The sequence below is a fragment of the Pseudomonas entomophila genome, from assembly GCF_018417595.1.
GTDB lineage: Bacteria > Pseudomonadota > Gammaproteobacteria > Pseudomonadales > Pseudomonadaceae > Aquipseudomonas > Aquipseudomonas entomophila_C.
In genome coordinates, this window is record NZ_CP070982.1 from 230,687 (window position 1) to 287,302 (window position 56,616).

Below are 56,616 nucleotides of genomic sequence, written 5' to 3' on the forward strand. Positions count from 1 at the left end.
GCTCGATGCCGATCTGCGGCAGGCCGAAGTAGATCACGAACAGCTGCACCAGCAGCGGCGTGCCCCGGAAGAACGACACGTAGATGCGCGCCAGCCAGTCCAGCGGCAGGATCTTCGACAGCCGCATCAGTGCCAGGGCAAAACCCAGTACCAGGCCGAAGAACATGCCGCCGACGCTGAGCAGCACGGTATAGCCCGCGCCCTTCAACAGGAAGGGCACGGAGTCGACAACGAGTTGCAGGCTTTCAGCGATCATTTGGTGACATCGGCACCGAAGTACTTCTCGGACAGCTGTTTCAGCGTGCCGTCAGCCTTGAGCTTGTCGATGGCCTTGTTCAGCGCCTCGAGCAGTTCAGGCTCGCCCTTGCGCAGGGCCACGCCGCTTTCCAGGCGCGAGAACGGGGCGCCGGCGAGTTCGGTATCCTTGGCTTTCTGCGCGTATTCCAGCGCGGCCAGACGGTCGATCAGGATGGCGTCGATGCGGCCGTTGCGCAGGTCGGCGAACTTGGTCGGGTCGTCTTCGTAGGTGCGTACTTCGGCTTTCGGTACGTCCTGCTTGACCCATTGCTCGTAGTTGGTGCCCAGGCCCACGCCGACTTTCTTGCCCGCCAGGTCTTGCGCGGTCTTGATATTCAGCTGCTCGGCCTTCTTCTTCAGGATCAGCGCCTGGATGCCGGAGATGGTGTAGGGCTCGGAGAAGTCGTACTTCTTCTTGCGCTCCTCGGAGATGGTGACCTGGTTGATCACCACGTCCAGGCGCTTGGATTCCAGGGCGGCGAGGATGCCATCCCACTTGGTTGGCTGGACCTTGGCCTTGACCCCGAGCTCCTTGGCCAGCAGCTCGGACAGCTCGACCTCGAAGCCTGCCAGCTTGCCGTTCTCGTCCTGGAAGCTGAACGGTGGGTAGGTGCCTTCCAGGCCGACGTTGATCACGCCTTTTTCCTGGATGGTCTTGAGTTGCTCGCCGGCGAAGGCCTGGCCGAGCAGGCCGGCGCCGAGCAGGAGCGCCAGGCTGGCGTTGAGAAGGGGTTTGGCGAATTTGGTCATGGCAGGCCCCGCGCTTGTTGTGGAAGTAGTGAGGTGGCGACTATAGAGGTGGGCTTTATAGGTCGGGAAATAATAAAAAATCAGGTTGTTATTCCAGTTTTGCTTTCCGCAATGGCTTATGCCCGACTTAGCTCAGGATGGAATAAAGCGTTGTTTTTTCCAAGGGGAAGATTTGACGTATTGTGGGTTGCATCTATCCAGTATTGGCCTCTTCGCGGGCAAGCCCGCTCCCACAGGTTGAGCACCAACCCTGGGGGAGCGGGCTTGCCGGCGAAGAGGCCGGAACAGGCAATAACAAGGCAGATGGCCTACCCGGCAGGAGAAACACCGTGAGCGAACAACCATCAACAGGGCATTGGCAGTTGCAGGGCATCGTCAGCGGCCTGCGCAGTGCCCGTGAACAGTGGCGCAGCCGCAATGGCCGCAGCAGCGGCGAGCAGGGCGGGCGCGAGTTGCCGTCGCGCGAAGCGATGCGGCAGATTCTCGAGCAGCTGTGTGGCGCGCTGTTCCCGATGCGCCTGGGCCCGGTGGACCTGCGCGAAGAGAGCGAGGATTTCTACGTCGGCCACACCCTCGACGCCGCGCTCACCGCCCTGCTGGCCCAGGCCCGCCTGGAGCTGCGCTACGCCGCGCGCCACGGCAAGACCGAGGTCACCGACGTAGACGGCCACGCCCTGCGCTTGATCCAGGACTTCGCCGCGGCCCTGCCGGCCCTGCGCGTGCTGCTCGACACCGATGTGCTGGCCGCCTACCACGGCGACCCGGCGGCGCGCAGCGTCGATGAAGTGCTGCTGTGCTATCCCGGCATCCTGGCGATCATCCACCACCGCCTGGCCCACCACCTGTACCAGGCCGGCCTGCCGCTGCTGGCGCGGATCAGCTCGGAGCTGGCGCACTCGGCCACCGGTATCGACATCCACCCTGGCGCGCGCATTGGCCAGAGTTTCTTCATCGACCATGGCACCGGCGTGGTGATCGGCGAAACCGCGATCATCGGCGAGCGGGTGCGCATCTACCAGGCCGTGACCCTGGGCGCCAAGCGCTTCCCCAGCGACGAGTCGGGCACCCTGCACAAAGGCCTGGCGCGCCACCCGATCGTCGAGGACGACGTGGTGATCTATGCCGGTGCGACCATTCTCGGGCGGATCACCATCGGCAAGGGCTCGACCATCGGCGGCAACGTTTGGCTGACCCGCAGCGTGCCGGCTGACAGCAACATCACCCAGGCCAACCTGCAGCTCGATTGCCAGGATAAGAATTGACCTTGTATTGCCGTTGGCTTTTCTGATTTGTTCGCCGGCAAGCCGGCTCCTACGTGTAGCGCAAACCTGTCTAGACCGTAGGATCCGGCTTGCTGGCGAAAGCCTGCACGGCAGCCCCGCAAGGCTCCCGCCCAGCGACATCGGGTCGCATTGAACGCCGATCCATGTTTAACTTGAACGCTTGTTCAACGAAAAACGCTGGTCCATTGCCGGTGTTCAAAAGGAGGAATCGCCTTTGCTGAACCCGTTCAATCCGAACCTCACGTCCTTCGACGAGGTGCCCGTTCAATGAGTGCACCGACCCCCGAGCTTGCCAACGGCAAGATCCGCATGAACCCCCCCGTGTTCTACTTCGCGGCCAGTTTCATCCTCATTTTTGGCCTGGTGGTCATCGCCCAGCCGCAGGCTGCGGGCGAGTGGTTGCTGGCGGCGCAGAACTGGGCGGCCAACACCGTCGGCTGGTACTACATGCTGGCCATGACCCTGTACCTGGTCTTCGTGGTGGTCACCGCCTTGTCCGGCTACGGCAAGCTCAAGCTCGGTGCCGACCACGACGAGCCCGAGTTCAGTTACCTGTCCTGGGCCGGCATGCTGTTCGCCGCCGGCATCAGCATCACCCTGTTCTTCTTCTGCGTCTCCGAGCCGCTGACCCATATGCTGCAGCCACCGCAAGGCGAAGCGGGCACGGCCGAGGCCGGGCGCCAGGCGATGCAGATCCTGTTCCTGCACTGGGGCCTGCACGGCTGGGGTGTGTTCGCCTTCGTCGGCATGGCGCTGGCCTATTTCGCCTACCGCCACAACCTGCCACTGGCCCTGCGTTCGGCGCTGTACCCGCTGATCGGCAAGCGCATCAATGGCCCGATCGGTTACGCAGTGGACGGCTTCGGCATCATCGCCACGGTGTTCGGCCTGGGCGCCGACATGGGCTTTGGCGTGCTGCACCTGAACGCCGGCCTCGACTACCTGTTCGGCCTCAGCCACAGCCAGTGGGTGCAGGTGCTGCTGATCGCCCTGATGATGGGCGCGGCGGTGGCCGTGGCGGTCGCCGGGGTGGAGAAGGGTGTGCGGGTGATGAGCGACATCAACCTGTTCCTGGCCTGCGCGCTGCTGCTGTTCGTGCTGTTCGCCGGCCCCACCCAGCACCTGTTCAACACGCTGATCCAGAACCTCGGCGACTACCTCGGCGCCTTGCCGCGCAAGAGCTTCGATGTGTACGCCTATGGCGAGAACCGCGACTGGCTGGGTGGCTGGACGGTGTTCTACTGGGCTTGGTGGATCGCCTGGGCGCCGTTCGTGGGGCTGTTCATCGCGCGCATTTCCCGGGGCCGCACCATCCGCGAGTTCGTCTTCGGCGTGCTGCTGATCCCGCTGGGCTTCACCCTGGCGTGGATGTCGATCTTCGGCAACAGCGCCATGAGCCAGGTGCTCGACCATGGCATGACCGCCCTCGGCCAGTCGGCCCTCGACAACCCGTCGATGAGCCTGTACCTGCTGCTGGAGACCTACCCCTGGAGCAAGACGGTGATCGCCGTGACGGTGTTCATCAGCTTCGTGTTCTTCGTCACCTCGGCCGACTCCGGCACCGTGGTGCTGTCGACGCTGTCGGCCAAGGGCGGCGGCGCCGACGAGGATGGCCCGAACTGGCTGCGGATATTCTGGGGCGCGATGACCGCGCTGATCACTGGCGGCCTCTTGTTCGCCGGCAGCATCGATTCGCTGAAGTCGGCGGTGGTGCTGACCTCGCTGCCGTTCTCGCTGATCCTGCTGTGCATGATGTGGGGGCTGCACAAGGCCTTCTACCTGGAGAGCCAGCGGCAGATCGCGCAGATGCACTCGCTGGCGCCGTTCGCCCAGTCGCGGCGCGGGCGTGGCGGCTGGCGCCAGCGCCTGAGCCAGGCCGTGCACTTCCCGTCGCGGGACGAGGTGTACCGCTTCATGGATGACGTGGTGCGCCCGGCGATCGCCGAGGTGCGCGAGGTGTTCGAGCAGAAGGGCCTGGTGCTGATCACCCAGGACGACCCAAGCCACGACAACGTCAGCCTGAAGATCGGCCATGGCGAGGAGCAGCCGTTCATCTACCAGGTGCAGATGCGTGGCTACTTCACACCCTCGTTCGCGTTGGGTGGGTTGGGCACTCAAGAGCTGAAGAACCGCCGCTACTACCGGGCGGAGGTGCACCTGAGCGAAGGCAGCCAGAACTATGACCTGGTGGGCTACAGCAAAGAGCAGATCATCAACGACATCCTCGACCAGTACGAGCGGCACATGCAGTACCTGCATTTGGTCAGATAGACCGTTGGGGCCGCTTTGCGGCCCTTTCGCGGCACAAGGCCGCCCCTCCAGGGGAACGCGATCTCCTGTGGGAGCGGCCTTGTGCCGCGAAAGGAGGCCGAAGCCCCCTCTGGGCCCTTCAGAACGGCGCATCCCCCAGGATGGTTGCCCGGTGCATCACCCGCCGGCTTGGCCGGTAATCATCCACCGCGAAGTGCTGCGTGACGCGGTTGTCCCAGAACGCCACGTCGTTCTCCTGCCAACGCCAGCGAATGCTGAACTCCGGCCGTGTCGCATGGGCGAACAGCAGCTTGAGCAACGCCTCGCTCTCCTGCTCGTTCAGCTCGTTGATACGCGTGGTGAACCCTTCATTGACGAACAACGCCTTGCGCCCGCTGACCGGATGGGTGCGCACCACCGGGTGCGACAGCGGTGGGTTGTTACGCCGGGTCGCTTCCCAGCGCGCCAGGTCCTCCGGCGTGGTGCCGAAGCGCTCGAGCGGGAACGACTTGGTGAAGTCATGGGTGGCGGTCAGCCCATCGAGCATCTCGCGCAGCGGCGCCGACAGCGCTTCGAAGGCGGCGATGCCGCTGGCCCACAAGGTATCGCCGCCAAAGGCCGGCAACTGTTTGGCACTGAGCACCGCACCCAACGCGGGCGTCGGCAGGAAGGTCACGTCGGTGTGCCACACGGCGTTGTCGCGCACGTCGGTGACCGCCGTGTCGAGGATCAGCACCTGCGGTGTTTCCGGCACGTTGGGGTAGATCGGGTGGATGTGCAGGTCGCCGAAGCGCGCGGCGAAACGTGCCTGCTGCTCGGGGGTGATCGGCTGGTCGCGGAAGAACAGCACCTGATGCTTGAGCAGCGCCTGCTCGATGGCGTCGCGCTGTTCGATGGTGATCTCGCGGCTGATGTCCACGCCGCTGATCTGCGCGCCGAGGGCCGGGCTGAGAGGGGTTACGGTCAGGCTCATATCATTTCTCGTTCCAGGTGCCGGGTTGCCGGCGTGGTCATTCGGCTATCAATGGCTCTGCCCGTGCCAGGGCACCAACTTGCGTTGCAGGGCGCGCAGGCCCATCTCCAGGGCGAAGGCGATCAGGGCGATCAGGAGGATCCCCAGCACCACCACGTCGGTGACCAGGAACTGCGCCGCCGACTGCACCATGAAGCCCAGGCCGCTGGTGGCGGCGATCAGCTCGGCGGCGACCAGGGTCGACCAGCCCACGCCAAGCCCGATACGGATGCCGGTGAGGATGTCGGGCAGGGCGCTGGGCAGGATCACATGGCGGATCAGCTGGGCCTGGGTGGCGCCCAGCGACTGGGCGGCGCGCAACTTGGCCGGGTCGACGGTGCGCACGCCGGTGGCGGTGGCGATGGCGATCGGGGCGAAGATCGCCAGGTAGATCAGCAGCACCTTCGACAGCTCGCCGATACCGCACCAGATCACGATCAGCGGCAGGTAGGCCAGTGGTGGGATCGGCCGGTAGAACTCGATCAGCGGGTCGAGGATGCCACGGGCCACGCGGTTGTAGCCGATGGCCAGGCCCACCGGGATGGCGGTCAGGGTGGCGGCCAGCAGGGCCAGGCCGATGCGGCCGAGGCTGGCGCCCAGGTGCTGCCACAGGCTGGCATCCATGTAGCCCTGGGTGATCAGGGTCCAGCCCTTGGCCAGGATGTCGCCGGGCGGGGGCAGGAACAGCGGTTCGATCCAGTCGGCGGCGGTCACCAGCCACCAGGCCAGCAGCAAGGTGGCGAGGGTCAGGGTGCTGATCCAGCGGGTCGGCAAGGGCTTGCGGGGTTTCACTGCAGGTTGCGTCCGTTGGGCCTGCTTGGCGGCGGCCGGCAATTCGATGGTGCTCATGCGGACTCCTGGCGTTGCGAAAATACCCGTGCCAGCACGTGCTCGCGGGTTTCGATGAAGCGGGGATCGGACTTGATCGCCCGGGCCGACTCGCCAGCGGCATAGCGCTGGCCGAAGTCCAGTTGCAGGCGCTCGACCACACGCCCGGGGTTGGGGGCCAGCAGTACCAGTTCGGTAGCGAGGAACACCGCTTCCTCGATGTCGTGGGTGATCAGGAACACCGGCTTGGCGGTGCGCTGCCAGACCTGCAGCAACAGCTCCTGCATCTGTTCACGGGTGAAGGCGTCGAGGGCACCGAAGGGCTCGTCCATCAGCAACACCCGAGGGTCGGCGGCCAGCGCACGGGCCAGGCCCACGCGCTGTTTCTGCCCACCCGAGAGTTGCCAGATACGTCGTTCAGCGAAGCCCGCCAGGTCAACCAACGCCAACATCTCACGGGCCTTGGCTTCGCGCTGGGCGCGGGGCACGCCGGCCAGCTCCAGGCCGAAGGCGACGTTGGCCAGCACGTCCTGCCAGGGCAGCAGGGCATCGTCCTGGAACACCACGCCGCGCTCGGCGCCGGGGCCTTGTACCGGCGCGCCATCGAGGGTAATGCGCCCGTCGCTGGGGGCGACGAACCCGGCGATCAGGTTGAGCAGCGAAGTCTTGCCGCTGCCGGAAGGCCCGAGGGCCACCAGCAACTGGCGTGGCCCGAGGCTCAGGTTGATGTCGGCCAGCACCGGGGTGGTGGCGCCGGGGTACTGTGCGCTGATGCGCTCCAGTTCAAGCAAGGCCATGACGGGCTCCGGATCAGTTGGGCAGGTATTGGGCGCTGACGTAGGGCGAGTAGTCCGGCAGCACGGCTTCGACCTTGCCCTGTTGCTTGAGGAAGGTGGCGGTGTCGGTCAGTGCCTGGGTGGTCGGCGCGCCCAGGGCGCTGGCCTGGTCGGCGGCCAGCGGGTAGACGTTGCCCTGCAGCAGCACCGGGATGTCGGCCGGCTTGGCGCCGGACAGTTTGACCAGCTTGGCGACGTTGTCTTTGTCGGCCAGCCACGCCTGCGGGTCCTTGCGGTAGTCGGCGTAGGCGTCGAGGGTCACCTTGGCGAACGACCTGACGATCTCGGGGTGCTTGGCGGCGAAGTCCTTGCGCACGATCCAGGCGTCGAAGGTCGGCGCGCCTTTCTCGGCCAGCTCGCCAGAGGTGATCAGCACCTTGCCGTTCTCCTTGGCCACGCCCAGGGCCGGGTCCCAGACGTAGGTGGCATCGATGTCGCCGCGCTTCCAGGCAGCGATGATCGCCGGTGGCGTCAGGTTGAGGATCTGCACCTTCGAGGGGTCGATATTCCAGGCCTTCAGCGCGGCCAGCAGGCTGTAGTGGCCGGTGGACACGAAAGGCACGGCGACTTTCTTGCCGACCAGGTCCTGTGGGGTCTTGATGCTGTCGCGGGCGACCAGCGCCTCGCCGGCGCCGATCTGGGTGGCGATCAGGAAGGTCTCGACCGGCAGCTTGCGGGTGGCGGCGGCGGCCAGGGGGCTGGAGCCGAGGTAGCCGATCTGCACGTCGCCCGAGGCCACGGCGGTGATCACGTCGGCGCCGTTATCGAACTTGCGCCAGTCGATGCTGGCCTTGCTGTCCTTTTCATAGGTGCCATCGACCTGGGCCACTTTGGCCGGGTCGACGGTGGTCTGGTAGGCGACGGTCAGGTCGGCGGCCTGGGCCAACCAGCTGGCGCCGGCGAGGGTCAGGGCGGCGAACAGGCGCAGCGGAGCATGCGGGATCATGGTTGAACCTCTCGTCAGGCAAATGGGGGTATGGATGGCGAGAAGACTAGATGATCTAAGAAATTAAAAATAAATAACTTTTTTGCATTAGCTTAAAAGCCAAATGCTCTGAGCATGGCCGGTGCCCATGGCGCAAAACTCAAGCCATTGATCGGATACGACTTCTGTAGGAGCGGCTGCAGCCGCGATCACCCGCGAAGCGGGGGCCGGATACTGCAGCGCCTGCATCGCGGCTGAAGCCGCTCCTACGGAGGGCGCTTGCTGACTGGCGGAATCCGGGTTCCCTGCTAGCCTTCCTCGGCTCCGCTGGGGCAAGCAACGGGCCGCTCTACGGCAAACGTTTGCACATAACCTAAAGGTATGATTGACAGCGTCGATACATCGAATGGCAGTAAAGGTTCCAATGTTATTCCGTAAAAATCTTACAGATTCATAAAACGGTCATTTTGGATTTATAGGATTGTCATTATCCTGTAGCGCAGGTTGCGGGTTAGACCAAAGTCGCAAATCAGCCGTCAACGATTGACTTGGCGGTCACGCATTGGTGCTAAATCGCCAATCCAGGCGAGTGGGGCAGAAGATCCCGCCGCTTGAGACGCACAAAAATTAGAACGTAGAGGAGCAAAGCATGTACAAGTCCAGCCTGGCCCTGGCCGTGGCACTGGGGGTTCTCGCCCAACAAGCAGGCGCTGCAGGTTTCATCGAGGACAGCAAGCTGTCCCTGAGCTCGCGCACCATGTACTTCAACAACGACAACCGTGAGGCTCACGCCACCGGGACTGCCAAGCGTCCTGACCAGCGTGAGTCCGGCCAGGGCTTCAAGCTCGACTACATCTCGGGCTTCACCCAAGGCACCGTCGGTTTCGGTGTTGATGCCCAGGCCCTGTGGGGCATCCGTCTGGACGGCGGCAAGGGTTATCACAAAGCCGGTTTCTTCCCGGATGATGGCAAAGGCGCCGCAGACCAGTGGGCCCGTATCGGTGGCAACGCCAAGGCACGCTTCTCCAAGACCGAGGCGCACTTCGGTAGCGCCCTGGCCCCGAACCTGCCGATCCTGGTCTCCAACGACGGTCGTCTGCTGCCGCAGACCTTCGAGGGTGGCACCATCCAGTCGAAGGAAATCGACAACCTGACCATCAACGCCGGTCAGCTGACCCACGCCATGGGTCGTGCCTCGAGCAACCGCACCGGTCTGTCCGTTGCCGGTGCTACCGCCGAGAGCAACAAGTTCCGCTACGGCGGCCTGGACTACAAGCTCACTCCAGACCTGACCCTGCAGTACTACTACTCGAACCTGGAAGACTTCTACAAGCAGCACTTCCTGGGCGCGACCCACGTCTTCAAGATCGCTGACGACCAGTCGTTCAAGACCGACCTGCGCTACTTCGACAGCAGCAACGACGGCAAGAACGGTCACGACGCGACCTACAACTTCAACAACAACGGCGGCTATGCCAAGAACAAGGGCAAGATCGACAACAAGACTTGGTCGGCCATGTTCACCTACACCCTGGGTGGCCACGCGCTGATGCTCGGTCGCCAGCAGGTCGGCGACGACGGCGGCTTCGTCTGGATGGGCCAGGGCAACCTGGTCAACGACAGCGGTACTTCCGAAGGCGCTGGCGGCTCCAGCTTCTACCTGTTCACCGACAGCATGATCAACCAGTTCGCCCGTGCTGGCGAGAACACCAACTTCGGTCAGTACTCCTATGACTTCGCTGCGCTGGGCGTGCCGGGCCTGAAGGCTTCCGTGGCCTACCTGCGTGGTGACGACATCCGCAACCAGAACGGCCATGGCACCTACAACGAATGGGAACGTGACGCACGCGTCGACTACACCATTCAGCAAGGCACCTTCAAAGGCCTGGGCTTCACCCTGCGCCAAGGCGTCTATCGTGGTAGCGGCGAAAGCAGCGCTGACCAGGATCAGACTCGCTTCCTCGTGAACTACACTTACGCCTTCATGTAAGTCGTAGCGGCACACGAAAAGCCTCGCCTAGTGCGAGGCTTTTTTGTGCCTGCCATTTCGTATGCAATCTGGTTATAAATAAATTGATATTTATTCTTTTTATTTTTATTCGGAAGCAGGCACATTGAACCCATCAGGCCAGACACAGCACAGGAGCCGCTTCCATGAGCCTCAAACTCGGCGACATCGCCCCCGATTTCGAACAGGATTCCAGCGCCGGCAAGATCCGCTTCCACGAATGGCTGGGCAACAGCTGGGGCGTGCTGTTCTCCCACCCGGCCGACTTCACCCCGGTGTGCACCACCGAGCTGGGCCTGACCGCCAAGCTCAAGGAAGACTTCGCCAAGCGCGGCGTGAAAGCCATCGCCCTGTCGGTGGACCCGGTCGACTCCCACCACAAGTGGATCGATGACATCAACGAGACCCAGAACACCGTGGTCAACTTTCCGATCATCGCCGACGCCGACCGCAAGGTTTCCGACCTCTACGACCTGATTCACCCCAACGCCAGCGACACCCTTACGGTGCGCTCGCTGTTCGTCATCGACCCGAACAAGAAGGTGCGCCTGACCATCACCTATCCGGCCAGTACCGGGCGCAACTTCAATGAGATCCTGCGGGTGATCGACTCGTTGCAGTTGACCGACAACTACAAGGTCGCCACCCCAGGCAACTGGCAGGACGGCGACGAGGTAGTGATCGTGCCGTCGCTGAAGGACGAAGACGAAATCAAGCAGCGCTTCCCGAAAGGGTACCGGGCGGTGAAACCCTATCTGCGGCTGACCCCGCAACCGAATCGTTAAGGAATTCCTCGTTGTATTGCTCTTAGCCAAGCAGGGATCTTCGGGCCGTTTCGACGGCCCTTTTTTATGCCTGCCGAACGCTATGCACGATCCCTGTAGGAGCGGCTTCAGCCGCGATGCAGCCACCGCAGCACCCGGCACCCGCTTCGCGGGTGATCGCGGCTGAAGCCGCTCCTACAGAGGGGATTCTTAAATAGCATTAATTGGAATAAATACATAAAAAAATATGATTTATAGATATATGTGACGAGCTGTTAATGTCATTTCCATCCAGCGGGGCCAACCCTCTCGGCCCTGCAATCGAATCGAAGGAAGCGCTTTCAATGCTGGTTGTTTCTGTCGGTGGTAGCCCCAGTCTTCGTTCACGCTCCGGCGTGCTGCTAGAGCGTTCACGCGACTGGCTGCAGGAACGCGGCGTCGAGGTGGTGACCTTCCAGGTGCGGGAGTTCCCCGCCGAGGACCTGCTCCACGCGCGCTTCGACAGCCCGCAGGTGCGCCACTTCAACGAACTGGTGGCCCAGGCCGACGGCCTGGTGGTTGCCACCCCGGTGTACAAGGCATCGTTCGCCGGCGCGCTGAAGACCCTGCTCGACCTGCTGCCCGAGCGCGCCCTGGAACACAAAGTGGTACTGCCGATCGCCACCGGCGGCAGCATCGCCCACATGCTCGCCGTGGACTACGCGCTCAAGCCCGTGCTGTCGGCCCTCAAGGCGCAGGAGACCCTGCAAGGAATCTTCGCCGACGACGGCCAGATCACCTACGGCGAAGGCAGCAAGCCCGCGCAACTGGCGCCCGCCCTCGAGCAGCGCCTGCAGGATTCGCTGGAAACGTTCCACAGCGCCTTGGCGCGCCGGCCTCGGCCGGTCGCCCCTGGCGTGCTCAACGAACGCCTGATCAGTGCCCGCTGGAGCATCTGAACCCGGCCATCACCGTTTCATCGCTGTTCCCACCTTACTCGCCCGCCAACGAGGCAAGCAGGTGCTACCCGAACCCCACTCGCACAGGAGAGCGCCATGCGCACAGTCTTCTTGCGTCGCGGTCTGGTCGCCCTGTTTGCGGCGGCTGTATCCTTCGGCGCCATCACCCAAGCCCAGGCCGAGAGCCTGCGCATCGGTTACCAGAAATACGGCACCCTGGTGCTGCTCAAGGCCAAGGGTTCGCTGGAGAAGCGCCTGGCCGAGCAAGGCATCCAGGTGCAATGGACCGAATTCCCCGGCGGCCCGCAGCTGCTCGAAGGGCTCAACGTCGGCTCCATCGATTTTGGCGTGACCGGTGAAACGCCGCCGGTGTTCGCCCAGGCCGCAGGCGCCGACCTGCTCTACGTCGCCTACGAACCGCCGGCGCCGCACAGCGAGGCGATCCTCGTGCCCAAGGGCTCGCCGATCCAGTCGGTGAAAGAGCTCAAGGGCAAGAAAGTCGCCTTCAACAAGGGTTCGAACGTTCACTACCTGCTGGTCCGCGCCCTTGAAGACGCCGGCCTCACCTACGCCGACATCCAGCCGGTCTACCTGCCGCCCGCCGACGCCCGCGCCGCCTTCGAGCGCGGCAGCGTCGATGCGTGGGTGATCTGGGACCCGTACCAGGCTGCCGCCGAGCAGCAGCTGCAGGCCCGCGTGCTGCGTGATGGCAAGGGCCTGGTCGACAACCACCAGTTCTACCTCGCCACCCGCGGCTATGCCACCCAGCATCCGGCGGTGATCAACACCCTGGTCGAGGAAGTGCGCGCCGTGGGCCAGTGGTCCCAGGCCAACCCGCAGCAGGTCACAGACCAGGTCGCGCCGCTGCTCGGCCTGCCCGCCGACATCACGCTCACCTCGGTGAAGCGCCAGGGTTACGGCGCTGGGCCGCTGACCCCGGAGGTCATCGCCGCGCAGCAGAAGATCGCCGACACCTTCACCGCCCTGAAGCTGATCCCCAAGCCCTTGAGCATCAAGGACGTGATCTGGACACCCCCGGCCAAGGTCGCCAGCGCGCCTTGAACGATTCGCCGCGCCGGGGCGCCGCCCTGGCTTGAGCCACCCTTGAGGAGACAACTCCAATGAGCCTTAACATCTTCTGGTTCCTCCCCACCCACGGTGACGGCAAGTACCTGGGCACCACCGAAGGCGCCCGCGCCGTCGACCACGGCTACCTGAGCCAGATCGCCCAGGCCGCCGACCGCCTGGGTTTCGGCGGCGTGCTGATCCCCACCGGGCGTTCCTGCGAGGACTCCTGGCTGGTGGCAGCGTCGCTGATCCCGGTGACCGAGCGCCTGAAGTTCCTGGTCGCCCTGCGCCCGGGGATCATCTCGCCGACCGTGGCGGCGCGCCAGGCGGCCACCTTGGACCGCCTGTCCAATGGTCGCGCGCTATTCAACCTGGTGACCGGTGGCGACCCGGACGAACTGGCCGGTGATGGCCTGCACCTCAACCACCAGGAGCGCTATGAGGCGTCGGTGGAGTTCACCCGCATCTGGCGCAAGGTGCTCGAAGGCGAAGTGGTCGACTATGACGGCAAGCACCTCCAGGTGAAGGGTGCCAAGCTGCTCTATCCGCCGATCCAGCAACCACGCCCGCCGCTGTATTTCGGTGGCTCGTCCGACGCCGCCCAGGACCTGGCCGCCGAGCAGGTCGAACTGTACCTGACCTGGGGCGAGCCACCGGCCGCCGTGGCCGAGAAGATCGCCCAGGTGCGCGAGAAAGCCGCGGCCCTTGGCCGTGAGGTGCGCTTCGGTATTCGCCTGCACGTGATCGTGCGGGAAACCAACGAAGAAGCCTGGGCCGCCGCCGACAAACTCATCTCGCACCTGGACGACGACACCATCGCCCGCGCCCAGGCCTCGCTGGCGCGCTTCGACTCGGTCGGCCAACAACGCATGGCCGCCCTGCACGGTGGCAAGCGCGACAAGCTGGAGGTGGCGCCGAACCTGTGGGCCGGCGTCGGCCTGGTGCGTGGCGGCGCCGGCACCGCGCTGGTGGGCGATGGCCCGACCGTCGCGGCGCGGGTCAAGGAGTATGCGGACCTGGGTATCGACACCTTCATCTTCTCCGGCTACCCCCACCTGGAAGAGTCGTACCGCGTCGCCGAGCTGCTGTTCCCGCACCTGGACGTGCAACGCCCGGAGCAGCCGAAAAGCGCTGGCTATGTCAGCCCGTTCGGTGAAATGGTCGCCAACGACATCCTGCCCAAGTCCGTGTCGCAGAGCTGAGGACCGAGGCCATGAGTCGAGCAACCTCAACCACCTGGTCGAAGCGCCTGGCGCCCTGGGCCCTGCCGATCCTGCTGGTGGCGGTGTGGCAGCTGGCGGTCAGCGCCGGCTGGCTGTCGACCCGCATCCTGCCGGCCCCGAGCGCGGTGGTGAGCGCAGGCGTCGAGCTGGTGCGCAGCGGCGAGCTCTGGACCCACCTGGCCATCAGTGGCTGGCGTGCCGGCCTTGGCTTTTTCATCGGTGGCAGCCTGGGGCTGTTGCTGGGCTTCATCACCGGCCTGTCGAACTGGGGCGAACGCCTGCTCGACAGCTCGGTGCAGATGATCCGCAACGTGCCGCACCTGGCGCTGATCCCGTTGGTGATCCTGTGGTTCGGTATCGACGAGTCGGCGAAGATCTTCCTGGTGGCACTGGGGACGTTGTTCCCCATCTACCTGAACACCTACCACGGCATCCGCAACGTCGACCCGGCGCTGGTGGAGATGGCGCGCAGCTACGGCCTGTCGGGCTTCGCGCTGTTCCGCCAGGTGATCCTGCCGGGTGCGCTGCTGTCGATCCTGGTCGGTGTGCGCTTCGCCCTCGGGTTCATGTGGCTGACGCTGATCGTCGCCGAGACCATCTCGGCCAACTCCGGCATCGGCTACCTGGCGATGAACGCCCGTGAGTTCCTGCAGACCGACGTGGTGGTGTTGGCCATCGTCCTGTACGCGGTGCTCGGCAAGTGCGCCGACCTGGCCGCCCGAGGCCTGGAGCGTGTCTGGCTGCGCTGGCACCCGGCGTACCAGGTGGCGAAGAAGGAGGGCGCATGATGACCGTGCTCAAGGAACAGCCGCCACGCCTGCTGCGTGGCATCCCCCTGGCGGCCAACGACCTGCGCCGTACCTTTGGCCAGCGTGAAGTGTTGCGCGGTGTCGATCTGCATATCCCGGCCGGTCAGTTCGTCGCCATCGTCGGCCGTAGTGGCTGCGGCAAGAGCACCTTGCTGCGGCTGCTGGCCGGGCTCGACCAGCCCAGCGCCGGCGAACTGATGGCGGGCGCTGCGCCACTGGCCGAGGCCCGCGAGGACACCCGGCTGATGTTCCAGGATGCGCGCCTGCTGCCCTGGAAGAAGGTGATCGACAACGTCGGTCTGGGGTTGTCCGGCAACTGGCGGCCCCGTGCCCTGGAAGCGTTGGAAGCGGTCGGCCTGGCCGAGCGCGCCCATGAATGGCCGGCAGCATTGTCCGGCGGCCAGAAACAGCGGGTGGCCTTGGCCCGAGCACTGATTCATCAGCCGCGCCTGTTGCTGCTGGACGAACCGCTCGGTGCGCTGGACGCCCTGACCCGTATCGAGATGCAGCAACTGATCGAGCGCCTGTGGCGCCAGCATGGCTTCACCGTGCTGCTGGTCACCCACGACGTCAGCGAAGCCGTCGCCGTGGCCGACCGGGTGATCCTGATCGAAGACGGCGCCGTCGGCCTGGACCTGGTCGTCGACCTGCCACGGCCGCGGGTGCGTGGTTCGCACCGCCTGGCGGCGCTGGAAAGCGAAGTGCTCAACCGCGTCCTTTCCGTCCCGGGCACCCCGCCCGAGCCGGAACCTGTAGCCCCTTTGCCCACGCACCTGCGTTGGGCCCACTGAACCCCTGAAACCAGCAAAAGGAAGCATGCCATGACCATCAAAGCCATCAACGTACGCAACCAGTTCAAAGGTACCGTGAAGGAAATCCTCGAAGGCCCGGTACTGTCGGAAATCGACGTGCAGACCGCCTCCGGCATCGTCACCTCGGTGATCACCACCCGTTCCGTCAAGGAGCTGGAGTTGCAGGTGGGCAGTGAAGTGATCGCCTTCGTGAAATCGACCGAGGTGTCCATCGCCAAGCTCTGATGCCTTGCACGGTCCCTGTAGGAGCGGCTTCAGCCGCGATCACCCGCAGAGCGGGTGCCAGATCGCGTCGCCTGCATCGCGGCTAAAGCCGCTCCTACAGGAATTTCTGCTGGCTCAGGGTTGGCGCTTGGCCAGATAAGGCGGCAGATACAACCCCAGGTAAGCCTCGAACACCCGCATCCCTTCCTCCGCCATGCGCGGGGTGATCTGCTCGTGCAACTGCATCGAGCGGGCATACACCCGGTCGCTCAGCTCCATCGCCAAGGCGAACACATCCACGTCCCTCGGCATCGCCGGGAGCTGGAAATGCCGGTCGAACAGCCGGTGCATCAGCTCGCCCAGTTCCAGGTCGTGCTGGCGGTCGGCCTGCACCACTTCACTCAGCCCATGCTGGGCGAGGATCAGCTGGCGCGCCGCGGTGTCCTCGTTGTAAATGTCGAGCATGCGCTGCTCGATCAGCCGTGACAGACCGTGCCACGTGCTGAACGCCGAGCTGTCGATGGGGGCGCTCAACGCCTCGCGAAAGGCCCGGTGCACATCGGCGGTCAAGGCCTCGAGCAATGCCGGAACGCTGGCGAAGAAGTGGTACACCGACGACGGCGGGATCTGCGCCCGCTCCGCGACGCTGTAGATCGACAGCGCCGCCACGCCCTGGCCGGCCAGCAGCTCGCGGGCCGCGGCCAGGATCGCCTCGATCCTGGCCTGGCTGCTGGCGCGTGGCTTGCGCGGGGTGGCGGTGCGGTTCATCAGTTGCTGATCGCCAGGATGCTGGCCTGGTAGGCGCCGACGAACAGGTCGAAGTCACCGACTTCCTGTTGCTCCAGGCGCGACTGCTCGGCCAGGGACTCTCGGGCGAGGGTCTCGAAAGCCAGCTGGCGTTCGGCGGGCAGTGGCTGCTCACGGAAGGTTTCGGCGTGCAGGCGGCTCTGGCGCAGGGAGAACTGGACGAAGGTCTCGTCATGTTCGGTCATGCGCGCCAGCACCTGGGCCGACGGCGTCAGCTCAGGGTCGTTGACCTTGGCCTGCTGTGCTTCCAGGGCTTTGGCATGGGCGTTGCCGCCGTGGGCGCGGTCGAGCAGGCCGGCCAGCTGGCCGATACGTTCGATCAGCTCGGTGGCCCAGGTCTTCAGCGCGACTGGCTGGCCGTCACGGCGCAGTTCCAGGCCAGGGCGACGGCCTTCCTTGACCACGGTGAGGAAGTTGTCGGTGCATTGGCCGCATTCACCGTTGTCCAGTTGAGGGCTTTCTTCCAGCGCGCAGAACAGCAGGAAGGCGTCGAGGAAACGCGCCTCGGACAGGTCGATGCCTACCGGCAGGAACGGGTTGATATCCAGGCAGCGCACTTCCACGTACTGCACGCCACGGGACATCAGGGCCTGGATCGGCCGCTCGCCAGTGTAGGTGACGCGCTTGGGGCGGATGTTCGAGTAGTACTCGTTCTCGATCTGCAGGATGTTGGTGTTCAGCTGCACCCACTCGCCATCCTTGTGCGTGCCGACTTCGACATAGGGCGGGTAGGGTGTGCCCACGGCCCTGCGCAGGCTGTCGGTGTAGCTGGCCAGGTTGTTGTAGCAGGGGGTGAGGCCGGCCTGGGCGTTGCTCTGGTAGCCCAGGTCGCTCATGCGCAGGCTGGTGGCGTAGGGCAGGTAGAGCGTCTGTTCATCCAGTTCTTCGAGCTGGTGCGGGCGGCCGCGCAGGAAGCCTTTGTCCAGGGTCGGCGAGGCACCGAACAGGTACATCAGCAGCCAGCTGTAGCGGCGGAAGTTGCGGATCAGCGCGATGTAGGCCGAGGACTGGTAGTCGCGGTCGTTCTCCTTTCCGCCTTCGGCTTCGCGCAGCAACGGCCACAGCGCCTCGGGCAGGGAGAAGTTGTAGTGGATGCCGGCGATGCACTGCATGGTGCGGCCGTAACGCAGGGCGAGGCCCTTGCGGTACACGTGCTTGAGCTTGCCGATGTTCGAGCTGCCGTATTCGGCGATCGGGATGTCTTCCTCGGCCGGCAGTGCGCAGGGCATCGACGGGCTCCACAGGTATTCGTCGCCCAGCTTGGTGTAGACGAAGCGGTGGATCTGGTCGAGGCTCTCGAGCACCTTGGCAGGGTCCGCCAGGGCCGGGGTGATGAACTCCAGCAGCGACTCGGAATAGTCGGTGGTGATCTGCTCGTTGGTCAGCGCCGAACCCAGGGCCTCGGGGTGCGGGGTCTGGGCCAGGCGACCGTCGTTGGTCACGCGCAGGCATTCGCGCTCAATGCCGTGCAGGCACTGCTTGAGCAGGTCGATATTGTCGCCGAGCAGGCTCAGGCGGCGGTTGAGGAGGTCGCTCAAGATGGATTCCTTCACGCGTCAGTCGCCCCAATATGGGGGTAGGGATGACGGTCTACAAGGGTAGTTGGGAAAGGAACTGGCGTTGTCGCCTGGTTTACGCGGTTCCGGCGCTGGCCTGTATGCGCCTGATCGCGGGTCATGCCCGCTCCCACGAAGCCTGTGAACGTTCGTGGGAGCGGGCTTGCCCCGCGATCAGGTGTACAGCAATACGCCGAAAATACCGCAGATGGGGTTGCGTCAGCTAGAGAACCGCGAAGGTTCCCTGCGCCTTGGCCACCAGTTTGTCGCCCTGAAGCACGTCGGCGTCGACCACCAGCGTGCGCCGTCCGGCATGCAGCACGCGGGCGGTGCACAGCACCTCGCCCTCGCTGACGGCGCGCATGTAGTTGATCTTGCACTCGATGGTCACGCTTTGCTGGTCGAAGCCATGGCTGGCCGAGCAGGCCAGGCCCATGGCGATGTCCACCAGGCTGAAGATCGCCCCGCCGTGCAGCTTCTGGCCACGGTTGCGCAGGTGCGGCTCCAGCGCCAGGGCCACCTCGGCCACGCCCGTGTCCAGGCGTTGCAGGCGGCAGCCCAGGAGCTGGCTGAAGGCGCTTTCGACGTGCTCCGGCGCGACGTCCATCACTTCTTCTTCAGTTGCTTGGCGTTGGCGAACAGTGCCGCCATGGCGTTGTTGGCCGGTGCCGCAGTGGTGGCTTCGCGTGGACGTGGGGCCTGCTGCTGGCGGTTGCCGCCATTGCCAGCGCGATTACCGCCACGGTTGCCTTCGACCTTCTCGCCCGGGGTGTCGCTCATGCGCATGGACAGGCCTACGCGCTTGCGCGGAATGTCCACTTCCATGACCTTCACCTTTACCACGTCACCGGCCTTGACCGCTTCACGCGGATCTTTGACGAACTTCTCCGACAACGCCGAGATATGTACCAGGCCATCCTGGTGCACACCGATGTCGACGAAGGCACCGAAGTTGGTGACGTTGGTCACCACGCCTTCGAGGATCATGCCCGGCTCCAGGTCCTTGAGGTCCTCGACGCCGTCCTGGAAGGTGGCGGTCTTGAACTCCGGGCGCGGGTCGCGGCCGGGCTTGTCCAGCTCCTGGAGAATGTCGGTGACGGTTGGGAGGCCGAAGCTTTCGTCGGTGAACTTCTTCGGGTCCAGGCGCTTGAGGAAGCCGCTGTCGCCGATCAGCGAACGGATATCGCGGCCGGTGTCGGCGGCGATGCGCTGCACCAGCGGGTAGGCCTCCGGGTGCACCGCCGAGGCGTCCAGCGGGTTGTCGCCGTTCATCACGCGCAGGAAGCCGGCGGCCTGTTCGAAGGTCTTCTCGCCCAGGCGGCTGACTTTCTTGAGGGCGGCGCGGGTGGCGAACGGGCCGTTGGCGTCGCGGTGGGCGACGATGTTCTGCGCCAGGGTGGCGTTTAGGCCGGAGATGCGCGTCAGCAGCGCCACCGAGGCGGTGTTGACGTCCACGCCCACGGCGTTCACGCAGTCCTCGACCACGGCGTCCAGGCCACGGGCCAGCTTCACCTGTGAAACATCGTGCTGGTACTGGCCGACGCCGATGGATTTCGGGTCGATCTTCACCAGTTCCGCCAGCGGGTCCTGCAGGCGGCGGGCGATGGACACGGCGCCACGGATCGACACATCCAGGTCGGGGAACTCGCGGGCTGCCAGCTCCGACGCCGAGTACACCGAGGCGCCGGCCTCGGAGACCATGATCTTGGTGATCTTCAGGGCTGGGTATTTCTTGACCAGCTCGGCCACCAGCTTGTCGCTCTCGCGGCTGGCGGTGCCGTTGCCGATGGCGATCAGCTCGACCGAGTGCTTGGCGCACAGCGCGGCCATGATCGAGATGGTGCGGTCCCAATCGTTCTTCGGCGCGTGCGGGTAGACCGTGGTGTGGTCCAGCAGCTTGCCGGTGGCATCGACCACGGCGATCTTGCAGCCGGTGCGCAGGCCCGGGTCGAAGCCCAGCGTTGCGCGCGGGCCGGCCGGGGCGGCCAGCAGCAGGTCGTGCAGGTTGTGGGCGAAGACGTTGATGGCCTCGCCTTCTGCGTTGTCGCGCAGTTCGCCGAACAGGTCGGTTTCCAGGTGGGTGTACAGCTTGACCTTCCAGGTCCAGCGCACCACCTCGCCTAACCACTTGTCGGCCGGGCGGTTGCGGTTCTCGATGCCGACATGGTTGCCGATCATCAGCTCGCATGGGTGCAGGGTGCCCGGTAGCTCCTCGCCGACCTTGAGCGAGGCGCTCAGCACGCCTTCGTTACGGCCGCGGAAGATTGCCAGGGCACGGTGCGACGGCGCGGTGCGCAGCAGTTCATCGTGGGCGAAGTAGTCGCGGAACTTGGCGCCTTCCTCTTCCTTGCCGGCCACCACGCGGGCGGTCAGCACCGCTTCCTGCTTGAGGAAGTTGCGCAGCTTGTCGAGCAAGGCGGCGTCTTCGGCGAAGCGCTCCATGAGGATGTACTTGGCGCCTTCCAGAGCGGCCTTGACGTCGGCCACGCCTTTCTCGGCGTCAACGAAGCGTGCGGCTTCGCTTTCTGGGTTCAGCTGCGGGTCGTTGAACAGGCCGTCGGCCAACTCGCCCAGGCCAGCTTCCAGGGCGATCTGGCCCTTGGTGCGGCGCTTCTGCTTGTACGGCAGGTAGAGGTCTTCGAGGCGGGTCTTGGTGTCGGCCAGCTTGATCTCGCGGGCCAGCTCCGGGGTCAGCTTGCCTTGTTCCTCGATGCTGGCCAGGATGCTGGCGCGGCGCTCGTCGAGTTCGCGCAGATAGCGCAGGCGCTCTTCCAGGTGGCGCAGTTGGGTGTCGTCCAGGCTGCCGGTCACTTCCTTGCGGTAACGGGCGATGAAGGGCACGGTCGAGCCTTCGTCCAACAGGCCCACGGCCGCTTCGACCTGTTGCGGGCGTACGCCCAGTTCCTCGGCGATACGGCTGTTGATGCTGTCCATGAAAACCACCTGGCAAGGATTTAAAGCGGCGCATTATACCGATGTGGGAGCGGGAACTGGCATCGGGGGAAAAATCTGCTAACAATGCACACGGCACGCGCTGCAATGGCTACGCCATAATGCGCGGCGATATCAGAGGAGGCATTCATGACCAGCACCGCAAACGCCGTAGAAGGCGACAAGATTCTCATCGTCGACGACGACCCGGGCCTGAGCAGCCTGCTGGACCGTTTCTTCACCAGCAAGGGCTTCCGTGTCCGCACCGTACCGAACGTCGAACAGATGGACCGCCTGCTGGCCCGTGAAGTGTTCAACCTGGTGGTGCTCGACCTGATGCTGCCGGGCGAGGATGGCCTGTCCGCCTGCAAGCGCCTGCGCGCGTCGAACAACCAGATCCCGATCATCATGCTCACCGCCAAGGGCGATGAGCTCAGCCGTATCAAGGGCCTGGAACTGGGCGCCGACGACTATCTGGCCAAGCCGTTCAACCCCGACGAACTGGTGGCCCGGGTCAAGGCCGTGCTGCGCCGCCAGGCCCCGAGCGTGCCGGGCGCCCCGGGCAGCGAGGAAGAGACCGTGACCTTCGGCGACTACGAGTTGTCGCTGGCCACCCGCGAACTCAAGCGCGGTGAAGAGACGCACATGCTTACCACCGGCGAGTTCGCCGTGCTCAAGGCCCTGGTGATGCACGCCCGCGAACCGCTGACCCGCGACAAGCTGATGAACCTGGCCCGCGGTCGCGAATGGGACGCCCTGGAGCGCTCCATCGACGTGCAGATCTCGCGCCTGCGCCGCATGATCGAACCCGATCCGTCCAAACCCCGCTACATCCAGACCGTATGGGGTGTGGGTTACGTCTTCGTGCCGGACGGAAACGCCGGCAAATGAGCCAGCCGGCTCGTCCGGGTGCAACAGGGCGACTCATGCGAGTCGCCCTGTTTTCGTCTATGGCGTCCGGCCTTTTCAGCGCAGTAGTTGATCGATGAAAACCCCTCTCTGGTTCCCGCAAAGCTTCTTCGCCCGCACCTTGTGGCTGGTGCTGATCGTCGTGCTATTCTCCAAGGCCCTGACCCTCGTCTACCTGCTGATGAACGAGGACGTGCTGGTCGACCGTCAGTACAGCCACGGCGTGGCACTGACGTTGCGCGCTTATTGGGCGGCGGATGAAGAGAACCGCGACAAGATCGCCGAGGCCGCGGGCCTGATCCGGGTCACCGGCTCCGGTGTGCCGGAGGGCGAGCAGCACTGGCCTTACAGTGAAATCTATCAACGCCAGATGCAGGCCGAACTGGGCGATGACACCGAAGTGCGCCTGCGCATCCACGCGCCGCCCGCGCTCTGGGTGAACGCCCCGAGCCTGGGCCCTGGCTGGCTGAAGGTGCCTCTGTATCCGCACCCGCTGCGCGGGCAGAAGATCTGGAACGTGCTCGGCTGGTTCCTGGCCATCGGCCTGTTGTCCACGGCTTCGGCGTGGATCTTCGTGCGCCAGCTCAACCAGCCGCTCAAGCGCCTGGTGTTCGCCGCTCGCCAGCTGGGCCAGGGGCGCAGTGTGCGCCTGCCCATCAGTGATACCCCCAGCGAGATGACCGAGGTTTACCGCGCCTTCAACCAGATGGCCGAAGACGTCGAGCAGGCCGGGCGCGAACGTGAGTTGATGCTGGCCGGTGTGTCCCATGATTTGCGCACGCCACTTACAAGGCTGCGTTTGTCGCTGTCGCTGATGGGTAACGAAAGCGACCTCAGCGACGACATGGTCCGTGACATCGAGGACATGGACGCGATTCTCGACCAGTTCCTGGCCTTCATTCGTGACGGGCGCGACGAGCCGGTGGAGGAGGTCGACCTGAACGACCTGATCTACGAAGTGGTGGCGCCCTACAACCAGCACAAGGAGCAGGTGCGCCTGTGCCTGGAGCCGATTCCGCCCTTCCCGCTGCGCCGGGTGTCGCTCAAGCGCATGCTCGGCAACCTGATCGGCAACGCCTTGCACCATGCCGGCAAGGGTGTCGAGGTGGCAGCTTATGTGTCGGGCGACCAGAGCGCGCCCTATGTGGTGCTCAGCGTGCTGGACCGTGGCGCGGGGATCGACGAGTCGGAGCTGGAGACCATCTTCAACCCGTTCATTCGCGGTGATCGGGCGCGGGGCGGCAAGGGCACGGGGCTGGGGTTGGCGATCGTCAAACGAATTGCCGCGCAGCACGGTGGCAATGTTGAGTTGCGCAACCGCTCCGGTGGTGGAATCGAGGCGCGGGTGAGGTTGCCGCTGGGGCTGTTGCTGCCGCGCAACGCCGTTTGATTCCGGCCTCTTCGCGGCTAAAGCCGCTCCTGCAGGGGAATGTGACACGATTCCTGTAGGGGCGGCTTTAGCCGCGAAGAGGCCGGTGCAGGCGCCATCAACCCTTACCCTTGGTCCGCGTCTGATTCGGCCCGCTGTTCTTCTCCAGATGCTCGATGATCATCCCGGCCACATCCTTGCCGGTAGTCACTTCGATCCCCTCAAGCCCCGGTGACGAGTTCACCTCCATCACCAGCGGCCCATGGTTCGACCGCAGGATATCCACGCCCGCCACGCTCAAGCCCATCACCTTGGCCGCGCGAATGGCGGTCATGCGTTCCTCGGGGGTGATCTTGATCAGGCTGGCCACGCCGCCGCGATGCAGGTTGGAGCGGAACTCGCCCGGCTTGGCCTGGCGTTTCATCGAGGCGATGACCTTGTCGCCCACCACGAAGCAGCGGATATCGGCGCCGCCGGCCTCCTTGATGTACTCCTGGACCATGATGTTCTGCTTTAGGCCCATGAACGCCTCGATTACCGACTCTGCAGCCTTGGTGGTCTCGCACAGCACCACGCCGATGCCTTGGGTGCCTTCGAGCACCTTGATCACCAGGGGGGCGCCGTTGACCATCTGGATCAGGTCGGGGATGTCGTCCGGGGAGTGGGCGAAGCCGGTGATGGGCAGGCCGATGCCGCGGCGCGACAACAGCTGCAGGGAGCGCAGCTTGTCCCGCGAGCGGGCGATGGCCACCGACTCGTTGAGCGGGTAGACCCCCATCATCTCGAACTGGCGCAGCACCGCGCAGCCGTAGAAGGTGACCGAGGCACCGATGCGCGGGATCACCGCGTCGAAACCCTCCAGCGGCTTGCCGCGGTAGTGGATCTGCGGCTTGTGGCTGGCAATGTTCATATAGGCCCGGAGCGTGTCGATCACCACCACTTCATGGCCCCGCTGGGTACCGGCCTCGACCAGGCGGCGGGTGGAATACAGACGCGGATTGCGCGACAGCACAGCGATCTTCATGCAGCACCTGTGACAGGGGAAAGGGTGGCCGGGAAGGCCGGTTTGTCCTGGACGTACTTGAGGCCGGGGTTGACCACCAGCTGGCCGTGGATGAGCGCCTTGGAACCAAGCAACAACCGGTAGCGCATGTTCTTGCGGCAGGCGAGGGTGAACTCGACCTCCCAGACCCGGTCGCCCAGCGCCAGGCTGGTGCGAATGACGTAGCGCGCCTGGGCGTGGCCGTTGGAGCTCTTGATGGTCTTCATGGTTACCAGCGGCGCCTCGCAGCGGCGATGGCGCAGTTGCACCACCGAGCCCAGGTGCGCGGTGAAGCGCACCCACTGCTGGCCGTCGCGTTCGAAGGGCTCGACGTCGGTGGCGTGCAGGCTGGAGGTGCTGGCGCCGGTGTCGATCTTGGCGCGCAGGCCGGCGACACCGAGATCGGGCAGGGCGACCCACTCGCGCAGGCCGATCACAGTCAGGTGGTCAAATGTCTTCACGAAGCGTGCCCTGCGGATGAGGTGGTGAACTGTAATGACGGCACGGATTTTTTGCATCCGTCAGTCACGGTAGTACAGTTCCGTGAAAGACAGAATTCGAGGAAAAACCATGGCACAAAAGCCTGAAGACGACGACAAGGTGCGCCTGGACAAGTGGCTGTGGGCCGCGCGTTTCTACAAGACCCGCGCCCTGGCCAAGGCGGCCATCGAGAGCGGCAAGGTGCACTGCCGGGGTGAACGTTGCAAACCGGGCAAGGAGCCGCGGGTGGGCGACGAGTTCGTGCTGCGTACAGGCTTCGACGAGCGCACCGTGGTGGTGAAGGCATTGTCGGTGGTGCGGCGTGGGGCGCCGGAGGCGCAGACCCTGTATGAGGAAACGTCCGAGAGCGTGAAGCGGCGCGAGCAGGCCGCTGAAATGCGCAAGGCGGGGGCGATGGGCGTGACCACCGATGGGCGGCCGACCAAGAAGCAGCGGCGGCAGATTCACCAGCTGCATGGCAGTTTCGAGTAGGTGGCCTGTTCGCCGGCAAGCCGGCGAACATTCGGTCAGGCTGCGCGGATCACGCTCATCCGCCCGACCAGCGGCAGCTTGCCGAGCAGATCAAACAGCGGCGCCGTCCAGCGCACCAGTGCCGCGCTGGCTTTGGCTGCCAGCGGCGTGTGGCAGCTCCAACCCAAGGCCAGCACGGCCATCAGCAACCCGCCGATGTAGTCGTCCTGCCCCCAGTGCGCGCCCGCCACCAGGCGCGGCAGCATGAACAGGCAGGCCAGCGACCAGATCGCCAGGTGCTGTACCAGGCGTCGGCTGAACAGGCTCATGAACAGCGCCCAGATCAGCAGCACCGAGGCGTGGTCGCCCGGGAAACTCTGGCTGGAACGGTCCTTGAGCTCCCACTTCTTTTCCAGGTTCGGGTAGTAGTCGCTCAGGTGCACGGCATTGTCGAACACCATCGATGGGCTATTGTGTTGCCAGCCCATTGCGCTGACCCACTTGGAAAACAGCGCGCGAATCACCACTAAGAGGAGCAGGGTCACCAGGAAGGCGAAAAACGCCTGGCGAACATGGATGGCCTTGAACACCCAATCGCCGCGAACCAGCAGCGACAGCATGATCAACCCGACCAGGATGTCGAACGGCCGCAGGCTACCGACCGCCCAGATGGAGCGCCAGACCACGTTGTCGGCCAGCGGGGCATTGAGGCTGTGGAACAGCCACTCGTCGAAAGTCAGGCAAAGGATCTGGCCAACGGGCCACAACCAGAAACACAGTAGTGCGATGGGCAGGAGCGTGCAGGCTACCAAAGGGCCCCAGGACCACCTTGCTTGGAACAGTGGTCGATTATCCATAAAATACCTCGATCTCCAGCGGCAAATGAGCGCTTTGCGAGCGCTCTACGACAGACCTTTCAGTCTCCTGTAATTATTTTGTAATCATTTTCAGAAAGCCAGACAACCATGAGCGACTTGCCAGATACAGATTTCACCCAACGCTTCCTGTTCGACGACCGCGACGTACGCGGCGAGATGGTCGCGCTGGAACGCAGCTACGCCGAAGTGCTGGCCAAGCACGCTTACCCGCGCCCGGTCCAACACCTGCTGGGCGAACTGATGGCCGCCGCCGCGCTGCTGGTCGGCACCCTCAAGTTCGATGGGTTGCTGGTCCTCCAGGCGCAGTCCCAGGGCCCTGTGCCGCTGCTGGCCATTGAATACACCAGCGAGCACGACATCCGCGGCCTGGCACGCTTCGAGGCCGACCAGATCAAGGATGACGCACGCCTTGCCGACCTGATGCCAGGCGGTCACCTGGTGCTGACCATCATTCCGGTCAACGGCCAGCGTTACCAGGGCACCGTCGAGCTGGACGGCCAGGACCTGTCGGAGTGCTTCACCAACTACTTCGTCATGTCCCAGCAGGTGAACACCAGCATCTCCCTGACCGCCGATGGCGCTCGCGCCCGTGGTCTTCTTGTGCAGCAACTGCCGGCTGAAATCCACAAGGATATCGAAGAGCGCGAGGAAAGCTGGGCCCACGTCAAGGCCCTCGCCAACACCGTCAAGGCCGAGGAACTGCTCGGCCTGGACAACGAAACCGTGCTGCACCGCCTGTACCACGAGGACGCGGTTCGTCTGTTCGACATCCAGCCGCTACGCTTCCGTTGCAGCTGCTCGCGCGAGCGCTCCAGCAACGCCCTGGTCAGCCTCGGCGAGCAGGATGCCAAGGCGTTGGTCGAGGAATGCGGCGGCCAGGTCGAGATCGATTGCCAGTTCTGCAACGAGCGCTATCTCTTCGATGCGAGCGATGTTGCGCAATTGTTCGCGGGTGGTGGTACTGACGTACCGTCAGAAACTCAGCACTGAAACGCTTCACTACAGGACATTCTCCTGTCGAACCGCGCAAAAGCGCAGTTCTGACAGGAGGGGCCTACTTTTTTTGGGCGTTTCTGGCATAATCCGGCCACTTTTTTCGCTGTAGTAGTTTGAAACAGGCCACTACAAAACGTTTGGAGCACTCGGCCTCGGGCCGGATGGGGTATCTCATGACGCAAGCCAACAACACCGTGTACACCGACCTGAGCGTCGATGACCTGGTAAAAGAAGCGCTGCAACGCGGTGAAGGTGTGCTGGCCGATACGGGCGCACTGGTCGTCGAGACAGGCCACCGTACTGGCCGTTCGCCGGCTGACCGTTTCATCGTTGACGAACCGAGCACCTCTGCCGCCATCGCCTGGGGCCCGATCAACCGCAAGTTCCCGGCCGACAAGTTCGATGCCCTGTGGGACCGCGTCGAGGCGTTCAACAACGCCCAGGACCACTTCGTCTCCTACGTTCACGTAGGTGCGGCCGAAGAACACTACCTGCCGGTCAAGATGACCACGCAGACTGCCTGGCAGAACCTGTTCGGCCGTTGCCTGTTCATCAACCCGGCCCAGTACAACCCGGCCGGCCGTGATGAGTGGCAAGTGCTCAACGTTGCCAATTTCGAGTGCGTGCCTGAGCGTGACGGCACCAACTCCGATGGCTGCGTGATCATCAACTTCGCCCAGAAGAAGGTGCTGATCGCCGGCATGCGCTATGCCGGCGAAATGAAGAAAGCCATGTTCTCGGTGCAGAACTTCCTGCTGCCGGCCGCCGACGTGCTGCCGATGCACTGCGCCGCCAACATTGGCGAAAAAGGCGATGTGACCCTGTTCTTCGGCCTGTCCGGCACTGGCAAGACCACCCTGTCGGCCGACGAAAGCCGGTACCTGATCGGTGACGACGAGCACGGCTGGGGCGAAGGCGTCGTCTTCAACATCGAAGGCGGCTGCTACGCCAAGTGCATCGACCTGTCCGAGAAGAACGAGCCGGTCATCTGGAAAGCCATCAAGCACGGTGCGGTACTGGAGAACGTCGTCCTCGACGGCAACCAGCACGCCGACTACGCCGATGTCAGCCTGACCCAGAACAGCCGCGCCGCCTACCCGCTGGAGCACGTTGCCAAGCGTTCCGAGAAGAACCTGGGTGGCGAGCCGAACGCGGTCATCTTCCTGACCTGCGACCTGACCGGCGTACTGCCGCCAGTGTCGATCCTGAACAACGAGCAGGCGGCCTACCACTTCCTGTCCGGCTACACCGCGCTGGTCGGCTCCACCGAAATGGGCTCGGGCGGCGGCATCAAGTCGACCTTCTCCACCTGCTTCGGCGCACCGTTCTTCCCGCGTCCGGCCGGTGAGTACGCTGAGCTGCTGATCAAGCGCATCAAGGGCTTCGACTCCAAGGTCTACCTGGTCAACACCGGCTGGACCGGCGGTGGCTACGGTGTTGGCAAGCGCTTCAGCATCCCGACCACCCGTGGCGTGATCGCTGCCATCCAGAGCGGTGCGCTGATCGGTGCCGAGACCGAGCACCTGGACATCATCAACCTGGACGTACCGAAGTCTGTTCCAGGCGTCGAGACCGAGCTGCTCAACCCGCGCAACACCTGGGCTGACAAGGCTGCCTACGACGAAGCCGCCAAGGGCCTGGCTGGCCTGTTCATCGAGAACTTCAAGAAGTTCGACGTGTCCGACGCCATCAAGGCTGCTGGTCCGCAGCTGTAAGTCTGCGATCCGCGTAGAAAAGCCGCCCTCGGGGCGGCTTTTTCGTTCTGAAGGCTCACCGCTACCCTGTAGGCGCCAGCCTTGCTGGCGAAGCAAACGCCGCAGTGCATGCCCGGTGTTCGCCGGCAGGGCCGGTTCCTACAAGGCGATAGGCGATCCGCGCATGGTGTGGGATGCTTCGCTAAATGCCAAAGACAGCCCAGGGTGCCTCCATGACCGAATCCCCTCAGCGCTCCGCCTTCTCCCACTTCCACCCCATCCTCACCCGCCCCCAGGACAACGACCACAACGGCCACCTCGCCGGCTCCACCGTGCACGCGTTCTTCGAAACCGCCATCCAGGCCTTCCTCGTCGAGCAGGCCGAGCTGGACCTGCGCGACGGCGAACTGGCCGGCTTCGTGGTGAGCTCGAGCGCGGACTTCTTCGCTCTGCCGGGTTTCCCGGATGTACTCGAAGTGGGCTTGGGCGTGACCCGCCTGGCTGGCAGCACCGTGGAATTCCGCCTGGCACTGTTCCGCCCGGGTGAGGTCGAGGCCTGTGCGGCCGGCTCGTTGGTGCAGGTGTTCGTCGAGCGTGCGTCCGGGCGGCCGGCGGCCTTGCCGGAGACGTTGCAACTGATCCTCGCGGGGCTGTCGCTCAATCGTTGACGCGGATGATCCCCTCGCGCACGGCGAACAGCACCAGCCCGGGCACGTCGTGGATCTGCAGGCGGTGCATGATCTGCGAGCGGTGCGCTTCGACGGTCTTGACGCTCAGGCCCAGGCCGTCGGCAATGGAGCGGGTGGTTTCACCGCGGGCGATCAGGCGCAGGATCTCCAGCTGGCGCTTGGTCAGGGGCGCCTGGGGTGGTGCCGAGGTGCGCTTGCGGCTGTGCCTGAGGGCCTGACCAATGACCATCGGCAGCACCGCCGACGACAGAAACTGACCGCCACCGCGCAGCGTCAGCAAGGCCTGCTCCAGCTCCGCCACCGTGGCGTTCTTGAGCAGGAAACCGTGGGCGCCGAGCTGCAGGCAATTGAGCACATGCTCCAGCTGCGAGCGCGCCGAGAACATCAGCACACGGCTGGCCGGGGCGCGGATGAACAACTCTTGCAGGGCCTGCTGGCTGTCCAGCTCACCGCTCATGTCGAGTACCACGATGTCTGGCTTGAGCTTTTCCGCCAGGCTTACGGCGGTCATGGCATCGCCGGTGTCGCCCACCACGGCGAAGTCTTTCTTCTGCTCCAGCAGGGCGCGCAGGCCGGCGCGGAAGAGGGGCGAGTCGTCGGCAAGCAGGATTCGGCAAGGCATGGATAAGGGCCTGTTTCGCAAGGGAAGGGGGGGCGGCAGGCCTGCTCGATCCGAAAGCGCACTGCCGCGCGGTAGCGCGATCAGTCCTTGTCTGCCGGTGGGCGCGGCAGTGCCTCTCATCATAGGCGCTCGAATACCGATGGCAGTAACGGGCGCAGGGGCAGGTCCAGTTCGTGGATGCTCTCGCTGTGGCCGATCATCAGCAGGCCGCCGGGACGCAGGTGCGCCAGTACTTGTCGGAGCATGCCACCTCTGTGGCGTGGCGCCAGGCTCGACAGCAGGTTGCGCAGAAGAATGACGTCGAAGCGGCCCAGGTGTTCGGGCAGTGGCCGGATCAGGTTGATCGCTTCGAAGCGCACCTGCTCGCGCAAGGCGGGCGCGACGCGCAGGCGGCCGGCCATCTCGCCGATGCCGCACAGGCAGTGGCGGGTCAACCAGCCTTCGGGAAAGTAGCGGGCCTGGGCAATGTCGTAGACGCCGGCACTGGCATGCTCCAGGCGTTGCGTGTCGAAGTCGCTGGCCAGCACTTGCCACCCGGGCAGCCGAGCGTGCTCGGCGGCAACCATGGCCAGGCTCCAGGCTTCCTCGCCAGTGGCGCAAGCGGCGCTCCAGAGGCGTGCGGGGTGGCCAAGAGCGGGCAGCCATCGGGCCAGCCACTCGAAATGCCGATGCTCACGGAAGAAGTAGCTGTCGCGAGCGACCAGCAGACGCAGCAGTTGGTCGTGCTCCTGCGCGTCCTGCTGCTGGTCGAGCAGTGTGAGGTATTGATCGAAGTTGCTCAGGCGATGGGCTTTCAGGCGCTTGTGCAAGCGCGTCGCTACCACGGCGCGGCGATCATTGGCCAGGTACACGCCGGTAGCTTGCTCGACCCGCTGGCGAATGCGCGCAAAGTTGTCTTCGCTGAGCAGCGGCGGGCGCGGCATCCTTCAGGCTCCCTTGGCCTTGGATGAATGGATGGCCGTGATGATCGCGCGCATTCCCTGCGTCCTGTCTGGAGTTGGTGGAGGGGATGATAACTAGTGGCTACTAGCCTCCATATCGGGGACGCCCTTAATCCTCAGGTGAGCCGACAAACGAAAAAGCCCTGCCGGTGAGGGCAGGGCCTTAGGTGACAAGCTTAAGCCTGGCGATCAGTCGCGCCAGTGACGCTTGTGCTTGCGGTGGCCGTAGTGGTGGCCACGGTCGTAGTAGCGACGGTCGTCATAGTCGCGACGGTAGCGGCGCGAGTCGTGGCGCTCGTCTTCGTCGGCCTTGTTGCCCATGTAGTTGCCCAGTGCGCCACCGGCGCCACCACCGGCTGCCGCGCCGATATAGCTGCCGGTGGTGCCGCCCATGGAGCGACCTACCACGTTGCCGCCGGCCGCGCCCAGCGCGCCACCAATGGCCGCTTCGCCACGCTGGCGCTTGTCGGCGCCCAGGGCGCCGCCAGCGGCGCCACCCAGGCCGGCACCAATGGCGCCGCCGGTGCTACCACCGATGGAGTTGCCCACCACGGAGCCCAGTACCCCACCCAATGCGCCGCCAATGCCGGCCTCGGTGGTGCCGCCTGCCATGGCAACGCCGCTGAGCAAGCTGAAAGACAACAACAGAATCGAGGAGTACTTCTTCATCAAGAGAGCCTCAGAGGGATGACGAGGCGGAATTTGAGGCTCGGCGAGGCGCGTGGCAATTGAAATCCGACGAGTAGCACGAGTTGTACACAATTCTCTAAGTTACTGAATTATGTATGAAACTTTCTCTGATTTTGGTGGTCTGAGCTTTTTATGACGAAGCCCTGATCCGTTGCGGAACAGGGCTTTTCTGTTTTCTGCGTAATGGCATTCGCGGGTTTACCCGCGAATGGGCCAGCGAATCCTCAGATGATTCGCCCGTTGCCCCGCGCCCGCTCCAACTTGATGGCGATGAACTTCGACGTTGGCGTGTGGCTGCCATCGCCGATGCTCTCCAGCGGCACCAACGGGTTCACTTCCGGATAGTAGGCCGCCGCCTGGCCGGCGGGAATGTCGAACGCCAGCAGGGTGAAACCCTGCACCCGGCGCACATGCTCATCCCCCCACAGTGACACGATGTCGACCTTCTGCCCCGGTTGGAAGCCCAGGCGGATGATGTCCGCCTCGTTGACGAACAGCACGTCGCGCTGGCCGCGTACGCCGCGGTAGCGGTCGTCCATGCCGTAGATGGTGGTGTTGTACTGATCGTGCGAGCGCATCGACTGCATGATCAGGTCCGGCACCTGGCCGCTGGCGCGCACACGTTCGTCGAGCAGGCTGTCGGGCAGCAGGTTGGCCTTGAAGTTGGCGCGGCCGCTGGCGGTCTTCCACTGGCGGCTGCCGGCGCTGTTGCCCAGGTAGAAGCCGCCGGGCAGGTTCAGGCGCTCATTGAAGCCAGCAAAGCCTGGAATGGTGTCGGCGATCAGGTCACGGATGCGGTCGTAGTCGGCCACCAGCCAGTGCCAGTCAACCGGCTGCTTGCCTAGAGTGGCGGCGGCGATGCCGGCGACCACCGCCGGCTCCGAGCGCATCTGCCTGGACAGCGGCTTGAGCTGGCCGTTGGAGGCGTGGACCATGCTGAACGAGTCTTCCACCGTGACCGCCTGCGGGCCTTCACCCTGCAGGTCGATATCGGTACGGCCCAGGCACGGCAGGATCAGCGCCTGCTTGCCGTGGACCAGATGGCTGCGGTTGAGCTTGGTGCTGATATGCACGGTCAGCTCGCAGTTGCGCAGCGCTTGTGCGGTGCGCTCGGTGTCCGGCGTGGCCTGGGCGAAGTTGCCGCCCAGCCCGATGAACACCTTGGCCCGGCCGTCGAGCATGGCGTGGATCGCCTCGACGGTGTTGTGCCCGTTGTGGCGCGGCACCGGGAAACCGAAGCGCTTTTCCAGGGCGTCGAGCAGGAACACCGGTGGGCGTTCGTTGATGCCCATGGTGCGATCGCCCTGCACGTTGCTGTGGCCGCGCACCGGGCACAGGCCGGCGCCCGGCACGCCCAGGTTGCCGCGCAGCAGCATCAGGTTGACGATTTCCTGGATGGTCGGCACCGAATGGCGATGCTGGGTGATGCCCATGGCCCAGCACATGATCACCCGCTTGCCCTTGCAGTACATGCGCGCCGACAGCTCGATGTCGGCCAGGGGCAGGCCCGATTGCGCCTGGATCTGCTCCCACGGGGTGGCCTCGACCACTGCCAGGTAATCGTCCACGCCATGGCCGTGTTCGGCGATGAAGGCGTGGTCGAAGATCGCCGGTTCACCCTTGGCCTGGGCTTCGCGCTCCCACTGCAGCAGGAACTTGGCCATGCCGCGCAGCAGCGCCATATCGCCGCCGAGGGCCGGGCGGAAGAACGCGGTGTTGGTCGGGCGATCGGTGTTGGTGAGCATCTCCAGCGGGTTCTGCGGGTGCTGGAAACGCTCCAGGCCACGCTCCTTGAGCGGGTTGACGCAGACCACCTGGGCGCCGCGCTTCACCGCGTCACGCAACGGGTCGAGCATGCGCGGGTGGTTGGTGCCGGGGTTCTGGCCCCAGACGAAGATCGTATCGGCGTGCTCGAAGTCGTCGTAGGTGACCGTGCCCTTGCCCACTCCCACGCTCTGCCCAAGGGCTACGCCGCTGGCCTCGTGGCACATGTTCGAGCAGTCAGGGAAGTTGTTGGTGCCGTAGGCACGCACGAACAGCTGGTACAGGTAGGCCGCTTCGTTGCTGGCCCGGCCGGAGGTGTAGAACTCGGCCTGGTCGGGGCTGGCCAGGTTGTTCAGGTGGCGGGCGATCAGGGCGAAGGCGGCATCCCAGTCGATCGGCTGGTAGCGGTCGGTGGTCGGGTCGTAGACCACCGGTTCAGTCAGGCGGCCCTGGTACTCGAGCCAGTAGTCGCTCTGCTCACGCAGCGCGCTGACGCTGTAGCGGGCGAAGAACGCTGCGTCGACGCGGCGCTTGGTGGCTTCCCAGTTGACCGCCTTGGCGCCGTTCTCGCAGAACTTGACCATGCCGCTTTCGGGCGAGTCGCCCCAGGCGCAGCCAGGGCAGTCGAAGCCGCCGTTCTGGTTGGTCTTGAGCAGGGCGCGGATGTTCTTCAGGGCGTTGTCGCTGCCCACCCAGGCCTTGGCCACGCTGCGCAGCGCGCCCCAGCCGCCGGCGGGGCCGGGGTAGGGTTTGTAGCGAGGGGAAGAGGCGGGGGCGTTGTCTGGCAGTTTTTCGTAGGAGGTCACGGCTGTTGCTACTCCGCCGCTGGGCTGAACACCCGCGGTGCGCTGTGTTTGGGCAGATGGATGAGGTTGAGGTTGTGCTTGCGCGCCCACTGCAGGGCAAGGCCCGTGGGCGCGGAGAGGCTGACCAGGGTCTGGATGCCGGCGCGCAGGACTTTCTGGATCAGTTCCAGGCTGCAGCGGCTGGTGACGATGGCCAGGCCGCCGGTGGTGTCGATGCGCTGGCGCAGCAGGGCACCGATCAGCTTGTCCAGGGCGTTGTGCCGGCCGATGTCCTCGCGGCCCAGCAGCAGCTGGCCGTCGTGGTCCATGAACAGCGCCGCGTGCACCGCGCCACAGTGCTGGCCCAACGGCTGGAAAGCATCGATGCGCTGGCGCAGGTCCTTCAGCCAGTGCGCGGGCGGCAGGGGCGCGCCGGGCAGCACGTCGAGCTCGGGCAGTGCCTGCTCCAGGGCCTCGACGCCGCACAGGCCGCAACCGCTGGTGCCGGCCAGTTGGCGACGCTGGTTCTTCAGGTTCCAGAACGCGCGGCTGGAAATCTCCAGGTCGGCATACAGTGCCGAGCCGCTGCCGGACAGCTTCACGTCATAGATTTCATCGGTACCGGCGACGATGCCGCTGCCCACGCTGAAACCCACGGCGAAGTCTTCCAGGTCGGTGGGGCTGACCAGCATCACCGCCTGGTTCAGGCCGTTGTAGACGATGGCCAGCGCCACTTCCTCGGCCAGCGGCGTGGTGTCATGCGCGGCGTCGGAGAGTTGGACATAGTCGTAGGTGTTGCTGGCGGCGGGGAGGGCTAAAGGCGTGGACGCCGCGCAGACCGGGGGCTTGCTGTTCATTGGAGCGAATACCGGCGGCAGTTTGACCCTCCAAGCCTAGGCCGGTGGGGAGGTGCCGTCTAATCGCTAGCATCTATGCCGTGATAGAGCGCGTCGATCGGTCGCAGGGGGGCGGGGTGGTCGATCCTGGCCTAGACTGCTGCTTCCATGGATTCATCATCAAAGGAGCGCCACATGAGCCTGTTCAGTTTCGTGAAGGAAGCCGGCGAGAAGTTGATCGACCTGCTGACGCCGGGTAATGCCAATGCCGAGACGCAACTCAAAGAACATGTGAGCAAGGTTGGTCTGGGCAATCCCAGCATCACCGCCACTGTAGAGGGGGACAAGATCATCCTCAAGGGCGAGGTTGCCAGCCAGGAGGAGAAGGAGAAGATCATCCTGGCCGCCGGCAATATCGCAGGCGTGGCCTCGGTGGATGACCAGATCACCGTGACCGGGCCGATAACCCAGGCGGCGCGGTTCGTCACGGTAGAGAAGGGCGACACCCTCAGCGCCATCTCCAAGAAGGTGTATGGCGACGCCAACAAGTACAACAAGATCTTCGAGGCGAACAAGCCGTTGCTTTCTCACCCCGACAAGATCTACCCGGGGCAGGTGCTGCGTATTCCGGACTGAGGGGTTCGTCTGTTGGAGCGGCTTTAGCCGCGATGCGGGCATCGCGGTGCCTGGCACCCGCTCGCGGGTGATCGCGGCTGAAGCCGCTCCTACGGGGCGAATGTGCCGTTACAACCCTTCCAGCAACTCCCGATAATCCTCGACCGCCGCGAACTCCTGGGTGTCCCGCGGTTCGGCCCGGCTATCCGGCTGGCGCACCGCCAACAGATGCCCCACCCCGAACCGCCGGGCGCTGCGCAGGATCGCCAGGGTGTCGTCAATGAACAGGCTGCGCGCCGGCTCGAAGCCGATATCCGCCTGCAACGCGTCCCAGAACTGCGGGCTCTCCTTTGGATAGCCATAGTCATGCGAGCTGATCAGCCGTTCGAAATACGGCGCCAGTTCCACCCGTTCCAGTTTCAGCGACAGCGAGTCGCGGTGCGCATTGGTGATCATCACCACCCGCTTGCCCGCCTTGCGCACCGCCGCGAGGAAGGTGTCGGCATCCGGCTTCAGGGCAATAAGGTCGGCGATCTCCTGCTTCAGTTCGCGGATCGGCAGGCGCAGCTCGCGGCTCCAGAAATCCAGGCAGTACCAGTTGAGGGTGCCGGCATGCTGCTCGAACAGGGGGCGCAGCTCCAACTCGGCCATGGCCCGGCTCACGCCATGCAGTTCGGCATAGCGCTGGGGCAGGTGCTCCAGCCAGAAGCGGTTGTCGTAATGCAGGTCGAGCAGGGTGCCGTCCATGTCCAGCAGGACGGTATCGATGGCGGACCAGGGAAGAACGGGCATGGGAAACTCTCGATCGGTCGGCAAGCCACGGTATAGTAACCCGTTCACGCCAAGGAGCCGCACCATGCGCCAGAAACCCACCGTCCTCAGCCGCGAAATCGTCGCCAGCAGCCGCCTGTTCCGGGTCGAAGCCGTGCAGTTGCGCTTCTCCAACGGCACCGAGCGTACCTACGAGCGCCTGGTTGGCCGCGGCAACGGCTATGGCGCGGTGATGGTCGTGGCCATGCTCGACGCCGAGCATGCGGTGCTGGTCGAGGAATACTGCGGTGGTACCGACGAATACGAGCTCTCGCTGCCCAAGGGCCTGATCGAACCGGGTGAGGACGTGCTGGCCGCCGCCGACCGGGAGCTCAAGGAAGAGGCCGGTTTCGGCGCGCGCCAGCTGGAGCACCTGACCGAGCTGTCGCTGTCGCCCGGCTACATGAGCCAGAAGATCCAGGTGGTGTTGGCCACGGACCTGTACGAAGAGCGTCTGGAGGGCGACGAGCCTGAGCCCATGCGTGTCGACAAGGTCAACCTGCGTGAGCTCTCGGCCCTGGCCATGCACCCGCAGTTCACCGAAGGTCGCGCGCTGGCGGCGCTGTACCTGGCCCGTGACCTGCTGATCCAGCGCGGGGTGTTGAGCGTATGAGCGATCGGCAGTTGATGCAGGATGTGGTAACGCTTGCCCTGGCAGCGGGGGATGCGATCCTGCCGTTCTGGCGTGCGGATGTCGCCGTGACCAACAAGGCCGACGATTCGCCGGTCACGGCTGCCGACCTGGCGGCCCATCGGGTTATTGCCGAAGGCCTGCAGGCATTGGCGCCACAGATTCCGGTGCTGTCCGAGGAAGATTGCGACATTGCGCTTGAGACGCGTGCCGCCTGGCAGCGCTGGTGGCTGGTCGACCCGCTGGACGGCACCAAGGAGTTCATTGCCGGCAGCGAGGAATTCACCGTCAACATCGCGTTGATCGAACGTGGAGAGGTGGTGTTCGGGGTGGTGGCGATGCCGACCAACGGGCGCTGTTATTTCGGCGGGCGTGAGCTTGGGGCCTGGCGCGCCGAGCGTAATGGGGCCGCGCAGCCGATCCAGGTGCGTGATGTGCCGCCACCCGAGAAGAACTTCACGGTCGTCGCCAGTCGCCGTCATTCCAGCCCTCAGCAGGAGGCACTGCTGGCCGGGTTGAGTGGGGCGGTGGGTGAGCTGGAGCTGGCCAATATTGGCAGTTCGTTGAAGTTCTGCCTGCTGGCTGAGGGGAGTGCCGACTGCTATCCCAGATTGGCGCCGACCTCGCAGTGGGACACGGCGGCTGCCCAAGGTGTGCTGGAGGGCGCCGGGGGTGAGGTGATCGGGTTGGAGGGGTTGCCGTTTCGGTATCCGGCGCGGGAATCGCTGCTCAATCCGTTTTTCCTGGCGTTGCCCCGGGCTGCCGGTTGGCGTGCGGCGCTTGTCCGGTTGGCCAGTGCGATCAACGATTGAGCTCGTCGGGGCCGCTTTGCGGCCCATCGCGGGTAAACCCGCTCCTACAGGTTCAGCGATATCCCGGTGGGGGCGGGTTTACCCGCGATGGGCTGCGCTGCAGCCCCAAGGCCTCAGCGATGCAGCACGTACTGCCCGCTGAATTTCACGGCAGCCTCGTCACTCCCTTCATTGCTCACCACCGTCTCCAGCGTCAGCCGCGCTCGCCCTCGGCGCTGGTACATCGTCAGGAACCGCTCCCAGGTCTTGTCGTCCGGCGCTGGGCAGCTTGCCACCGCCGTACCGGTGACCGGCAGTGGATAACTGATCTGCCCTTCCTGAATGACGATATGCCCGTCATCGACCCCCAGTTCACGCAAGCGCAGGTGCAGCCAGCCCCAACCCGCGAGCACCGCGCCGCAGTACAGGCTGCCGCCGAACATGGTGCTCTTGTGGTTGACGTTGGGCGCCAGCGGTAGCTTCAGGCGCAGGCAGTGATCCTGCCAGTCGATGACCTCCATACCCATCTCGCGGGTCAACGGGATGTCGCCGTGCAGCACGGCCTGCAGGTATTGGCTATCGGTGTTCATTGACGGTTGTCCTCCTGGTCGTCGTGCCCGCTGTTGCCGCCGTCGAAGCTCAGGCCATGCTTGCGCAGCTTGTCGTGCAAGGTCTTGCGCGGGATACCGAGCGCTTCGGCGAGGCTGCGCATCGAACCGTGGGGCTGGGTCAGTTCGGCGGCGATCAGCGAACGCTCGAATTGCTCGACCTGCTCGCTGAGATTACCGGTCGACACCGAGACTTGAACATCATGGGGGCCGGGGGGCGCCTGGCCGTCGAGGGCCAGTTCCAGGCCCAGGGCGAAGCGTTCGGCGGCGTTCTGCAGTTCGCGCACATTGCCCGGCCAGTCGTGGCGCAGCAGCAGGGCGCGTTGGGCGGGTTGCAGGCTGTGCGGCGGCAGGCCATGACGTTCGCTGGCGGCATCGGCGAAATGCTGGAACAGGACGAGAATGTCGTCGCCCCGTTCACGCAGGGCTGGAATCCGCAGCGGCGCGACATTCAGGCGGTAGTACAGGTCCGCGCGGAAGCGCCCCTGGTCGGCGGCCTGGCGCAGGTCTTCCTTGGTCGCGGCGATGATGCGGATATCCAGCGGGATCAACTGGTTACCGCCCAGGCGTTCGACCACGCGCTCCTGCAGCAGGCGCAGCAGCTTGACCTGCACGTCCAGGCTCATGCTCTCGATCTCATCGAGGAACAGGGTGCCGCCATTGGCAAACTCGAACTTGCCGATACGGCGCTTCTGCGCGCCGGTGAAGGCCCCGGGCTCATGGCCGAACAACTCGCTCTCGACCACCGACTCGGCCAGGGCGCCGGCATTGATCGCCACGAACGGCCCGTCGCGGCGGCTCGAAAGATCATGCAAAGCGCGCGCGACCACCTCCTTGCCGGCACCGGTTTCACCAAGGATCAGTACGTCGGCGCGGGTCCCGGCGAGGGCGCCGATCTGCTCGCGCAGGCGTTGCATCCCGGCCGACTGGCCAACCAGGCGCGTGGCCAGTTGCTGGCGGTCGCTCAACGCCAGGCGCAGGCTGCGGTTGTCCAGCACCAGGCGGCGCAGGGCCAGGGCACGGCGCACGCTATCGAGCAGGGCGTCGGTGGCGAAGGGTTTCTCGAGGAAGTCGTAGGCACCGGCACGCATGGCCTGCACGGCCAGCGGCACGTCGCCGTGGCCGGTGATCAGCAGCACCGGCAGCTCGCTGTCGCGGGCGTGCAGTTGTTCCAGCAATTGCAGGCCATCGATGCCGGGCATGCGGATATCGCTGACCACCACGCCCGGCCAGTCGGCCTCGATGCGTGCGGCCAGGCCTTGGGCATCGGCCAATGGCACGACCTTGAGTCCGGCCAGGTCGAGGGTCTGGCTCAGGGCCTGGCGCAGGTGCGGGTCGTCATCGACCAGGATCACCTGGGCACGGCTGTCGATCAGTGTCTCGGTGGTCATGCCGAGGTGTCCTCCGAAGATTGCAGGTTGGCGCCGGGCTTGGCCACGCGCAGTTGCAGGGTCAGCAGGGCGCCGCCTTCCGGGTGGTTGGCCAGCAGCAGTTCGCCGCCCAGGGCGCGCATCAGGCTTTCGCAGATGGCCAGCCCCAGCCCCAGGCCCTGGGTGTGGGTCTTGGTGGTGAAGAACGGCTCCTTGGCGTGCTCCAGCGCCTGGCGGCTGAAACCGGGGCCGTTGTCGCGGATGTACAGGTAGACGCAGTCGTCCCGCCGTTCGGCACTCAGCCAGAGCTTGCGTGGGTTGGCTTTCTCGGTCAGGGCGTCGAGGGCGTTGGCCAGCAGGTTGCCCAGTACCTGGCGCAGGCGTGTTTCGCCCGCTTGCACCCACAGGGTGGCTTCCGGCAGGTCACGCACCAGCTCCACGGCCATGGCCCGGCGGCGCTTGGCCAGCAGCGCCAGGGCATCGTCCAGCGCCGGTTGCAGGGCCACGCTTTCCGGGGCGTGGCGGTCGCGGCGGGCGAAGGCGCGCAGGTGGGCGATGATCGAAGCCATGCGACCGGTCAGTTCACCGATCAGCTTGAGGTTGCCGCGCACGTCCTCGGAACGTTGATGATCCAGGAGGATCTCGGCGTTTTCGGCGTAGCTGCGGATCGCCGCCAGCGGCTGGTTGAGTTCGTGGCTGATGCTCGCCGACATGGTGCCCAGTACCGACAGCTTGCCGGCCTGGACCAGTTCGTCCTGGGCGCGCACCAGCTCCTGCTGGGTGTGCTCGCGCTCCAGCACCGCGCTTTTCAGTCGGGTGTTGAGGCCTTCTAGGTCGGCGGTGCGTTCGATCACGCGCTTTTCCAGCTCTTGGCGGGCACGGGCCTCGAAGTCGATGCGGTCGATGTAGTGGCGGCGGCGTTGCATGACCAGGCCGGCCAGGAGCATGGCCACCAGCAGCGCGGCGCCGCCGATGGCCATGACGGTCTGCACCGAGCGGTCGACCAGCGTGCGCGGCGCGAGGATGCTGACCTGCCAGCCGGTCTCTTTGATGTCGCGGGTCTGGATCTGCCAGGCGGCCTGGTCGAGGGTCAGTGGCTGCGGGGCCTGGGTCGGGTAGGGCTGGATGGCGATGATCGCCTGGCGCTCGGTTTCGGTCAGTTCGCGGGTGGCGCGGAAGCGCCAGTCCGGGCGGGAGGTCAGCACCACCACGCCGTTCTGGTCGGTCAGCAGCAGCTGCTCCGGGGTGCGGCCCCACAGGGTTTCGGTGTGGTCGAGGTCGACCTTGACCACCAGCACGCCGATCACCCGCTCGCGGTCGCGTACCGCCGCGGCGAAGAAGTAGCCGCGCTTGGCCGACGTGGTGCCCTGGCCGAAGAAGCGCCCGAGGCGGCCTTCCATTGCCTCGATGAAGTAGGGGCGGAAGGAGAAGTTGCGGCCGAGGAAGCTGTCCGGCTTGTCCCAGTTGGAGGCGGCCAGGGTGTTGCCGCTGACGTCCATCAGGTACATCACTTCGGCGCCGGTCTGGTGGGTGATGTCCTTGAGCAGGCGGTTGGCATTGGTCACCGCCTCGAGCTTGAACGGGTCGGCCAGCACGCCACGCAGGGCCGGCAGGTCGCCGAGGATCTGCGGCAGGGTCTCGTAGCGGTGCAAGGTGCCGAGCAGGTTGGCCACGTAGAGGTCGAGGGTCTGGCGGTTCTGCGAGGCCAGTTCTTCCTGGTAGTAGCGTTCGGCGAGGTGGTGCAGCGGCCACAGCAGTGGCGCCAGGCACAGGGCCAGCAGCGCCAGGCTGCGCCAGCGGGGGCGGCGTGGAGGCGTGGGTCTTGGAATCATCGCGATCATTGCGCCAGAAAAGTCTGGCGCAATTATGCGCTACTTCAGGCAGTCGATCAGCGCTTCATGCCAATGCGGCTGGCTGACCCGCCATTCCCGGGCCAGGCGCGAGCAGTCCAGGCGCGAATTGAGCGGGCGCTTGGCTGGCGTCGGGTACTCGCTGGATGGGATCGGCAGCAGCTCGGCGCAGGGCAGGCCCCGTGCCTTGAGCTGTTCGCCGATGGCCTGGGCGAAGCCGAACCAGGAGGTCTCGCCCTGGGCGGTCAGGTGGTAGGTGCCCCAGGCACCGGCCTGGCCTTGCTGCCATCGCTCGACCAGCGCGCGAGTGCTGGCGGCGATGGTGGCGGCCCAGGTGGGCGCGCCGATCTGGTCGTCCACCACCTTCAGTTGCGGCCGCTCCTGCAACAGCTTTTGCATGGTCAGCAGGAAGTTGCGGCCATGCTGTGAATAGACCCAACTGGTGCGCAGGATCAGGTGTTCACCCCCGACCGCGGCAATCGCCTGCTCGCCAGCCAGCTTGCTGCTACCGTAAACCCCCAGGGGGTTGGTCGCGTCATCCTCGTTGTAAGCGGTGGCCTTTGTGCCATCGAACACATAGTCGGTGGAGTAGTGGATGAGCGGCACGCCAAGGCGCGCAGCCTCTTCTGCGAGCACCCGCGGGGCCTCTGCGTTGATGGTGAAGGCCAGTTGCGCTTCGTTTTCGGCCTGGTCGACCGCCGTGTGGGCGGCGGCGTTGATGATCAGGTCGGGTTTGAGCTGGCGTAGCGGTTCGCGCAAGGCCTCCGGCTGGGCGAGGTCGAGCCGGTCGCGGCCAAGCGACAGCACCTCGCCCCGGCCGTCCAGCGCGCCCTGCAGGGCCTGGGCGACCTGGCCATTGTGGCCGCAGACGAGAATCTTCATGGGAACAGCTCGGCGTCGCGCAGGAAGGCGCCGGCCTGGTCTTTGGCCGACAGGATCGGCGCCGCTTCGAGGCCCCATTCGATCGCCAGTTCAGGGTCGTCCCAGCGGATGCAGCGCTCAGCCTTGGGGTTGTAGTAGTCGGTTGTCTTGTACAGGAAGTCGGCTGTTTCGCTCAGCACCAGGAAGCCATGGGCAAACCCAGGCGGGATCCAGAACTGCGTGTGATCCTTGGCACACAGGCGCGTGGCGACCCACTTGCCGAAGGTTTTCGAACTGCGGCGGATGTCTACGGCCACGTCGAGCACTTCGCCCTGCACCACCCGCACCAGTTTCCCCTGCGGGTTGTCGATCTGGTAGTGCAGGCCACGCAGCACACCGCGCTGCGAGCGCGAGTGGTTGTCCTGCACGAAGCCTGCCTCGAAGCCGGCTTTTTCGGCGAATTCACGGGCGTTGAAACTTTCGAAGAAGAAGCCACGGTCATCACCGAACACTTTCGGTTCGATGATCAGGACTTCGGGTATGGCGGTCTTGACGATGTTCATGGGGCCTCTTCAGCCAACTTTTGCAAGTACTGGCCGTATCCTGTCTTTTTCAACTCCGCTGCCTTGGCCAGAAGGCTGTCGCGGCCGATCCATCCTTTCTGGAAGGCGATTTCCTCGAGGCAGGCGACTTTCAGGCCCTGGCGATTCTCGATGGTCTGCACGTACTGCGCCGCTTCCAGCAGGCTTTCGTGGGTGCCGGTGTCGAGCCAGGCGAAGCCGCGGCCGAAGCGTTCGACACGCAGATCGCCACGCTTGAGGTAAGCGTTGTTGACGTCGGTGATCTCCAGTTCGCCACGGGCGGAGGGACGAATATCCTTGGCGATCTTCACCACATCGTTGTCGTAGAAATACAGGCCGGTCACGGCGTAGCTGGATTTCGGTCGCGCGGGCTTTTCTTCGATCGACAGCGCACGGCCTTGCGCGTCGTACTCGACCACGCCGAAACGCTCCGGGTCCTTGACCCAGTAGCCGAACACGGTGGCGCCCGAGGGGTGCTTGACTGCTCGCTGCAATTGTTCGCCGAAACCTTGGCCATGGAAGATGTTGTCACCGAGGATCAGGCACACCGAATCGTCGCCGATGAACTGTTCGCCGATCAGGAACGCCTGGGCCAGGCCGTCGGGCGAGGGCTGTTCGGCGTAGCTGATGTTGACACCGAACTGGCTGCCGTCGCCGAACAGCTGGCGGTATTGCGGCAGGTCACGGGGCGTCGAGATCAGCAGGATGTCGCGGATCCCGGCCAGCATCAGCACCGAGATCGGGTAGTAGATCATCGGTTTGTCGTAGATCGGCAGCAGTTGCTTCGATACACCGAGGGTGATCGGGTGCAGGCGGGTGCCGGATCCACCGGCCAGGACAATACCTTTAGTCATGCGATCAGGTCCTTGAAGTCGGAGTTGCCCAGACGCTCGCCCTGGTAGCTGCCATCCTGAACGTGTTTGCACCAGTCTAGGTTAGCGAGGTACCACTGGACGGTCTTGCGCAGCCCTGTGAAGAAAGTTTCATCCGGTTTCCAGCCTAGCTCGTGTTCGATCTTGCTCGCGTCGATGGCGTAGCGCAGGTCGTGGCCGGGGCGGTCCTGGACGAAGGTGATCAGGTCTTTGTAGCGGGCCACGCCGGCCGGGCGGCGGTCGGGGGCCAGCTCTTCGAGCAGGTCGCAGAGGGTGTGCACCACGTCGAGGTTCTTCTGCTCGTTGTGGCCACCGATGTTGTAGGTCTCGCCGACCTCGCCACGGGTCACCACCGTCAGCAGGGCGCGGGCGTGGTCCTCGACGTACAGCCAGTCGCGTACCTGCTGGCCGTTGCCATAGACGGGCAATGGCTTGCCGGCCAGGGCGTTGAGGATCATCAGCGGGATCAGCTTCTCGGGGAAGTGGTACGGGCCGTAGTTGTTCGAGCAATTGGTAATCAGCACCGGCAGGCCGTAGGTGCGATGCCAGGCGCGGACCAGATGGTCCGAGGCCGCCTTGCTGGCCGAGTAGGGCGAGCTTGGGGCGTAGGGGGTGGTTTCGGTGAACAGGTCGTCGGCGCCGTGCAGGTCGCCGTATACCTCGTCGGTGGAGATATGGTGGAAGCGGAACGCCGCGCGAGCGTCGGCGGGCAGGCGGGTCCACCAGGCGCGGGTGGTCTCCAACAGGGCATAGGTGCCGACGATGTTGGTGTGGATGAACGCGGCCGGGCCGTCGATGGAACGGTCGACGTGGGACTCGGCGGCCAGGTGCATGATGGCCTGCGGCTGGAAGCGTTCGAGCAGGGCACTGACCGTGGGCTGGTCGGCGATGTCGGCCTGGACGAATTCATAGCGGCTGTTGCTGGCGATGCCTTGCAGCGATTCCAGGTTGCCCGCGTAGGTCAGTTTGTCGAGGTTGAGTACTTCGTGCTCGGTGTTGTCGATCAGGTGGCGGACCAGTGCCGACCCGATGAAGCCGGCGCCGCCAGTGACGAGAATGCGCATGTGTTGTGTCCCTGCAGCTAATCGATAAAGGTTATGGGTGCACGACGGGGCGCCGTCGGCAGGTTTCCATGGCGGGTCAATGCCCGGGCGAATGGGGCGAGCACGCGCAATAGCCGGCCATGCTGTTCGCCTGCTGGCGACGAGTGTAGCGGCACGCGGCGGCGCACGGGGAGATCTCTTCGGCGCGCCCGGCAGGCAAGACGCGCCCGTACGGCCTCGGAACAACAGGTGTAGGTCGCTGCCTGGTCCGTCCCCTGATGGGGCGACGTACTTCTGACGCGAACGGCGGCCGGGGCCTTGAGTCGGCGTTAGGGAGCCGGAGTTCAAGAGGGCAGAGTGCCAGCTGGTCGTCGGACATGTCGGGGTGGTTCCTGTTGCTCTGGGGGCGATGCGGGGCGCTCTGCGCCATGGTTTGCCGGGCAATACCGGGGACGGAGTGCCTGGCGCAGCGAATCGTCCCTCTTGCTTCCGGGCAGCGGTAATGGCGATATAAGCAAAAAAGAGGCCGAGGTTCACACCATGCCGTTGCACACCCTGCTCCACCGCTCCAGCCTTTCCCGTCCCGTGGTTTCCGAAGCGCAGGCCCAGCAGGCTGTGCAGGCCTATTACGGCCTGCATGGCGCGTTGGTGCCCCTCGGTAGCCAACAGGACGTGAACTTCTGGCTGGACAGTGATCAGGGCCGCTTCGTGTTCAAGGTCTGCCATGGCAGCTACGCCGAGTCGGAGTTGCAGGCGCAGCACGCGGCGTTGGCGTTCCTGCAGCGACAGGGTATCCCCGTGCCGGCCGTGCGGCCAGCAGATTCCGGCGACACGCTGCTGGAGCTGGAGATCCAGGGCCAGCCATTGCGCGCTCGGCTGCTCGACTACATCGAAGGCCAGCCGTTGACCCGCCTCGAGCACCTGCCAGTACAGCTGGTGGCCGAACTGGGCACGCTCTGTGCCCGGGTCGACCAGGCCCTGGCCGGTTTCGACCATCCGGGCCTGGAGCGCACCTTGCAGTGGGATCCTCGGCATGCCCAGGCCCTGATCGAACACCTGTTGCCGACCCTTGAAGCCGGTGCACGGCGCCAGCAGGTCGAGCGGGTCACCCGTCGGGCGGCCGAGCGCCTTCAGCCGCTGGTCGACCGGTTGCCTGTTCAGGCCGTGCATCTGGACATCACCGATGACAACACGGTCTGGCGTCGCGACGACGCGCGGCAGTGGCAATTGCAGGGGGTCATCGATTTCGGTGACCTCTGCCGCACCTGGCGCATTGCCGACCTGTCCGTAACCTGCGCGGCACTGCTGCATCACGCCGAAGGCGACCCGTTGCGGATCCTCCCGGCGATTGCCGCCTACCAAGCGGCGAACCCGCTCGAGGACACTGAGCTGCGCGCACTGTGGCCCCTGGTGCTCAATCGCGCGGCGGTGCTGGTGCTCAGCAGCGAGCAGCAACTGGCCGTCGACCCCGGCAACCAGTATGTGCTCGACAACATCGGCCATGAGTGGGAAATCTTCGATACTGCCTGTGCGGTGCCAGCGGCGCTGATGGAGGCCGCGATCCTGCAAGCGGCGGGCAGGGCGCCCGAGGCACCTGATTTCGGTGGCAGCCTGGCGCTACTGCCTGCCCTGGCGGGGCAGGTGATCAGCCGTGTCGATCTCGGGGTTCTAAGCCCGCACTGCGAGTTTGGCAACTGGGAGCAGCCGGGGTTCGACCAGCGCATGCTGGCCGCGCAACCGGCGCCTTCCAGCAGCCTGCACGGCCAGTACCGTCTGTCGCAGACCCATGTCGACCAACCCGACGAGCCTGCCACTTGCGCATTGGGTGTGGAACTCAACCTGTTTCCCGGCACCGTGCTGCAGGCCCCCGAGGCGGGCGTCTGGCAGCGCGGCGGCGATAACCGCGGTTGCTTGCGCACGGCACACTGGCAACTGTGGCTAAACGGCCTGGAGGAGGCTCCGGCAGATGGCCAGGTGCTGGAGAAGGGCCAGGTGCTGGGCGCCACCTGTGGCTTCCTCAGTGTGCAGTTGTGCCTGGAGGGAGAGGCGCAGCCGCCGTTCTTCGCCAAACCCTCCCATGCCGAGGCCTGGCTGGCTCTGTGCCCTTCGCCACGCGCGCTGCTCGGGTTCGACTGCGACGCCGAGCCACTGGCCGACCCGCAGGCGCTGCTGGCCCGGCGTGACGCCAGCTTCGCCCGTTCGCAGAAGCACTACTATGCCCAGCCGCCGCATATCGAGCGTGGCTGGCGCAACTACCTGATCGACATGCAAGGCCGCTCGTACCTGGACATGCTCAACAATGTCGCCGTGCTGGGCCACGGGCATCCACGCATGGTCGCCGAGTCGGCGCGCCAGTGGTCGCTGGTCAACACCAACTCGCGCTTCCACTACGCCGCCATTGCCGAGTTTTCCGAGCGCTTGCTGGAGGTGGCGCCGGAAGGCTTTGACCGGGTGTTCCTGGTCAACAGCGGCACCGAGGCCAACGATCTGGCGATCCGCCTGGCCTGGGCCTACAGCGGCGGGCGCGACCTGCTCAGCGTGCTCGAGGCCTATCACGGCTGGTCGGTGGCCACCGACGCCATCTCCACCTCCATCGCCGACAACCCACAAGCCCTGGAGACCCGGCCGGACTGGGTGCACCCGGTGGAGGCGCCGAATACCTTCCGTGGTCGTTTCCGGGGGGCCGACAGCGCCGCCGACTACCTGCGCGACGTCGAGGCGAAGCTGGCCGACCTTGATGCCCGTGGCCGCCAGCTGGCGGGCATGATCTGCGAGCCGGTGTATGGCAACGCCGGAGGCATCTCGCTGCCGGCGGGCTACCTGCGCGAGGCCTACGCCAAGGTGCGCCAACGTGGCGGGGTGTGCATCGCCGACGAGGTGCAGGTCGGCTATGGCCGCCTGGGCGAGTACTTCTGGGGCTTCGAGGAGCAGGGCGTGGTGCCGGACATCATCACCATGGCCAAGGGCATGGGCAACGGCCAGCCGCTGGGGGCGGTGATCACCCGGCGGGAGATCGCCGAGGCGCTGGAGGCCGAGGGCTACTTCTTCTCGTCCGCAGGGGGCAGCCCGGTCAGCTGTCGTATCGGCATGGCGGTGCTGGATGTGATGCGCGACGAAGGGCTGTGGGACAACGCCCGAGACGTGGGGCGCCACTTCAAGGCGCGCCTCGAGGCGTTGGTCGACAAATATCCGCTTGCCGGTGCCGCCCATGGCTCGGGCTTCTACCTGGGGCTGGAGCTGGTGCGCGATCGCCAGACCCTGGAGCCGGCCACCGAGGAGACCATGGTCCTGTGCGACCGCCTGCGCGAGCTGGGGATCTTCATGCAGCCGACCGGCGACTACCTGAACATTCTCAAGATCAAGCCGCCGATGTGCACCACGCGGGCGAGCGTGGACTACTTTGTCGACAGTGTGGAGCGGATCCTCGCCGAAGGGCTCTAAGAAGCTGCATATGAGCCTGGTAAATCGATTGTTATCGATTTACCAGGCTTTTTTATGGCTAAATATTTTGAGCGAATCTATTTAAAGTCGATATTTATCGGTTGTAATATCGACGTATTGCCCCGCTGCCTATACTGGCAAGCCCGCACCTTTTTCGATCACCGACCTGGCGCCCCTGGCCCCGGGCCTTCGCAGAGGTTACCCATGAAGACCCTCAACTCGACCCCCCGCGCCGACGGCTTCCACATGCCCGCCGAATGGGCCCCGCAGACCCAGGTATGGATGGTCTGGCCAGAGCGCCCGGACAACTGGCGCCTGGGTGGCAAGCCGGCACAGGCCGCGCACGTGACCCTGGCCAAGGCCATCGCCCGCTTCGAGCCGGTAACCGTGGCCGTATCCGCCGCTCAGTACGAGAACGCCCGCCGCCAGCTTGACCTGCCCAACATCCGGGTGGTCGAGATCAGCAACGACGACGCCTGGGTGCGTGACACCGGCCCGACCTTCGTGATCAACGACCATGGCGAGGTGCGTGGCGTGGACTGGGGCTTCAATGCCTGGGGTGGTTTCGACGGCGGCCTGTACGCACCGTGGAACCGTGACGAGGAACTGGCTGCCAAGGTCATGGAGATGGAGCGCGTGCAGCGCTACCACACCGAAGGCTTCGTGCTCGAGGGCGGTTCGATCCACGTCGACGGCGAAGGCACCCTGATCACCACCGAAGAATGCCTGCTCAACCGCAATCGCAACCCGCACCTGAACCGCGAGCAGATCGAGGATATCCTGCGCGAGCACCTGGCGGTGGACACCATCGTCTGGCTGCCGGACGGTCTGTACAACGACGAGACCGACGGCCACGTCGACAACTTCTGCTGTTACGTCAGCCCAGGCGAAGTGTTACTGGCCTGGACCGATGATTCCAATGACCCCAACTATGCACGCTGCCACGCTGCCTACGAGGTGCTGAAAAACACCCGTGATGCCAAAGGCCGCGAGTTCGTGGTGCACAAGATGCCGATTCCGGGGCCGCTGTACGCCACCCAGGCAGAATGCGACGGCGTCGATCACGTGGTCGGCAGCCAGGAGCGCGACCCTTCGGTGCGCCTGGCCGGCTCCTACGTGAATTTCCTGATCGTCAACGGCGGCATCATCGCCCCGAGCTTCGACGACCCGGCCGATGCGCAGGCCAGAGCGATCCTGGCCAAGGTCTTCCCGGATCACGAAGTGGTGATGATTCCAGGCCGTGAGTTGCTGCTCGGGGGCGGCAACATCCACTGCCTGACCCAGCAGCAGCCGGCGCCGGTCAAGCGCTGACTCCCCGCTGAACGAAACAGCCCGTCGCATGACGGGCTTTTTTGTGGGCGGCGACCATCGGGGCGGGTAGATGGCACACCTCTTGTATTGTTTTTCCATTGTGTTTCAGACAGATAGGGCTACGCCGTTCTGTAACAAACCTTACGTAAGTTAGCCGCTCACGGGCCCAGGAGTGCGTGTGGAAATGAATGCAGCAAGTGAGTCGGCTTTGCCCCCATCGGCCGTGAATCACGAATCGCTCAAGCTGTTGGCGCAGTGGTTGAAACACCATGGAAGCATCCGGGTCAGGAAGACCGACCCACGACGTCTGCTGGACGGGCGATACCCTCAGGGACTGATCAGCGATGCGGAGCTCGAGGCTCTGATGGCGGTCTGGCACTGACCGGGAAGGATCCCGTTGCAATGAAAAAACGCCACCGCATTGCGGTGGCGTTTTCGTTTCAACCGTGTTTGTAGGAGCGGCTTCAGCCGCGATGCAGGCGACGCGGTGCCTGGTACCCGCTTTGCGGGTGATCGTGGCTGAAACCGCTCCTACAGGGATTGCGCAAGGCTCGGGATCAGAAGCTGTAGCTGCCGGTCACCACCAGGCTGCGCGGGTCGCCGACCTGGATCTGCGCGGCGCTGGTCGCCGAGCTGTAGTAGGTCTTGTCGGTGATGTTGCTCAGCGCCGCGCGCACGTCCCAGTCGTGGGTGCGGTAGCCGGCCAGCGCGTCCCAGCGGCCGTAGCCCGGCAGCACCACGGTGTTCTGGTTGTCGGCGTAACGGTCGCCGACCAGGGTCAGGCCGGTCTCGGCGTACCAGCCCAGCTCCGGCTTCCAGGTCACGAACAGGCTGGCGTTGCGCTTGGCCACGTCGTTGATGCGGTTGCCTTCCTGGCCATTGTTGTCCTTGACGATGGTCGCGTCCTGCAAGCCGATGCCGCCGCGCACATACCAGTTGCCGACGACATTGCCGGTGGCGGTCAGCTCGATGCCGCGCGAGCGCTGCAGGCCGGTCATCAGGGTGATGTTCGGGTCGAGCGGGTCGCGGGTGCGGCGGTTGTACAGCTCGAGCTCGTAGACCGCCAGGGTGGTGCTCAGGCGCTCGTCGAACCAGTCGCTCTTGACCCCGATCTCCTTCTGCCGGGTCAGCTCCGGTTCGGTTTCGTTGGTGTTGCCCGCCGCGCCCGGGGTGATGCCAATCAGGCCGCCGCCGACCGGCGAGTAGGTCTTGCTCCAGGAGGCGTAGAACGAATGCTCGCGCCATGGCGTATAGACCACGCCCAGGCGTGGGCTGAAGCTGTTGTCCTTCTGCTTCTCGGCGATATTGCGCAGCTTGTTGGTGGTTTCCACCTCGAACTGGTCGAAGCGCACGCCGGCGAGGATCTGCCACTGGTCGTTGAGGCGGATCTGGTCCTGCAGGTAGACGCCACGGCTGTCGACCACGGTGTGGTTGTTGCTCGACACCACCATCGGGCCGTTATGTTGCAACGCGCGGTTAGGGTTGTTCAGGTCCAGGGACGGCACCGCCTTGCCGCCGGCGCTGACCGCCTTGGCGGTATACAACAGCGGGTCGCGGCGCTGGTTGCCGAACTCCATGCCCACCAGCAACTTGTGCTCCAGGCCCCAGGTGCTGACATCGCCCTCGGCCTCGAGGTTGTTGAACAGGTTGCGGGTGCTCAGGTCCTGTTGCCAGCGCTGGCGGCTGACCAGGTTGGTGCGCGGGTCGTAGCCGGTCTGGTAGGTGTTGTCGAAGTCGCTGTCGAGCTTGAACAGGCCCAGGGTGTGGCGCAGCTGCCAGTTGTCGCTGAGCTGGTAGTTCAGGCGCGAGCGCAGCGACTGCGCCTTGTCGTCGATGTAGTCGCGCTGGGTGTCGCCATAGGTGGTGCTGCGGCTGACGTCCGCGGGGCGGCCGTTGGCGCCGGGGATGCCGCGGTCCGGGGTGCGGTTGTAGCGGCTGTACTCGTACTGCACCAGCCAGTTGAGGTCGGGGGTCAGTTGCCAGCTCATCGACGGCGCGAACAACTGACGATTGCCGTCAATGCCTTTGCGCAAGCTGTTGCTGTCCTCGTTGCCCATGTTCAGGCGCAGGCTGATGTTCTCGCTCGGGTCTGTGCTGAGGTCGGCGTACAGGCTGCGCAGGTCCTGGCTGCCGCCCTGGGCTTCGATGGTCGAGCGGCGGCCATGCTCCGGCGCCTTGCTCACCCGGTTGACGATACCGCCCTGGCTGCCACGGCCATACAGCACCGCCGCGGGGCCCTTGAGCACCTCGATCCGCTCGATGTTGTGCAGGTCTCGGGTGTACTGGCTGTCGTCGCGGATGCCGTCCAGGTAGAAGTCGTTGCTGGCGTCGAAGCCACGGATGCGCAGGCTGTCGAAGCGGGTGTCGCCACCGGCGCTGACGTTGGGGATGCCCTCCAGCGCCTTGCCCAGGTTGCTGCTGCCGTAGTCCAGCACGTTGCTGGTCTTCACCGAATCGATGGCCTGGGGCACGTAGCGCGCCGGCGTCGAGGTGCGGGTCGCGGTGGTCACGTCCCTGACCCGCGGGTTGTCCTCTTCGCGCTCGTTGTCGGCGGTGATCGAGGTTTCCGGCAGGGTGGTGGTGGCGGCATTGACCAGCCCTGCGCTGAACAACAGCGACAGGCCCAGGGTCAGGGGCGAAAGGCGGCAGGGAGCAAGCATCGCGGGCGTCCGATAGGGGTAGGTGAGAAATTGGGCGCGAATGGTAATGCTTGCTATTTGCTGTTGCATGCGTATTCGTAAAGGCTTGTCTTTACATTTGTATCAATTTGTTACCATCCTTTTGGATATGTAGTGTCAATTCACATGTGCGTGCGGGTGATAAATGACAATTGTGCGGTTGTCACCCTGTTTGCATAAAAGAGACAAATTTGCGCTGACACACGGCAGATATGCATGGAAATGCACCGCCGACAACCTTGTTTTTGGTTATATCAACCTACAATTCACGTTTTTTTGACATGTATGAGCAGGCAGGGCTAGGATTCGGCCTCTACGCCTGCTGGCCATGACATGGCCATGGGGTCGTATGGGCCGTTGCAGACCTTCTGCAGGCCTTTCGGCCGGGATCCGCATAGCGTCGAACCTACGAAGGGGCGTTGGTTCTGGGCGTTCTAATGCAGCGCGTTTTTGAATACGAAATAAGGAAAATAAGATGTTGAAAACCAGGATCAGCCTGGTCGCCCTGGCGATGATCGCCGCGACCCAGGCACAGGCCAACGACCAGGCCGACAGCAAGGGCTTCATCGAGGACAGCCACGCCAACGTCCTTCTGCGCAACGCCTACATCAACCGTGACAAGAAGCACGGCACTGACGACCAGATCGAATGGGGCCAGGGCGCCATCGCCAACTTCTCCTCCGGCTTCACCCAGGGCACCGTCGGTGTCGGTGTCGACGCCTTCGGCCTGTACGCCGTGCGCCTCGATGGCGGCAAAGGCCACAACGGTGGCGCCGGTGTCGACTTCTTCAAGCCGCACAACACCAAGAATGCCGACGGCAACGCCAGCGGTCCGCATGACCTGGCCCGTGCTGGCGCAGCCATCAAGTTCCGCATCTCCAACACCGTGCTGAAGTACGGTGACCAGATGCCGACCCTGCCTGTGCTGCAGTACGACGATGGTCGCCTGCTGCCAGAGAGCTTCACCGGCACCATGATCACCTCGAAGGAGATCAAGGGCCTGGAGCTGAACGCCGGTCGTTTCACCCAGGAAGCGCGCAAGAGCGCCGAGCGTCGTGATGGCGGTGGCCTGAAGTCGATCAACGTGTTCGGCGGCAGCTACAAGTTCACCGACAACTTCACCGCGTCGCTGTACACCGCTGACAACGAAGACGTACAGAAGAAGCACTACCTGGGCCTGAACTACGTCTTCCCGATCGCCAGCGACCAGTCCCTGACCCTGGACTTCAATGGCTACAAGTCGGACATCGACCACAAGTACGTCAACAAGGCCGAGCTGACTGGCGACTCCAACACCATCTGGAGCCTGGCGGCCACCTACGCCTACGGCCCTCACTCGTTCACCCTGGCGCACCAGCGCAGCACCGGCAGCACCGGCTACCAGTACGGCTGGTACCAGAACGCCGGCGGCACGGGTGACGGTGGTTCGACCATCTACCTGGCCAACAGCTACTGGTCCGACTTCAACGCCGAGGACGAGCGCTCCTGGCAGCTGGGCTACGGCCTGGACTTCGGCGCCTTCGGTATCCCAGGTCTGACCTACAAGCTGGCCTACGTGGTGGGTGACAACATCAACACCCGTACCGTCGGCAAGCCGGAAGGCTACGGTGAAGGTAAAGAGCGCGAGATCTTCAACCAGATCCGCTACGTCGTTCAGGAAGGCCCGGCCAAAGACCTGTCGATCAAGCTGCGTAGCTCCTTCCTGCGCACCAACAACGCCGTCCAGCAGAACGGCAACTACACCGACGACGGCAACGAAGTCCGTGTATTCGTCGAGTACCCGATCAGCATCTTCTGATCCTGATCCCGCGTCACCGACAACCCCGGCCTATGCCGGGGTTGTTGCTTTCCGGGGCTTGGCGATCACTGCCGGCGCCACCTCGATTTCTCCCGTCTCCGGCGCGAAGCTGTCACTGCGCGCCATTCGCCACATCCGTGCGTAGAACTCGCTGTCGATCGTGCCGCTGAGTAATTCTCCCGGCTTGAGGAAGGTGTGCAGCTGTGAAAACAGGCTGATCTCGCTGGCGCTGATGCGCCGCGCCAGGTGCTTGGGCTTGAGCTCGGAAGGGTGCGCAAGCCCGGCGGCGGCGAGCATTTCGGCCAGGGCGTGCAAGGTGTTGCGATGGAAGCTGGCCACCCGCTCGGCCTTTTCCGGCACCACCAGCGCCCGCTGGCGCAGCGGGTCCTGGGTGGCCACGCCGGTCGGGCACTTGTTGGTATGGCAGCTCTGCGACTGGATGCAGCCGATGGCGAACATGAAACCGCGCGCCGAGTTGACCCAGTCGGCGCCGATGGCCAGCACGCTGGCGATGTCGAAGGCGCTGACCAGCTTGCCCGCCGCGCCGATGCGGATACGTTCGCGCAGGTTCAGGCCCACCAGGGTGTTGTGCACGAACATCAACCCGTCGCGCAGCGGCACGCCCATGTTGTCGGAGAACTCCCGGGGCGCCGCGCCGGTGCCGCCCTCCTTGCCGTCGACGACGATGAAGTCCGGGGTGATGCCGGTGGCCAGCATGGCCTTGGCGATGCCCATGAACTCCCACGGGTGCCCCAGGCAGAACTTGAAGCCCACCGGCTTGCCGCCGGACAGCTCGCGCAGCCGGGCGACGAAACGCAGCAGCTCCACGGGGGTGCGGAAGGCGCTGTGGGCGGCCGGCGAAATGCAGTCCTCGCCCTCGCGCACGCCGCGGGTGGCGGCGATCTCGGCGCTGACCTTGTGCCCCGGCAGAATACCGCCATGGCCGGGCTTGGCGCCCTGGCTGAGCTTGATCTCGATCATCTTCACCTGGCCGTCGCGAGCCTGCACGGCGAAGCGCTCGGGGTCGAAGTGGCCATGCTCGGTGCGGCAGCCGAAATAGCCGCTGCCGATCTCCCAGATCAGGTCGCCGCCGTGCTCACGGTGATAGGGGCTGATGCTGCCCTCGCCGGTATCGTGGGCAAAGCGGCCCAGGCGCGCGCCTTTGTTCAGCGCGCCGATGGCGTTGGCGCTGAGGGCGCCGAAGCTCATGGCCGAGATGTTGAAGATCGACGCCGAATACGGCTGGGTGCACTGCGGCCCACCGATACGGACGCGGAACGAGGCGGGGTTGGCCATCGGTACTGGCAGCATCGAATGGCTGATGAACTCGAAACCGGGCTTGTAGGCGTCGTTGAGTGTGCCGAAGGCTTTCTCGGCGCTTTCGTTCTTGGCCCGGGCATAGACCAGCGAGCGCTGGGCGCGGGAGAACGGCAGCTTGTCATCGTCGCCTTCGATCAGGTACTGGCGGATTTCCGGGCGGATGGTCTCGATCAGGTAGCGAATGTTGCCCAGGATCGGGTAGTTGCGCCGCACCGCGTGGTGGCTTTGGCGCAGGTCGTTGAGGCCGACCAGGCTGAGCAGGGCGCTGACCAGGGTGAACGGCCATAACCAGGGGTGCGCAGGCAGGAAGGGGGCGCTGGCGGCGGTGAAGATGAGGCATGCGGCCAGGCAGGCGTAGCGGCTGGGGAGCGAGTCTTTCATGGGTCCATCGCAGGCGGGATGACCTGCGTAGGATAGGTAAAGCCATGGGCTGGAAAACCTGGGGAATCGGTAAAAGACTATTACGGGTTAGGCGGGAGAGGTGCAGTGCCTGGGAGACCGAGCGCCGCCTGTGCGGCGCATCGCGGATAAATCCGCTCCTACATTCGTTGCAACGTGACCATGAGGTT

The 56,616-nt window shown here is 64.8% G+C and carries 50 protein-coding genes and 1 pseudogene (1 of these 51 running past the window's edge); 23 read left to right on the plus strand and 28 right to left on the minus strand.

All coding sequences use genetic code 11. The features are described 5' to 3' along the window. Positions 1-256, minus strand: the 5' portion of a protein-coding gene (gene tcyL / locus JYG34_RS00970) for a cystine ABC transporter permease (RefSeq protein ID WP_011531635.1). The gene continues 413 nt to the left of window position 1, outside the view; the window shows 256 of its 669 coding nt (coding positions 1-256); the start codon lies at positions 254-256; its stop codon lies off the left edge, out of view. Further along, positions 253-1,047 carry a cystine ABC transporter substrate-binding protein gene (gene tcyJ, locus JYG34_RS00975; protein ID WP_213659130.1) on the minus strand — a complete coding sequence of 265 codons (795 nt, stop codon included), beginning with the start codon at positions 1,045-1,047 and terminating at the stop codon, positions 253-255. The genes tcyL and tcyJ overlap by 4 nt, the downstream gene beginning before the upstream one ends. Before the next feature lie 329 nt (positions 1,048-1,376). Here tcyJ and epsC point away from each other — a divergent pair, with 329 nt between their 5' ends. Next, positions 1,377-2,309 carry a serine O-acetyltransferase EpsC gene (gene epsC / locus JYG34_RS00980; RefSeq protein WP_213659131.1) on the plus strand — a complete coding sequence of 311 codons (933 nt, stop codon included), beginning with the start codon at positions 1,377-1,379 and terminating at the stop codon, positions 2,307-2,309. Positions 2,310-2,639: 330 nt separating this feature from the next. After that, positions 2,640-4,601, plus strand: a complete 1,962-nt coding sequence (betT, locus tag JYG34_RS00985; protein ID WP_213661091.1) for a choline transporter BetT — start codon at positions 2,640-2,642, stop codon at positions 4,599-4,601. A gap of 118 nt (positions 4,602-4,719) precedes the next feature. Here betT and tauD read toward each other — a convergent pair whose 3' ends face one another. Continuing rightward, positions 4,720-5,553: a taurine dioxygenase gene (gene tauD, locus JYG34_RS00990; RefSeq protein WP_213659132.1), complete on the minus strand. Its 834-nt coding sequence runs from the start codon at positions 5,551-5,553 to the stop codon at positions 4,720-4,722. 48 nt (positions 5,554-5,601) lie between these two features. Beyond that, positions 5,602-6,384, minus strand: coding sequence for a taurine ABC transporter permease TauC (gene tauC, locus JYG34_RS00995; RefSeq protein ID WP_434011659.1), 783 nt, complete (start codon positions 6,382-6,384; stop codon positions 5,602-5,604). Between tauC and JYG34_RS26530 the strand changes: the two are divergent. Continuing rightward, positions 6,384-6,461, plus strand: a pseudogene (locus JYG34_RS26530) (hypothetical protein); the annotation flags it as partial. The gene tauC and the pseudogene JYG34_RS26530 overlap by 1 nt on opposite strands. Here JYG34_RS26530 and tauB read toward each other — a convergent pair. Beyond that, positions 6,438-7,217 (minus strand): taurine ABC transporter ATP-binding subunit, encoded by a 780-nt coding sequence (tauB, locus tag JYG34_RS01000; protein WP_213659134.1) that lies wholly within the window; start codon positions 7,215-7,217, stop codon positions 6,438-6,440. The pseudogene JYG34_RS26530 and the gene tauB sit on opposite strands and share 24 nt — an antisense overlap. A 13-nt stretch (positions 7,218-7,230) precedes the next feature. Next, the gene (tauA, locus tag JYG34_RS01005; RefSeq protein WP_213659135.1) at positions 7,231-8,202 is read right to left on the minus strand and encodes a taurine ABC transporter substrate-binding protein; all 972 of its coding nucleotides are present in this window, start codon (positions 8,200-8,202) and stop codon (positions 7,231-7,233) included. Between the two features lie 628 nt (positions 8,203-8,830). Here tauA and JYG34_RS01010 point away from each other — a divergent pair. The 8 genes from JYG34_RS01010 to JYG34_RS01045 all read left to right on the plus strand — a co-directional run bounded on the left by JYG34_RS01010 (position 8,831) and on the right by JYG34_RS01045 (position 16,028). Beyond that, the gene (locus JYG34_RS01010; protein ID WP_213659136.1) at positions 8,831-10,171 is read left to right on the plus strand and encodes an OprD family porin; all 1,341 of its coding nucleotides are present in this window, start codon (positions 8,831-8,833) and stop codon (positions 10,169-10,171) included. 164 nt (positions 10,172-10,335) lie between these two features. Then, positions 10,336-10,974, plus strand: coding sequence for a peroxiredoxin (locus JYG34_RS01015; RefSeq protein WP_213659137.1), 639 nt, complete (start codon positions 10,336-10,338; stop codon positions 10,972-10,974). 323 nt (positions 10,975-11,297) lie between these two features. Then, positions 11,298-11,891, plus strand: a complete 594-nt coding sequence (gene ssuE / locus JYG34_RS01020) for an NADPH-dependent FMN reductase (protein WP_213659138.1) — start codon at positions 11,298-11,300, stop codon at positions 11,889-11,891. Between the two features lie 96 nt (positions 11,892-11,987). Further along, the gene (locus JYG34_RS01025; RefSeq protein WP_213659139.1) at positions 11,988-12,953 is read left to right on the plus strand and encodes a sulfonate ABC transporter substrate-binding protein; all 966 of its coding nucleotides are present in this window, start codon (positions 11,988-11,990) and stop codon (positions 12,951-12,953) included. Positions 12,954-13,012: 59 nt separating this feature from the next. Then, positions 13,013-14,161, plus strand: a complete 1,149-nt coding sequence (gene ssuD, locus JYG34_RS01030; protein WP_213659140.1) for an FMNH2-dependent alkanesulfonate monooxygenase — start codon at positions 13,013-13,015, stop codon at positions 14,159-14,161. Positions 14,162-14,172: 11 nt separating this feature from the next. Next, entirely contained in the window at positions 14,173-14,970 is a 798-nt protein-coding gene (gene ssuC, locus JYG34_RS01035; protein WP_213659141.1) for an aliphatic sulfonate ABC transporter permease SsuC, read from the plus strand. Then, positions 14,970-15,782, plus strand: coding sequence for an aliphatic sulfonates ABC transporter ATP-binding protein (ssuB, locus tag JYG34_RS01040; protein ID WP_213659142.1), 813 nt, complete (start codon positions 14,970-14,972; stop codon positions 15,780-15,782). Before ssuC ends, ssuB begins: the two co-directional genes overlap by 1 nt. Before the next feature lie 30 nt (positions 15,783-15,812). Next, positions 15,813-16,028 (plus strand): TOBE domain-containing protein, encoded by a 216-nt coding sequence (locus JYG34_RS01045; protein WP_008095172.1) that lies wholly within the window; start codon positions 15,813-15,815, stop codon positions 16,026-16,028. Positions 16,029-16,142: 114 nt separating this feature from the next. Here the strand turns inward: JYG34_RS01045 and JYG34_RS01050 are convergent, their stop codons facing one another. From JYG34_RS01050 to JYG34_RS01065, 4 genes are all read right to left on the minus strand, one after another. Continuing rightward, on the minus strand, positions 16,143-16,775 hold the full coding sequence (locus JYG34_RS01050; protein ID WP_213659143.1) for a TetR/AcrR family transcriptional regulator: 633 nt from the start codon (positions 16,773-16,775) through the stop codon (positions 16,143-16,145). Continuing rightward, the gene (gene gshA / locus JYG34_RS01055; protein ID WP_213659144.1) at positions 16,775-18,352 is read right to left on the minus strand and encodes a glutamate--cysteine ligase; all 1,578 of its coding nucleotides are present in this window, start codon (positions 18,350-18,352) and stop codon (positions 16,775-16,777) included. The genes JYG34_RS01050 and gshA overlap by 1 nt, the downstream gene beginning before the upstream one ends. A gap of 241 nt (positions 18,353-18,593) precedes the next feature. Beyond that, entirely contained in the window at positions 18,594-18,977 is a 384-nt protein-coding gene (locus JYG34_RS01060) for a PaaI family thioesterase (RefSeq protein ID WP_213659145.1), read from the minus strand. After that, positions 18,977-21,304, minus strand: a complete 2,328-nt coding sequence (locus JYG34_RS01065; protein ID WP_213659146.1) for a Tex family protein — start codon at positions 21,302-21,304, stop codon at positions 18,977-18,979. Before JYG34_RS01065 ends, JYG34_RS01060 begins: the two co-directional genes overlap by 1 nt. Positions 21,305-21,451: 147 nt before the next feature. Between JYG34_RS01065 and ompR the strand changes: the two genes are divergently transcribed. Next, positions 21,452-22,192 carry an osmolarity response regulator transcription factor OmpR gene (gene ompR, locus JYG34_RS01070; protein ID WP_011531654.1) on the plus strand — a complete coding sequence of 247 codons (741 nt, stop codon included), beginning with the start codon at positions 21,452-21,454 and terminating at the stop codon, positions 22,190-22,192. A gap of 94 nt (positions 22,193-22,286) precedes the next feature. Continuing rightward, on the plus strand, positions 22,287-23,600 hold the full coding sequence (locus JYG34_RS01075; protein ID WP_011531655.1) for an ATP-binding protein: 1,314 nt from the start codon (positions 22,287-22,289) through the stop codon (positions 23,598-23,600). A gap of 97 nt (positions 23,601-23,697) precedes the next feature. Here JYG34_RS01075 and rimK read toward each other — a convergent pair whose 3' ends face one another. Both rimK and JYG34_RS01085 read right to left on the minus strand, forming a co-directional pair. After that, positions 23,698-24,603 (minus strand): 30S ribosomal protein S6--L-glutamate ligase, encoded by a 906-nt coding sequence (gene rimK, locus JYG34_RS01080; protein WP_011531656.1) that lies wholly within the window; start codon positions 24,601-24,603, stop codon positions 23,698-23,700. Then, positions 24,600-25,082 carry an ATP-dependent zinc protease family protein gene (locus tag JYG34_RS01085; RefSeq protein WP_434011174.1) on the minus strand — a complete coding sequence of 161 codons (483 nt, stop codon included), beginning with the start codon at positions 25,080-25,082 and terminating at the stop codon, positions 24,600-24,602. The genes rimK and JYG34_RS01085 overlap by 4 nt, the downstream gene beginning before the upstream one ends. Before the next feature lie 109 nt (positions 25,083-25,191). On the opposite strand from JYG34_RS01085, the gene JYG34_RS01090 reads away from it, so the two are divergent. Continuing rightward, positions 25,192-25,593 (plus strand): RNA-binding S4 domain-containing protein, encoded by a 402-nt coding sequence (locus JYG34_RS01090; RefSeq protein ID WP_213659147.1) that lies wholly within the window; start codon positions 25,192-25,194, stop codon positions 25,591-25,593. 35 nt (positions 25,594-25,628) lie between these two features. Here JYG34_RS01090 and JYG34_RS01095 read toward each other — a convergent pair whose 3' ends face one another. Continuing rightward, a complete protein-coding gene (locus tag JYG34_RS01095; protein ID WP_213659148.1) occupies positions 25,629-26,429 on the minus strand; it encodes a phosphatase PAP2 family protein in 801 nt (266 codons plus the stop codon). 108 nt (positions 26,430-26,537) lie between these two features. Between JYG34_RS01095 and hslO the strand changes: the two genes are divergently transcribed. From hslO to JYG34_RS01110, 3 genes are all read left to right on the plus strand, one after another. Next, positions 26,538-27,440 carry an Hsp33 family molecular chaperone HslO gene (hslO, locus tag JYG34_RS01100; RefSeq protein WP_213659149.1) on the plus strand — a complete coding sequence of 301 codons (903 nt, stop codon included), beginning with the start codon at positions 26,538-26,540 and terminating at the stop codon, positions 27,438-27,440. A 179-nt stretch (positions 27,441-27,619) separates the two neighbouring features. Continuing rightward, positions 27,620-29,161: a phosphoenolpyruvate carboxykinase gene (locus JYG34_RS01105; RefSeq protein WP_213659150.1), complete on the plus strand. Its 1,542-nt coding sequence runs from the start codon at positions 27,620-27,622 to the stop codon at positions 29,159-29,161. Between the two features lie 212 nt (positions 29,162-29,373). Then, the gene (locus JYG34_RS01110) at positions 29,374-29,808 is read left to right on the plus strand and encodes an acyl-CoA thioesterase (RefSeq protein ID WP_213659151.1); all 435 of its coding nucleotides are present in this window, start codon (positions 29,374-29,376) and stop codon (positions 29,806-29,808) included. Here JYG34_RS01110 and JYG34_RS01115 read toward each other — a convergent pair. From JYG34_RS01115 to fdhD, 5 genes are all read right to left on the minus strand, one after another. Beyond that, positions 29,798-30,451 carry a response regulator gene (locus JYG34_RS01115; protein WP_213659152.1) on the minus strand — a complete coding sequence of 218 codons (654 nt, stop codon included), beginning with the start codon at positions 30,449-30,451 and terminating at the stop codon, positions 29,798-29,800. The two genes, JYG34_RS01110 and JYG34_RS01115, sit on opposite strands and share 11 nt — an antisense overlap. Before the next feature lie 119 nt (positions 30,452-30,570). After that, positions 30,571-31,374, minus strand: coding sequence for a CheR family methyltransferase (locus JYG34_RS01120; RefSeq protein WP_213659153.1), 804 nt, complete (start codon positions 31,372-31,374; stop codon positions 30,571-30,573). A 207-nt stretch (positions 31,375-31,581) separates the two neighbouring features. Beyond that, positions 31,582-32,061, minus strand: coding sequence for a glycine zipper domain-containing protein (locus JYG34_RS01125; protein ID WP_125462220.1), 480 nt, complete (start codon positions 32,059-32,061; stop codon positions 31,582-31,584). A gap of 245 nt (positions 32,062-32,306) precedes the next feature. Next, positions 32,307-34,652 carry an FdhF/YdeP family oxidoreductase gene (locus JYG34_RS01130; RefSeq protein ID WP_213659154.1) on the minus strand — a complete coding sequence of 782 codons (2,346 nt, stop codon included), beginning with the start codon at positions 34,650-34,652 and terminating at the stop codon, positions 32,307-32,309. An 8-nt stretch (positions 34,653-34,660) separates the two neighbouring features. After that, positions 34,661-35,488, minus strand: coding sequence for a formate dehydrogenase accessory sulfurtransferase FdhD (gene fdhD, locus JYG34_RS01135; RefSeq protein WP_213659155.1), 828 nt, complete (start codon positions 35,486-35,488; stop codon positions 34,661-34,663). Between the two features lie 174 nt (positions 35,489-35,662). Here fdhD and lysM point away from each other — a divergent pair, with 174 nt between their 5' ends. Next, positions 35,663-36,103: a peptidoglycan-binding protein LysM gene (gene lysM, locus JYG34_RS01140; protein ID WP_213659156.1), complete on the plus strand. Its 441-nt coding sequence runs from the start codon at positions 35,663-35,665 to the stop codon at positions 36,101-36,103. 108 nt (positions 36,104-36,211) lie between these two features. On the opposite strand, the gene yrfG is transcribed toward lysM, so the two are convergent. Further along, entirely contained in the window at positions 36,212-36,874 is a 663-nt protein-coding gene (gene yrfG, locus JYG34_RS01145) for a GMP/IMP nucleotidase (protein ID WP_213659157.1), read from the minus strand. Between the two features lie 64 nt (positions 36,875-36,938). Here yrfG and nudE point away from each other — a divergent pair, with 64 nt between their 5' ends. Together nudE and cysQ are read left to right on the plus strand one after the other, a co-directional pair. Continuing rightward, entirely contained in the window at positions 36,939-37,505 is a 567-nt protein-coding gene (nudE, locus tag JYG34_RS01150) for an ADP compounds hydrolase NudE (RefSeq protein WP_213659158.1), read from the plus strand. Continuing rightward, positions 37,502-38,335, plus strand: a complete 834-nt coding sequence (gene cysQ / locus JYG34_RS01155) for a 3'(2'),5'-bisphosphate nucleotidase CysQ (RefSeq protein WP_213659159.1) — start codon at positions 37,502-37,504, stop codon at positions 38,333-38,335. The genes nudE and cysQ overlap by 4 nt, the downstream gene beginning before the upstream one ends. A 113-nt stretch (positions 38,336-38,448) precedes the next feature. On the opposite strand, the gene JYG34_RS01160 is transcribed toward cysQ, so the two are convergent. Genes JYG34_RS01160 through rfbB form a run of 7 tightly spaced genes read right to left on the minus strand, consistent with a single transcriptional unit; the run spans position 38,449 to position 45,520 of the window. Then, positions 38,449-38,904 (minus strand): YiiD C-terminal domain-containing protein, encoded by a 456-nt coding sequence (locus JYG34_RS01160; RefSeq protein ID WP_213659160.1) that lies wholly within the window; start codon positions 38,902-38,904, stop codon positions 38,449-38,451. Next, positions 38,901-40,313 (minus strand): sigma-54-dependent transcriptional regulator, encoded by a 1,413-nt coding sequence (locus JYG34_RS01165; protein ID WP_213659161.1) that lies wholly within the window; start codon positions 40,311-40,313, stop codon positions 38,901-38,903. The genes JYG34_RS01160 and JYG34_RS01165 overlap by 4 nt, the downstream gene beginning before the upstream one ends. Next, entirely contained in the window at positions 40,310-42,124 is a 1,815-nt protein-coding gene (locus tag JYG34_RS01170) for a sensor histidine kinase (protein WP_213659162.1), read from the minus strand. Before JYG34_RS01170 ends, JYG34_RS01165 begins: the two co-directional genes overlap by 4 nt. Before the next feature lie 39 nt (positions 42,125-42,163). Beyond that, positions 42,164-43,024, minus strand: a complete 861-nt coding sequence (gene rfbD / locus JYG34_RS01175) for a dTDP-4-dehydrorhamnose reductase (protein WP_213659163.1) — start codon at positions 43,022-43,024, stop codon at positions 42,164-42,166. Continuing rightward, positions 43,021-43,566 (minus strand): dTDP-4-dehydrorhamnose 3,5-epimerase, encoded by a 546-nt coding sequence (rfbC, locus tag JYG34_RS01180; RefSeq protein WP_213659164.1) that lies wholly within the window; start codon positions 43,564-43,566, stop codon positions 43,021-43,023. The genes rfbD and rfbC overlap by 4 nt, the downstream gene beginning before the upstream one ends. After that, on the minus strand, positions 43,563-44,438 hold the full coding sequence (gene rfbA / locus JYG34_RS01185) for a glucose-1-phosphate thymidylyltransferase RfbA (RefSeq protein WP_213659165.1): 876 nt from the start codon (positions 44,436-44,438) through the stop codon (positions 43,563-43,565). Before rfbA ends, rfbC begins: the two co-directional genes overlap by 4 nt. Further along, positions 44,435-45,520 carry a dTDP-glucose 4,6-dehydratase gene (rfbB, locus tag JYG34_RS01190; protein ID WP_213659166.1) on the minus strand — a complete coding sequence of 362 codons (1,086 nt, stop codon included), beginning with the start codon at positions 45,518-45,520 and terminating at the stop codon, positions 44,435-44,437. The genes rfbA and rfbB overlap by 4 nt, the downstream gene beginning before the upstream one ends. Positions 45,521-46,039: 519 nt before the next feature. On the opposite strand from rfbB, the gene JYG34_RS01195 reads away from it, so the two are divergent. Both JYG34_RS01195 and aguA read left to right on the plus strand, forming a co-directional pair. Beyond that, positions 46,040-48,940, plus strand: a complete 2,901-nt coding sequence (locus tag JYG34_RS01195; protein WP_213659167.1) for an aminotransferase — start codon at positions 46,040-46,042, stop codon at positions 48,938-48,940. A gap of 204 nt (positions 48,941-49,144) precedes the next feature. Then, on the plus strand, positions 49,145-50,251 hold the full coding sequence (gene aguA, locus JYG34_RS01200) for an agmatine deiminase (protein ID WP_213659168.1): 1,107 nt from the start codon (positions 49,145-49,147) through the stop codon (positions 50,249-50,251). A gap of 557 nt (positions 50,252-50,808) precedes the next feature. Here aguA and JYG34_RS01205 read toward each other — a convergent pair. Further along, on the minus strand, positions 50,809-52,911 hold the full coding sequence (locus tag JYG34_RS01205) for a TonB-dependent receptor (RefSeq protein ID WP_213659169.1): 2,103 nt from the start codon (positions 52,909-52,911) through the stop codon (positions 50,809-50,811). Between the two features lie 493 nt (positions 52,912-53,404). Between JYG34_RS01205 and JYG34_RS01210 the strand changes: the two genes are divergently transcribed. Beyond that, positions 53,405-54,727 carry an OprD family porin gene (locus JYG34_RS01210; RefSeq protein WP_213659170.1) on the plus strand — a complete coding sequence of 441 codons (1,323 nt, stop codon included), beginning with the start codon at positions 53,405-53,407 and terminating at the stop codon, positions 54,725-54,727. A 30-nt stretch (positions 54,728-54,757) separates the two neighbouring features. On the opposite strand, the gene JYG34_RS01215 is transcribed toward JYG34_RS01210, so the two are convergent. After that, positions 54,758-56,428, minus strand: coding sequence for an FMN-binding glutamate synthase family protein (locus JYG34_RS01215; protein WP_213659171.1), 1,671 nt, complete (start codon positions 56,426-56,428; stop codon positions 54,758-54,760). Positions 56,429-56,616: the final 188 nt, after the last annotated feature.

Bases quoted from the DNA above. Each gene is read 5' to 3' on its own strand.
- tcyJ (WP_213659130.1), bottom strand. From the start codon at position 1,047: ATGACCAAATTCGCCAAACCCCTTCTCAACGCCAGCCTGGCGCTCCTG.
- betT (WP_213661091.1), top strand. From the start codon at position 2,640: ATGAACCCCCCCGTGTTCTACTTCGCGGCCAGTTTCATCCTCATTTTT.
- tauD (WP_213659132.1), bottom strand. From the start codon at position 5,553: ATGAGCCTGACCGTAACCCCTCTCAGCCCGGCCCTCGGCGCGCAGATC.
- tauB (WP_213659134.1), bottom strand. From the start codon at position 7,217: ATGGCCTTGCTTGAACTGGAGCGCATCAGCGCACAGTACCCCGGCGCC.
- tauA (WP_213659135.1), bottom strand. From the start codon at position 8,202: ATGATCCCGCATGCTCCGCTGCGCCTGTTCGCCGCCCTGACCCTCGCC.
- JYG34_RS01010 (WP_213659136.1), top strand. From the start codon at position 8,831: ATGTACAAGTCCAGCCTGGCCCTGGCCGTGGCACTGGGGGTTCTCGCC.
- JYG34_RS01015 (WP_213659137.1), top strand. From the start codon at position 10,336: ATGAGCCTCAAACTCGGCGACATCGCCCCCGATTTCGAACAGGATTCC.
- ssuE (WP_213659138.1), top strand. From the start codon at position 11,298: ATGCTGGTTGTTTCTGTCGGTGGTAGCCCCAGTCTTCGTTCACGCTCC.
- JYG34_RS01025 (WP_213659139.1), top strand. From the start codon at position 11,988: ATGCGCACAGTCTTCTTGCGTCGCGGTCTGGTCGCCCTGTTTGCGGCG.
- ssuD (WP_213659140.1), top strand. From the start codon at position 13,013: ATGAGCCTTAACATCTTCTGGTTCCTCCCCACCCACGGTGACGGCAAG.
- ssuC (WP_213659141.1), top strand. From the start codon at position 14,173: ATGAGTCGAGCAACCTCAACCACCTGGTCGAAGCGCCTGGCGCCCTGG.
- ssuB (WP_213659142.1), top strand. From the start codon at position 14,970: ATGACCGTGCTCAAGGAACAGCCGCCACGCCTGCTGCGTGGCATCCCC.
- JYG34_RS01045 (WP_008095172.1), top strand. From the start codon at position 15,813: ATGACCATCAAAGCCATCAACGTACGCAACCAGTTCAAAGGTACCGTG.
- JYG34_RS01050 (WP_213659143.1), bottom strand. From the start codon at position 16,775: ATGAACCGCACCGCCACCCCGCGCAAGCCACGCGCCAGCAGCCAGGCC.
- JYG34_RS01060 (WP_213659145.1), bottom strand. From the start codon at position 18,977: ATGGACGTCGCGCCGGAGCACGTCGAAAGCGCCTTCAGCCAGCTCCTG.
- JYG34_RS01065 (WP_213659146.1), bottom strand. From the start codon at position 21,304: ATGGACAGCATCAACAGCCGTATCGCCGAGGAACTGGGCGTACGCCCG.
- ompR (WP_011531654.1), top strand. From the start codon at position 21,452: ATGACCAGCACCGCAAACGCCGTAGAAGGCGACAAGATTCTCATCGTC.
- JYG34_RS01075 (WP_011531655.1), top strand. From the start codon at position 22,287: ATGAAAACCCCTCTCTGGTTCCCGCAAAGCTTCTTCGCCCGCACCTTG.
- rimK (WP_011531656.1), bottom strand. From the start codon at position 24,603: ATGAAGATCGCTGTGCTGTCGCGCAATCCGCGTCTGTATTCCACCCGC.
- JYG34_RS01090 (WP_213659147.1), top strand. From the start codon at position 25,192: ATGGCACAAAAGCCTGAAGACGACGACAAGGTGCGCCTGGACAAGTGG.
- JYG34_RS01095 (WP_213659148.1), bottom strand. From the start codon at position 26,429: ATGGATAATCGACCACTGTTCCAAGCAAGGTGGTCCTGGGGCCCTTTG.
- hslO (WP_213659149.1), top strand. From the start codon at position 26,538: ATGAGCGACTTGCCAGATACAGATTTCACCCAACGCTTCCTGTTCGAC.
- JYG34_RS01105 (WP_213659150.1), top strand. From the start codon at position 27,620: ATGACGCAAGCCAACAACACCGTGTACACCGACCTGAGCGTCGATGAC.
- JYG34_RS01110 (WP_213659151.1), top strand. From the start codon at position 29,374: ATGACCGAATCCCCTCAGCGCTCCGCCTTCTCCCACTTCCACCCCATC.
- JYG34_RS01115 (WP_213659152.1), bottom strand. From the start codon at position 30,451: ATGCCTTGCCGAATCCTGCTTGCCGACGACTCGCCCCTCTTCCGCGCC.
- JYG34_RS01120 (WP_213659153.1), bottom strand. From the start codon at position 31,374: ATGCCGCGCCCGCCGCTGCTCAGCGAAGACAACTTTGCGCGCATTCGC.
- JYG34_RS01125 (WP_125462220.1), bottom strand. From the start codon at position 32,061: ATGAAGAAGTACTCCTCGATTCTGTTGTTGTCTTTCAGCTTGCTCAGC.
- fdhD (WP_213659155.1), bottom strand. From the start codon at position 35,488: ATGAACAGCAAGCCCCCGGTCTGCGCGGCGTCCACGCCTTTAGCCCTC.
- lysM (WP_213659156.1), top strand. From the start codon at position 35,663: ATGAGCCTGTTCAGTTTCGTGAAGGAAGCCGGCGAGAAGTTGATCGAC.
- yrfG (WP_213659157.1), bottom strand. From the start codon at position 36,874: ATGCCCGTTCTTCCCTGGTCCGCCATCGATACCGTCCTGCTGGACATG.
- nudE (WP_213659158.1), top strand. From the start codon at position 36,939: ATGCGCCAGAAACCCACCGTCCTCAGCCGCGAAATCGTCGCCAGCAGC.
- cysQ (WP_213659159.1), top strand. From the start codon at position 37,502: ATGAGCGATCGGCAGTTGATGCAGGATGTGGTAACGCTTGCCCTGGCA.
- JYG34_RS01160 (WP_213659160.1), bottom strand. From the start codon at position 38,904: ATGAACACCGATAGCCAATACCTGCAGGCCGTGCTGCACGGCGACATC.
- JYG34_RS01165 (WP_213659161.1), bottom strand. From the start codon at position 40,313: ATGACCACCGAGACACTGATCGACAGCCGTGCCCAGGTGATCCTGGTC.
- JYG34_RS01170 (WP_213659162.1), bottom strand. From the start codon at position 42,124: ATGATTCCAAGACCCACGCCTCCACGCCGCCCCCGCTGGCGCAGCCTG.
- rfbD (WP_213659163.1), bottom strand. From the start codon at position 43,024: ATGAAGATTCTCGTCTGCGGCCACAATGGCCAGGTCGCCCAGGCCCTG.
- rfbC (WP_213659164.1), bottom strand. From the start codon at position 43,566: ATGAACATCGTCAAGACCGCCATACCCGAAGTCCTGATCATCGAACCG.
- rfbA (WP_213659165.1), bottom strand. From the start codon at position 44,438: ATGACTAAAGGTATTGTCCTGGCCGGTGGATCCGGCACCCGCCTGCAC.
- rfbB (WP_213659166.1), bottom strand. From the start codon at position 45,520: ATGCGCATTCTCGTCACTGGCGGCGCCGGCTTCATCGGGTCGGCACTG.
- JYG34_RS01195 (WP_213659167.1), top strand. From the start codon at position 46,040: ATGCCGTTGCACACCCTGCTCCACCGCTCCAGCCTTTCCCGTCCCGTG.
- aguA (WP_213659168.1), top strand. From the start codon at position 49,145: ATGAAGACCCTCAACTCGACCCCCCGCGCCGACGGCTTCCACATGCCC.
- JYG34_RS01205 (WP_213659169.1), bottom strand. From the start codon at position 52,911: ATGCTTGCTCCCTGCCGCCTTTCGCCCCTGACCCTGGGCCTGTCGCTG.
- JYG34_RS01210 (WP_213659170.1), top strand. From the start codon at position 53,405: ATGTTGAAAACCAGGATCAGCCTGGTCGCCCTGGCGATGATCGCCGCG.
- JYG34_RS01215 (WP_213659171.1), bottom strand. From the start codon at position 56,428: ATGAAAGACTCGCTCCCCAGCCGCTACGCCTGCCTGGCCGCATGCCTC.